Below are 57,671 nucleotides of genomic sequence, written 5' to 3' on the forward strand. Positions count from 1 at the left end.
CTGGGGCTGTAGTCGGTCCCAAGGGTTGGGCTGTTCGCCCATTAAAGCGGTACGCGAGCTGGGTTCAGAACGTCGTGAGACAGTTCGGTCCCTATCCGTCGCGGGCGCAGGAAATTTGAGAGGAGCTGTCCTTAGTACGAGAGGACCGGGATGGACGCACCGCTGGTGTACCAGTTGTCTTGCCAAAGGCATAGCTGGGTAGCTACGTGCGGACGGGATAAGTGCTGAAAGCATCTAAGCATGAAGCCCCCCTCAAGATGAGATTTCCCATGGCGCAAGCTAGTAAGATCCCTGAAAGATGATCAGGTTGATAGGTCAGAGGTGGAAGCATGGTGACATGTGGAGCTGACTGATACTAATAGATCGAGGACTTAACCAACGCTTTTTAAAAAATGAAATACCTTCTTATTATCTAGTTTTGAAGGAATGAAAATTTCTTCTTGCATTTTGATTTCATACATGGTATGATAATAAATGTGCTAAAAAGATTAAATGTTTGGTGGCGATAGCGAAGAGGTCACACCCGTTCCCATTCCGAACACGGCAGTTAAGCTCTTCAGCGCCAATGGTAGTTGGGGGTTTCCCCCTGTGAGAGTAGGACGCCGCCAAGCTATAATCATTGTATTCTTTTTGAATAAATGGGAATACTATATTTATAAAAGCAGCATTTATACCGTCGCGGGGTGGAGCAGTCCGGTAGCTCGTCGGGCTCATAACCCGAAGGTCGCAGGTTCAAATCCTGTCCCCGCAATCATGAAAAAAACGAAACTTAGGTTTCGTTTTTTTGTTTTATCTGAAATTCGAATAATTATGTCCCTAACTTATTTGTTTCTTCTTTTGAAACAAGGTAAACTACATATAGAATGGTTTTCGTTCCATAATATTGCGTTTATATAGGACGTTTCCTAATAATGATAAAGGTGATTGATATATGCAACATGTTGAATGGATTTCTCAGAGTGAGGAAGAAACAGCGCAATTTGCGCATAGATTGGCACAAAAGCTTTCCAGTGGAGATGTGCTGGCTTTAGAAGGTGACTTGGGTGCAGGGAAGACGGCATTCACAAAAGGGCTGGCTAAAGGATTAGGTGTTACCAGAATGGTGAATAGCCCTACCTTCACGATAATAAAGGAATACATGGGTCGCTTGCCTTTATATCATATGGATGTTTATCGGGTAAGTGAATCGGAAGAAGATCTAGGCTTTGATGAATATTTTGATGGTGATGGTGTGACTGTCGTTGAATGGGCCCATTTAATAAAGGATCACCTTCCAGAGGAAATCTTGAACATTTATATCTATCGCCTGGGCGATACCAGCCGGCGTATTGTTTTGGAAGCCAAAGGCGAACGATATGTAAAGTTATGTAAGGAGATTATTTGATGAAGGTTTTAGCTATAGATACATCGAATTTCACATTAGGGATTGCACTGGTAAACGAGAATCAAGTAATTGGTGAGTATACGACGAACCTAAAGAAAAATCATTCGGTGCGGGTAATGCCGGCAATTGAGACACTGCTGAGGGATTGTGATACTAAACCGAAGGAATTGACTAAGATTGTGGTCGCTCAAGGTCCAGGCTCATATACAGGGGTCAGGATCGGAGTGACGATAGCGAAAAGCTTGGCATGGACGCTTCAAATTCCCTTATCAGGTGTTTCCAGCTTAGAGGTTTTAGCAGCTAATGGACGTTATTTTAACGGGATGATCTCTCCCTTGTTCGATGCAAGAAGAGGGCAGATTTATACTGGATTATATGAATTGGAAAAGGATTCTTTAAAGACAGTCATTGAAGATTGTAATATTCTATCCTCTGAGTGGGCGAATCAATTGAAGGAATTAAATCGTCCTGTTTTATTTGTTGGTCAAGATGTGGACATCCATCGGGATGCAATTACGGATGCATTAGGGGAATTGGCTGTATTTGCTCCGGTACAGTCATATAATTCAAGGCCAAGCGAACTGGCCTTCATTGGTCTTGATAAGGCTGAAGTGGATGTTCACCAGTTTGTACCGAATTATATCCGCATGGCTGAAGCAGAAGCTAAGTGGCTTGAACAGCAGGGGAAATAAAAAAGGAAAGCGACCGATTATTATGAGTAAAACATTGACGTTCCGAAAGATGAATACGGAAGATATCGACCAAGTGCTAAACGTGGAAAAGCAGTCCTTTACTTTGCCTTGGAGCCGGGAAGCTTTTTTTAATGAATTGAATCATAATCAATATGCTGTATACATGGTGATAGAGGATGAAGGTAAAATCGCCGGTTATTGCGGTGCCTGGATCGTCATTGATGAATCGCACATTACCAATATAGCGATATTGCCGGAATACCGAGGGCAAAAGCTAGGAGAAGCTTTGCTCAGGAAGATGATTGAAATCTCCATTTCGATGGGTGTGGTGAGGATGACGCTTGAGGTCCGTGTCAGTAATGCAGTAGCCATTTCGCTCTATGAAAAACTAGGTTTCCAAAAGGGCGGAATCCGTAAAAATTATTATACAGACAATCAAGAAGATGCTTATGTTATGTGGGTGAATTTTTCATGAAAAAAGATCAATTTATATTAGGTATTGAAACGAGCTGCGATGAAACTGCAGCAGCTGTCATAAAAAATGGTAGGGAGATACTGAGTAATGTCGTGTCTTCACAAATCGAAAGCCATAAACGTTTTGGCGGTGTCGTCCCTGAAATAGCTTCCCGTCATCATGTAGAACAAATTACGATTGTTCTTGAAGAAGCACTGCTGCAAGCAGGTGTGACATATGAAGACTTGGATGCCATTGCCGTTACAGAAGGCCCCGGCCTTGTTGGGGCACTATTAATAGGCGTGAATGCGGCGAAGGCTGTAGCTTTCGCACATGGAATACCGATTGTCGGTACGCATCATATCGCTGGTCATATCTATGCAAATCGGCTTATTCAGGAGATCGAATATCCTGCGCTTTCTTTAGTCGTTTCGGGAGGTCATACGGAATTGGTGCTTTTAGAAGAGCCGGGTTCTTTCAAGGTGATAGGGGAGACGCGGGATGATGCAGCAGGAGAGGCGTATGATAAAGTGGCTCGAACATTGGGGCTCCCTTATCCTGGCGGTCCTCATATCGATAGGCTTGCGCAAGAAGGCTCACCAACTTTAAAACTGCCTAGGGCATGGTTGGATGGCAGCTATGACTTTTCTTTCAGCGGGTTGAAATCGGCTGTGATCAACACTTTGCATAATGCAGAACAGCGCGGGGAAAAAATCGAACCTAAAGATTTAGCGGCAAGTTTCCAAGCAAGCGTGATAGAAGTGCTTGTAATGAAAGCTGTAAAAGCTGCAAAGGAATATAATGTGAAGCAGGTATTGCTTGCTGGAGGAGTTGCGGCAAATAAAGGCCTTAGGGAAGCATTAACTGAAGCTTTTAAGGATTTACCTATGGATATATCCATTCCACCCCTCTATCTTTGTACGGACAATGCCGCCATGATCGGTGCTGCTGGCAGTGTCATGTTTGAAAAAGGAAAACGATCTGGTTTGGATTTGAACGGAAATCCTGGATTGGATATAGAAGCATTTTAATTGACGAGAAGACAGGATCCCACAATTCGGCATCCTGTCTTTTTTATCGTATTAATAAAATAATAGAATATTCTGTGGATAAAGTATTTTTGATCATCCTACTGCATGTGTATAAAGTGGTGTTTTTGTGGATAAGTTGATATGTTTCTGTGGATAATGTGCATAACTCAAATTATTGGCTAGTGAACGGTAATTGGTTTGTTAACAAGTTTGTGGATAACTTTTTGATTTGAAGTGAAAAAGACCGAGTCGATTGACCCGGTCTTTTGTCATTCTTCCAGTTCAGCCCATTCTTCGAGCAGCTGGTCCAATTTTTCCTGTGCATTATCAAGCTTTGTTTGGACTTCCATCACTTTTTCGTGGTCCTGAAAAACATTTGGATCGCAAAGGAGGTCATTATATTCGCTTATTTCGGTTTCAAGACGCTCCATGGCTGCCTCGATTTCCTCAATGCGCCGTTTACGCTGGCGTTCTGCTTTTTTTGCCTCTTTATCAATTTTGTAATTTGTTTTTTCTACAGCTGCATCTAAAGTTTTAGCCTGATCCTGCTGTTCAAGAGCTTGGATTTCCGCTTGCTCCTGTTTCTTCTCTAAATAGTAATCATAATCACCGAGGAATTCTTCGTTGCCGTCTTTGGAGAGCTCTATCACTTTCGTTGCTATCCGATTTATGAAATAACGGTCATGTGAGACGAAAAGAATAGTTCCCGGATAATCGATCAATGCGTTTTCAAGCACCAATTTACTATCGAGGTCCAAATGGTTCGTTGGTTCATCAAGAATTAAAAAATTACCTTTTTGCATCATCATTTTGGCTAGAGCAAGCCGAGCCTTTTCGCCCCCGCTTAGTGTGGAAACGGTTTTCAAAACATCGTCCCCGCTAAATAGGAAATTACCGAGTACGGTGCGGATGTCCTTTTCCGGTTTAAGGGGATAGTCGTCCCATAATTCATTGAGTACGCGTTTATTGGAAACAAGGTTAGCCTGTTCTTGATCGTAGTAGCTGACTTCTACGTTCGTTCCAAAACGGAAATCCCCAGAAAGTGCAGGCAGCTTGGAAATGATCGTTTTCAATAAAGTTGATTTTCCAACTCCATTTGGGCCAACAAGAGCTATGCTCTCTCCTTTTGTCATCCGGGAATTTATATTCCTTGATACCGTTTCCCCTTCGTATCCGATAGCCAAGTCCTGGAGGTGGAGTACTTCATTTCCGCTTTGCCTTTCAATCTGGAAAGAAAAATTCGCGGATTTTTCATCACCTTGCGGCTTGTCCAATACGTCCATCTTTTCAAGCTGTTTGCGTCTGCTTTGTGCTCTTTTCGTGGTGGAGGCCCTTGTGATATTACGTTGGACAAAGTCGCGAAGCTTTTCGATTTCCCCTTGCTGCTTCTCGAACAGTTTCATGTCCCGCTCATAATCTTCGGCTTTTCCCTCTAGGTAAGAACTATAATTACCATGGTATTTTTTCATGTTATTCCGGGAAATCTCATATACCAGGTTTACTACTTTATCTAAAAAATAGCGGTCATGGGAAACAATGAGCACAGCTCCCTGGTACCCTTGTAAATATTGTTCAAGCCAAGATAGGGTTTCGATATCCAAATGGTTCGTCGGCTCATCCAGAATTAATATATCCGGTTTCCTTAAAAGCAGCTTTCCTAAAGCAAGCCTTGTTTTTTGCCCGCCGCTTAAAGTGGAGATTGGGGTAGAATAGTCAAAGTCAGCAAACTGAAGCCCATGCAATACGGAACGGATATCTGCTTCATATTGATAACCGCCCTTCTCTTTGAATGCCACCATCAAAGTGTCGTATTCATTCAGCACTTTTTGGTAAATCGTTTCGTTTTCAAAGACGTCAGGTCTGGCCATATCAGCCTCAAGGCGACGCAGTTCCTTTTCCTGCTCTATAAGGTCCGTGAATACGGTCAGCATCTCATCCCAAATGGTCAGTTCGGATTCCAATCCCGTATCCTGGGCCATATAGCCGATTGTGACGCCTTTTGGTTTGATAATTTCACCGCCATCATGGGAAAGGTGCCCGGCTATGATTTTTAGCAGAGTGGATTTTCCGGCGCCATTTCGGCCGACAAGAGCAATTCGATCTTTATTTTGAACTTCGAGCTTCATATTTGATAAAATAAGTTCAGCTCCATAATATTTCGATAGTTGATTGATTTGTAATAAAATCATAGATTTCACCTCAATTGATTATAGTTAGTGTAACGTATTTTAGTTATTATCGGCAACAGCTTGGTTCCATGGTAAACAAAAGCTGTTACATAAAGTGGAATAATAGTGTATGATTTAGGAGGGGTTACTTAAATGGGAGACTTAACGCATTTTAATGAACAGGGCAGGGCCAAAATGGTCGATGTGAGTGCTAAGCCTGAAACAACCCGGACGGCAGTGGCTCAATCGAGCATTTTATTGAATGATGAAATATATGAATTGGTCACGAATCAGAAAATGAAAAAAGGTGATGTACTGGCTGTTGCACAGGTTGCAGGAATAATGGCCAGCAAAAATACATCCAATATCATTCCGATGTGCCATCCCATTGCTCTGCAAGGGGTCAATATAGCCTTTGAGTGGGAAAAAGAAGAACAAGGATACAGGCTTAGGATTGAAACGGAAGCTAAGACAAAAGGAAGTACAGGTGTGGAAATGGAAGCGTTAACAGCTGCATCCGTGACTGCCTTGACAGTTTATGACATGTGTAAGGCCATTGATAAGGGAATGGTGATCGGGCCTACATTCTTAGTGGAGAAAACAGGCGGAGTTTCCAGTAACGATTATAAAAGACAAGTAAAACAAACAGATAGAGATTAAGTTGAAAAGCATGTGTGAAGGCGGGGAAGAACAATGAACCATGACCCAAAGATACCGCAGGCAACAGCCAAAAGGTTGCCATTGTATTATCGATTTTTAAAGAACTTACATTCCTCAGGCAAACAAAGAGTTTCCTCTGCAGAGCTAAGCGAAGCTGTAAAAGTGGATTCTGCCACCATACGCCGTGATTTTTCCTACTTTGGCGCGCTTGGGAAAAAAGGCTACGGCTACAATGTCAATTATTTATTATCCTTCTTTAGAAAAACACTAGATCAAGATGAATTGACCAAAGTCGCTTTAATCGGGGTAGGAAATTTAGGAACCGCTTTTTTAAATTACAATTTCATGAAAAATAATAATACAAAAATTGAAATGGCTTTCGAAGTTTCTGAAGAAAAAGTCGGCAAGCGAATAGCTGATGTGCCCATCTATCATATGGATCAAATCGATACACTATTGCAGGAAAATAATATCACTGCGGCTATATTGACAGTGCCTGCACAGGTAGCCCAGACGATAACCGATCGTCTAGTCAAAGCTGATATAAAAGGAATATTGAATTTTACACCTGCAAGGCTGACCGTGCCTCCATCAATAAGGGTTCACCACATTGACCTGGCCGTGGAGCTTCAGTCGCTCATCTACTTCCTGAAACATTATCCTGTTGTGGAAGAAGCCGCTTTGGAGGAATGAAAAAAACGCTGCATCTTTGCAGCGTTTTTTTATTTTTTCTTATTTTTTTGTGCGGCTTTAATCTTAAAGTGAAGCATGATCATGCGTAAGCCCGATCCAAAGTCAAGAGTCGCAATAAGGACAAGTATGTAGGCGAAGAGCCCCCATCCAGAAGAATTGACGGTTTGAATCGCGATAGCGGTAAAAAGAGCTCCTAAGCCTGCATAGATGATGCCCATGAATAAGGGTGATTGACGTTTCATAATAAACCTCCGATGAAGGCCTGTGCAGTATCTATCATCTTCTCTATATCCTCCCGATATACCACTTGAAGGATGATAACAAGCGTATTCATCGCAATATGAGCGCTCATTGATACGAGAATGCGGCCTGTTTTTGCATAAAGGAAAGCAAAAGTGAAGCCCATTGCCGTATATAAAAGAAGATGTTCAAATTCACCATGCGCCAAGCCGAAAATAACTGAGCTGATTAAAGCTGAAATAAAGAAGTTAAAGCGTTTATGAAGTGATCCGAAAATGATTTTCCGGAAAATTAATTCTTCCAATATAGGTCCAATTACTGAAGTGACGAAAATGACCATGGGGACTTTGTAAATGAGTGAAATGAGTTGCTGCGTATTTTCAGATTCAGACTCCACCCCAAGCATCTGTTCAATGCTGCCGGCAATGCTTTGCGCAAAAAGAGCCATGAACACTCCTGCAATTGCCCATAATATGGACATGGAAACGGAAGTTTGATTTCTCGTGTCCAACTTTTCCCTCATATCTTTTCTCATTAAAAAAAGAATCAAGAATAAAGCAGCGAGAAAACTGAAAACTATCCAGTATGCTGCAGATTTCACTTGGAGTTCATCAGCCGGCATTCCGGTATAAGACCCGATCAGCATGAAAATGGGTACCCCAACAATACTGGATAATTGCATGGCAATATAGGTGATGATGACGAACCAATATTCTTTTTTCAAAAATGAAAACTCCTTTTATAGTCACCCATTCCGCTCGGAACGTTCCTGATATGGGGACAAGCTATAAACGCATACTCCAAAATGGTATCAAAAATTGAGGCAGAACACCACTTAAAGGTACCCCTAACGAAACATTTAAATAACTTTGTTAAGGAAATCATTATGCTAAAGTAGTTTACCCGTAATTTATCAGAAATTAATAAAAAATTTTCAATAAGATACTTGCAAAAAAGGCTCGGTTTATTTAATATTATAAATGTGTTAGCACTCGATGATGAAGAGTGCTAATAATCAAGTAACAAATTATCAAGAGAATATGAGGAGGTTGTTTCACTTGTTAAAACCATTAGGTGATCGCGTTATTATTGAACTAGTTCAAACTGAAGAAAAAACTGCAAGCGGTATTGTTCTTCCTGATACTGCTAAAGAAAAGCCGCAAGAAGGTAAGGTAGTAGCAGTTGGTACTGGCCGTGTCCTTGAAAATGGCGAACGTGTTGCTTTAGAGGTTGCCCAAGGCGATCTAATTATCTTCTCAAAATATGCAGGTACTGAAGTTAAATACGAAAACACTGAATACTTAATTTTACGTGAAAGCGACATTCTAGCTGTTATCGGCTAATTATACATCATACTTAACTGAACGAAAATTTTCTTAAAATTTTAGGGAGGTACTTATAAATGGCTAAAGAAATTAAATTTAGTGAAGAAGCTCGCCGCTCCATGCTTCGTGGTGTGGACGCACTTGCAGATGCAGTTAAAGTAACGCTTGGACCAAAAGGTCGTAACGTGGTTCTTGAGAAAAAATTCGGTTCACCGCTTATCACTAATGACGGTGTGACGATCGCTAAAGAAATCGAATTGGAAGATGCATTCGAAAACATGGGTGCGAAATTGGTTGCTGAAGTAGCAAGCAAAACAAACGACGTAGCTGGTGACGGTACAACGACTGCAACGGTTCTTGCACAAGCGATGATCCGTGAAGGTCTTAAAAACGTAACAGCTGGTGCTAACCCAATGGGTATCCGTAAAGGAATCGAGAAAGCGGTCAATACTGCAATCGCAGAATTGAAAGCCATTTCCCAACCTGTTGAAAACAAAGAATCAATCGCACAAGTTGCTGCCATCTCTTCAGCTGATGAAGAAGTGGGCCAACTGATTGCGGAAGCAATGGAGCGCGTTGGTAACGACGGCGTCATCACAATCGAAGAGTCTAAAGGTTTCACAACTGAATTGGACGTAGTAGAAGGTATGCAGTTCGATCGCGGATATGCATCTCCATACATGGTTACTGATTCAGATAAAATGGAAGCTGTACTAGAAAATCCATATATCTTGATCACAGATAAAAAAATCACGAATATCCAAGAAATCCTTCCTGTACTTGAGCAAGTTGTACAACAAGGTAAACCGCTATTATTAATTGCTGAAGATGTAGAAGGCGAAGCGCTTGCAACTCTTGTTGTGAACAAACTTCGTGGAACATTCAACGCTGTTGCGGTTAAAGCTCCTGGATTCGGTGACCGTCGTAAAGCAATGCTTGAAGACATCGCAGCTCTTACAGGCGGCGAAGTAATCACTGAAGAAATCGGACTTGACCTTAAATCTGCAACAATCGATTCATTAGGCCGTGCGTCTAAAGTGGTTGTTACAAAAGAAAATACAACGATCGTTGAAGGAGCTGGAGATACAGCTCAAATTCAAGCTCGTGTAAACCAAATCCGTGTTCAATTAGAAGAAACTACTTCTGAATTCGACCGTGAAAAATTACAAGAACGCCTTGCTAAATTAGCTGGTGGCGTAGCGGTAATCAAAGTCGGTGCAGCTACTGAAACAGAATTGAAAGAACGTAAACTTCGTATTGAAGATGCATTGAACTCCACTCGTGCCGCTGTTGAAGAAGGTATCGTAGCCGGTGGTGGTACAGCACTTCTTAACGTATACAATAAAATCGCTGAAATTCAAGCGGAAGGCGACGTAGCAACAGGCGTTAAAATCGTTCTTCGTGCCATCGAAGAGCCTGTTCGTCAAATCGCTCACAATGCTGGACTTGAAGGCTCTGTAATCGTAGAGCGCCTTAAAGGCGAAGCAGTAGGCACTGGCTTCAACGCAGCTACTGGACAATGGGTGAACATGATCGAATCCGGTATCGTCGATCCTACCAAAGTAACTCGTTCAGCTCTACAAAACGCTGGCTCTGTAGCAGCTATGTTCTTAACTACAGAAGCTGTCGTTGCTGACAAACCAGAACCTGCTGGCGCTGGCGGCATGGGCATGCCTGATATGGGCGGCATGGGCGGCATGGGCGGCATGATGTAATCATCGCTTAAATTCCTTAATATAGGGGTTTAACGAGGATTCATAATGAGTGCTCACCAAACATGTGAATATCTTTAAAGTTGAAGGCCTCCTACAGTTTACTGTGGGAGGCCTTTTCTTCAATATTTTTTGTCATATGAGCGTAATTGTTCATAGTAGTGTTTATCAGAATGCCCTAATCTTCTTGAATCTCATTTACGCCTCCCCCAGCTTCAATGTGAAGGGATGTATTTCCTCATAAAACAACCGCAATTTTTATCCACCTTTAAAATAATTCCCATATTTTTTCAGGTGCACGATTTCTTTTCACTAGCTGGGAAACTAATGTTTACCATGTTAGGGAAATCGCTGAGAACGGGATCTGATGATAAAAGAACGGCTAAAGGACGTGCAAGAGCAAAGGCCCAATGGTATAATAAATCACCAGAAAATTCCCATTTTGATCGATCTTTATTACCACAGTACAGTATCGGAAATAAATTTATAAAAGTAGACCATGACTTTATAGAAAATCATGGTCTTTTCAATGCTCTAAATTTTGATGCCCGTTTCACTGATCGAATTCGTTATCGGACGTTCGTTAGGTATTTTTCGTGCACATAACCTGTTCCCTTACCGTACTGAATTTTGTACCAAGAGTTGCTCTTATTAATTACGGTAACGATTTGGTTTTTCTTCAAAGAGCCAAGAACTTTCCCTGATGTGGATGGCTTGGAACGGACATTCAACTTCGTAGCATTGACCTTACCAGTCATATTCTTCGCTGCCGGTTTGTTTAATTTGTAGGAAGCAGTCGTTGACCGTTTGTTCTTGCTTGGATCTATCGCTGTAATGGTAAACGTATACTTTCCGTTCGATGCCTTTGATACATTCCATGATGCACTTTGGACACCGGAATTTTTATTAATATTATTGGTCAGTGTCGCCACGGTTTTGCCTTTTGCATCTTTTACTTGAACGGTTACCTTCGCCTTTTCGTTAATCTCATACTTCAAATCAACTTTACTCGTTTTTGGATCATATGAGGTTTTTATATTCTTAATGGAAGGTGCCGTTGTATCGGGTTTTGTTAATGTAAATGGAATCGTTGTTGAGCTTTTATTTTTACTGCTGTCAATCGTTGTAATTTCAAATGAGTACTTACCGTTCGAGACCTTCGATACATTCCACGATGTCCATTGGATACCGGCATTTTTCTCTACATTATGGATTGGAGCAGCTAGGATTTTGTCTTTTGCGTCTTTTACTTGTAAGGTAACCTTTGATTTTTCATTGATCTCATACTTCAGGAAAACCTTATTCGTTTTTGAGTCATATGAGGTATTTGTATTATTAATAACTGGAGCCATTGTGTCAGGCTTTGTTAATGAAAATGGAACAGATGCTGAACTTGTATTATTACTACTATCAATCGTTCTAATTTCAAAGGTGTATGAACCGTTGCTTACCACTGAAGCATCCCAAACAAGTAATTGCGATCCTGATGGCTTTTCGTCCCCTTTAACAAGAGAAGCGATGATTTGCTCTTTTGCATCCTTAACTTCCACTGTCACATTCGCTTTTTCATTCGTATCAAAGGTTAATTTGACTTGTTTTGTTTTAGTATCGTAATACGTTTTTATATCATTAATTGTTGGTGCTGTTTCATCTTTAGGTGCAGGGTCCGGAACTGGTGTTGGGATTGGCGTTGGAATGACAGGTGCCGGTTCCGGCTTTACTGGTTCTACATCTTCAGGTTCTGGCTCATAAGCTTGTTTTAAGCTTGTCCCTTCATAATAGAAAGCAAGAATCTCACGATACGTTTTTCCCTGTTCGCCAGCCTTTTTCGCACCATACTGACTTAGTCCGACACCATGGCCAAAGCCCTTGCCTGAAACGTTAATCGTATCCCTTGCAGTATCCACTTTGTCTACTAAAAAGCTTTTCATGAAGCTCAAACCGATAATGTCTCTAATTTTCGAAGCCGTTACATCTTCTAATATTACACTTTGCTGTAGCGCTTTCCCCTTTTCTTTCACCATAAATTCAATCGTAATACTTCCTTTACTCACCCTGCCGCCACTTGTTGGTGCGTGAAGGGATAGGAAAGGGACAGCCGTAATTTTAATGTCTTTGCCGGTATATCCATTTTTCTGTAGCCATGCTCTTATATTGGGAATTACTGGTGTTTGTTCAGCTTCCTTCGTATTAGCCCACCATGTATCTGCTTTTGTAAGATCTAAGTTTGTAAGGTCTATTTGTTGCTTTTTTACACTAAAACTCCACACAGCTTGCGGATCATATGGATCTTCTTTGACCATTAAATATGGTAGTTCTGTACCAACCCAAACATTTTTGTTGGACTCGGTTTTCCCTCCATTGCTAGAGGAAAAAAGTGCATCTGAACCTATATGTAGTTTATCACCATAACCAATGACCTGACCTTCTGTTGCTTTGACAGCTTTTGTTGAGTTTTCGTGCCAAGTGTAGCCACCGTATACCTGGTAACTCATTGTGTCATCTGGCGTTCTGTTGATGTAGCTCATCGCATAGGTTCTTGCCGCAACAGCCTGTGCCTTTAGGGCTTCCTGATTCCATAAAGCCGGCATTTCAGCTGGAACAACCCCTTTTATATAATCTTCAAGACCAATTGAGTTATACGGACGGATGAATTTCCCATCTTCCATAATAAAACGGAAACTACCTAAGTATGTACGACCATTAATCGAAAGTGGACCGTTCCCTGTTTCAGGTTTCACTTCAATCTCAGAAGCTTTGCCTATTTCTTTTGAATCTGTCAGAACAACAATGTCCGTACCGCTGACCCTCAACGTATACTTCTTGTTCGATTCTAGTTTTACATTTGCTAGATTCGTAGTGTACGTGACATCCGGTTCGACGGTAATCTCAGATTTGTTACCAAGATAGCCTTTTAATTTAATCTTAATGATCGGATCGGCTGCCGCCTTAACGGGTATTTCTGGAAGCAAAAATAGCATGAGAACGAGTGTAACAAATATCCATATTCCATTCTGTACCTTTTGCATTGAATAACCTCCTCTGAATTTAGAGAAATATCTAAATAATAGTATAACATCCATAAATATACACTAGAAGATATTTTACTATTGTAGAGGTCCCACCTAATCGCCATTACCAGTACTACCAGTAAAAGATGAAAAGACGGCATTCGCGTTATATTCATATGTTTTTTTAAAAAATCTTTAAATGAGTGAGAAAAGGCATTTTGTGATATTATTCCATATTTGCGTAAATTACTAATTTCTGATTGTGGTGATATCCCATCGATTAATTTCGTAGGAGGGTTAAAAAGTTTAAAGCATTTTTTCCTTTGATGGGACAACCGTATTAGATGGTGATTTAAGTGCATGCCTTGGAATTGAATATGTTAATTTTACAGATTATTCCCATAATAGAAAAGACTTCATGTATGATTGAATTAATTACAGTATAAATAAGGTATAAGGAGTTGTTACGAGTGAATTTTCCAAAAGATGAAGACGGTGAAGTGTTGGAGTTGCTTTATAAAAGTGGGGTTGATTTTAATCAAAACCATGTTGTAGATTTTTTTGTTGCTGTACCAAATCAAAAACTCGGAGAAGAACTTCTGATACAATTAAAAGGAAAAGAGTTTGATTGTGAACTAGAACAAGATGAAGAAACAAAAGAATGGACATGCTTTTGCTCGAAAGAAATGTTTTTAAAGTATGATGAAATAATAGAAGTGCAAAAACGCCTTGGTGAATTAAGTAAGCCATATGGGGGATATACTGATGGTTGGGCAACATTTGGTGATTAAGGTAGATAAATGATTGATAAGAATTGATGTAGAAGCAGCTAAACTGCTTCTTTTTTTATATGCCTGTTTTTTTGGAGTGGTATAAATGAAGAAAAGTTTAGCAAGTGTATATCCGGAATCGGACAATGAATGGGACTATGAATTAAACGGGGATATAAAGCCTAGTGATGTTCCACCAAAAGGAAGACAGCATGTAGGTAAAGATGCAAAGAAGAGCATCCAAGTTATTAGGATAAATTAGCATCTAGATCTAATGGAACAGGATGCCCATATTGCAAAGGTTCAGAAGTGTTTTAAAAGGTAAAGCCTTTTATATAATTAGGGTTGTAACTAAAGCAATTATTTCATTAAAATCACGAAAACTCAAGTTGTAGGCTCCACCTTACTGTGAGAATAATAATTTCAAGTACATAATGCTTCTAAAGAGATAACTTGCAAGATGTTCGAGCATTAGAACCCATTTTTTTATAATTTTCATAATTATGATGAATTGCGTATAATGAGATTACGCAAGGGTATACATAAATTTAATTAAATACGAAATGAAAGAATGGTTATCATTCTATTCTATAAGCAATTAATCTATAAAAGGTGAAATGATTATGATAGCTGGTCTTATGAAGTCTTGGACAATATGGATGAAAATTGGAGTAATTTTATTCGGGGTATTCTTACTGTCGTGGCTGGGTCCTGACGAAATCGGTCTTACTGATTTGCTTATTTCATTAAGAGAAGGTGAAGAAACAGGAAATAAGTTAATGCTTGCCGTGTTTTTGTTAATTTCTTTAAATACAGTTTTAGCTTTGTTTCATTATATTGGTGCACTGCTGTTGGGGGACGAAATCGGTGCTCGTTTAAACCGTCCATGGTTAAAAATCATCATTCCTCTTATTGTTATTCCTCTCGACTATATCGTGATAAATGCTTATTATTCTTTAACATACTCATTCAGCGCATATGCGTTGTTATTGTTGTTAGCCATCTTATTATTGCAAGCCTTTGAAAAGGATAGGCTAAAGCCAATTATTAAAACGATTATTTGTTCGCAATTAATCTTTGGGATTGAATGGCTGAATGAGATTCCTTATTTATCCCAATATGGATTTGGCCAAGGGTCGATTTCAAAGGAATTAAAAGATATAGCGGTTCAAATTGGATTTGAGCAATCTTTAACATTGTACAGTTTAACTTTGTGTTTAATTTTTGTTATTAATGCTGTTATTTTAGCTGTGTATTTTTCATTGGCTGAACAAAAGTGGCGGATAAAGCAAGAGCTTCATTATGCACAGTTAGAAGCAATGCAGTCAAGATCAGGACGAGAAGCACTATATCTGGTCCATGATTTAAAAACACCTCTCACAGCAATTGAGGGGCTAAATTCTTTAATTAGTTTAAAAGTGGGCGATTCTAAAATAAAAGAATATTGCCAAAGGATTTCAGCATCGATTCTTTCCGTTAGCGACATGATTTCCGAGATTTTATATGATGATAAAAAACATTGGTGCCGTATAAAAGATTTAGTTGAATACGTCGAAGCAAGCAGACTGAGCGGGACAAATCTTAATCTGAAGGTAGACTTTCAAACAGATCCTGAAATTAAGATTTTAATTAATAAAATCCGAATGACAAGGGCTTTAGTGAATTTAATTGACAATGCTTACGATGCAGTGAATGGAATAGAAGATGGCCAGATCTTGCTTAAGGTAAAAACCTATGAAAATGAACTTTGGTTGGGCGTATCAGATAATGGGAAAGGGATTTCACCTAAAGAGCAGGAGAAAATATGGAAAGCTGGGTTCAGTACGAAATCGCATCCAGGGATGGGGTTGGCCTTCGTGCGACAAGTTGCTGAAGGACATGGTGCATCTTTAGAAATTGACAGCAAGCTTGGGCACGGGACAATAATTTGGATTAAACTAGCTGAGAGGAGTGTGTCAAGATGAACATTTTAGTCATTGATGATGATGCATCAATTCAATATATGCTAAGTGAAATTTGTGAATTTGCCGGCTGGAATGTAGATACGGCTAACAACGGAAAAGAAGGGTTAAATGTGTTTGCAGAAAAAGGAGCAGATGTTGTTTTAGTTGATTATCATATGCCGGAAATGGACGGAATAAAAACAGTGGGTGAGCTTCGTAAACTTAATGCCGATGTTCCGATTCTTGTATTAACAGTTGATGAACGACAGGAAATTGCTGATCGCTTTCTTGAAGCAGGCGCAACGGATTTTGCATTAAAGCCTGTAAAAGCGCCTGATTTGATTTCAAGAATTCAACTGCATGCTCGCCTTGCAAAATTAACTCAATCAGCTCCGCAGCAAAAATCCAGTGAAGAAAAGGATGTATTTGTAACAAAGGGAATTAGTAAGAGAACACTTTGTCACGTTAGTGATTTTCTGCATTCTAATCGTGAACCTTTTTCTGTTGATACAATTTCTAAAGAAGTTGGTTTGGCTTATCCGACCGTCTATCGCTATATTATGCATTTACTTGATGAAGGAAAAGTGGAAACTATTGTGAGCTATCAAAAAATAGGAAGACCGAAAAATTTATATCAATGGATTGTTGACTAAGAAACTGCCTTAAAACAAGGCAGTTTTTTTTATTATAATGGGGGTCTCCGTTGCTGCACAGGCCGCTAATGCAATAGGACTTTTTTTCTTTTTTTTCTGTGTTTTTATATTTTCTGATAATATAAAATTATTTTACAACACTAAATATTCTTTAAAATTTAAATGCCTTCATTAAACATCTTCGAATAAAATGAATGAATTTATAAGTTAATGCTCATTTAGATTTTTGCTATTTGATTCTTTTTGCACCAGAATCAAAATAAAAAAATGTAAACGCTTACCGATGGTGGGTTGGATGGCATGCGTCGCCATCATCGTATTAGGCATAGGTGGAAAGAATCAATAATTTGTCAATTAAAACCATGCAATTATTTTTTGAATGTAACGATTGGTGGATGGTTCAATATTTAACCATATTTAGGGGGACTTTATTATGCAGGCACTATTAAAAGATGATGTTCAGCAGCCAAACCAGTCCAGGAAAAAGCATCCTCCAGGACTGTATATGCTGTTCGCGACTGAAGCATGGGAGCGCTTCAGTTATTACGGAATGAGAGCAATCCTTGTTCTTTACTTAACGGCAACTGTTGTAAACGGCGGGCTTGGAGTCGACAAATCTACGGCTATGGGCATATACGGATTCTTTACCGGGGCCGTTTATATTACGCCAATGATTGGCGGATACTTGACTGACCGTTTCATAGGCAGAAGATTGGCGATTACGATTGGCGGTATTTTAATGGCGCTTGGTAACTTTTCGCTATTCGCAAGTCAGAGTTTGACAGCGCTTTACATTGGTCTTGGTTTATTGATTATCGGTAATGGTTTCTTCAAGCCAAACATCTCGACAATTGTGGGTGATCTTTATGAAGACAACGATCCGCGTCGTGATGGAGCTTTCACCATCTTCTATATGGGTATTAATGTTGGGGCTTTCTTCGCACCATTAGTAGTTGGCCTTATGAGCTATAAATATGGGTTCTTGACAGCAGCAATTGGCATGATTGTAGGGCAGTTAGTTTTCAACTTATTAGGAAATCGCTATTTAGGAGATATCGGTAAAGTACCTACTGGCAAACCGGAAGTTACTGCTGGTCAAAAATCAGCTGCACCGTTAACGAAAAGAGAACAAAAACGTACAGCGGCCATCGTTATTTTGGCAGTCTTCGTTATTGCGTTCTGGGCCGCTTTCGAGCAGGCAGGAAGTTCATTGACATTGTATGCCAATGACCAAATTGATCGGAATGTATTTGGTTTTGAGATTCCAACTGCCTGGTTCCAATCATTGAACCCATTATTCATCGTGATTTTAGCGCCAATTATGTCTGCTTTATGGTACAAGCTTGGCAGCTCAAAACGCGGTGACTTAAAAACTCCAACGAAGATGGCTCTTGGTTTAGTCACTGTTGGTTTAGGTTTCTTAGTACTGCTTCCTGCCGTTATGTACACAGGAAACGATACAGCGCTGAAAGTAAACATCCTGTTCATGATTGTAACGTATTTCCTTCATACGTTAGCCGAATTAATGATTTCACCAGTCGGTTTATCAATGGTAAGCAAAATTGCTCCAATCAAGCTTGCCTCTCTTCTAATGGGAGTATGGCTGGCAAGTTCCGCGGTAGCTAATATGGTAGCCGGCCAGTTAGCTGCATATACGCAGTCTTTAGGTTACCTGGAAATCTTCAGTGTAATTGGCTTTGTAACAATTGGTTTAGGTATTGTATTGTTGTTTCTTTCGAAGCCAGTAGCAAAGCTTATGAAATAATGAGAAAAGGAGCTGACCCAAAAGGCATATAATGTGCCGTTTGGGTCGAGCTTTTTTTATTGTAAAAAAATAATAGAATCGGTCCAAACTGGAGGAGTCTCCACAGCGACCCAAACCAGAAAAGAACGATTCTCTGAAGTTTTACCAAGCGTCAGGCCCAACCAGATGTAACATCCACAATGGGTAAGGATAGATAGAGGCTATGAAAGAGAAGGAAGGTAAGCGAATAGATGATCTAATCCTATATGGAAACAGAAGAAAGGAAATCTTATCGCTATCCCTAACGACTTCTGGATAGGCTATACTTATCTAGACAGAAAATTTAAGGTCAGGTAGACTACAGATACAACTAGTTATAGAAAAGAGGTCCGATATGCGACGCGATATACAACTGAATGAACGAGCTTTCTCTTCCAAGGAAGTGGCAGAAGAAGTGGGGATTGCAACTCCCACTGTTCGAAAGTATGGACAAATCTTAGAGCGGAATGGATATGAGTTTTTGAAAGATGGAGATCGACGTATCTTTGTTAAATCTGACATCGGAGCACTTATAGCGCTACGCGATACGGACAAGCCCCTAGACGATACAGCTAAAGACCTTGTATATCAACAAAAAGAAAGATTAGAAGGATCCAATGAAACACAGATAGCGATACCCGATACATATGAAAATTCACCCCACGACCCCAATCAATTAAACGAGGTCTTAATGTTTTTAGTCAATGAACTCGCAGCCACACGTGAAATGAATGTCCAACTGACAAACGATATGTCACAGCTTAAAACAAAGGTTTCCCGGCTCCAGCAAGATCATCATGTTATAAGTTCTAGTATTGGAAATTCAGCGCAAAGAACTAATTCTAAAATTGAACAATTAACTGAACAACAAAATACCCATTACGAAACATTGCTGGAACAAGAAAAACAAAAAAGTGAACTCTTACAAAAAGAAATACAAAATATGCGGGACGAACAGAAAAAAGAATGGAATTCACAAAATGAATTTAATAAACGTTTAGAAGAGGCTATACAAAAACGTTCCGAAAAATGGCGGGCGCTTTTCTCCATATTCAGAAAATAAGGTGACTGTTAAGGTTTATTGCCTAGCTGTGTATTGATTTGTGGAAGCAAATTATTGATGAAGAAACATTTGATAAATATTTTTTAAATAAATAATGATGGATAAAAGCATTGAGATACGAATCCATAAAACTTTTAAAAAATCATAGTGCCATATATGATTAGCGTAACTGAAAAACAGAATTAAGAAAGATTATTTCAACTTTACAGGATTTGGCACCTGTTATGTAAATGCTCGGCAATACCAATGTAGCGGACGTTCTACCAAAGGCTCAATTGAAATTCATTGGGGATTTGTTTAAGCGATATGCATCTAAAACAAAATACACAATTTGAAGCAAGCTAAAAAGGCATGTTTGATAGGAGGTTGAAAACTTGCATTCAAAAACAAGAGTCATCCTTACTAGAGGTGCTCCAGACAGGGATAGATCGGCTCTTTTTTTGTGTGTTCGTATCGCTGGGCGATATAACTTGCATATAAATTCGACCCTTTAGGTTTAATAGAAAAGCGGCGTTGATGCAAACATGATATACATCTGAATGAACGAGTATTCTTTTCTTAGGAAGTGGAAGAAGAAGTCGGATGCACACCCACTGTTCAAAAGTATGGTCAAAAGAACGAAACGGATATGAGTTTTTTAGATGGTGGTTGCCTATCTTTATTCAATCTGACATCGAAGCGCACATAGCGTTACGCGATACGGGGAAGTCCCTAGAGGGTACAGCTAAAGACCTTGTGTATCTACAAAAAGATAGATTAGAAGGAACCGATGAAACAGAGATAGCGATACCCGGTATAATGACAACTTAACCCATAATTCCAAACAAATAATGAGATTTTAATTGTTTTAACCAATAACTTGCAGCTACGCTTGTAATGACAATCCACTGACAAACGATATGTCTCAGCTTAAAACAACGGTTTCCCAGCTCCAGCAAGATCTATGTCCTCAATAGTGTTCCTCAAGAAAGGGCCTTATCGGTTCTTTTTTTTGTATCTTATCGGCGGGCGATATAACGTGAAAATAAATCCACAGAACCTTCATCTTTAATAGAAAGGAAGGTCCGATATGCGACAGGATATACATCCGATTGAATGAGCATCCTCTTCCAAGGAAGTGGCAAAGCAGTGGAGATGCAAAATCATTATTCGAAAGTATGTTTAAAACTTAGAGCGAAATGGATAGTGATTGTTAAAATATGTAAATGCGCATACCTTCGTTCAATCCGATATCGAAACGCTTAAAGTGTTACGCGATACGGGCAGCCCCCCTAAACGATATAGCTAAAGACCCTTGTATCAAGAAAAAGTAAGATTAGAAGGCACCAATGAAACAGAGATAGCGATACCCGATACATATGACAATTTAACCCATGTTCTCATTCAATTAAAAGAGAGCTTAATTTTTTAACGAATGAATTCACAGCTACACGTAAAATGAACATCTAACTGACAAACGATATGTCACAGCTTAAAACTGAACAACAAAAAAACCATTACGAAGCATTACTTCAATAAGAAAAAGGATTCATTACCTGTATTTTAGTCTCCTTTACGATATTCAGGTGTTAATTTCCGTTAATAACTATTTAAACCTAAGGCAATTAAATCAAAAGTAGAAATTCCTTTGTTCCAACTATTCGGAGTCACTATTTTCAAATTTCAACAATTTCCCGAGAAATATCTACAAATTCTGAGTAGATATCGACAAAATAATACTCCTTATCGGACTTTTGCAAAAAGCTTGTTTTAGCAATAATTATTGCATTTAGCTTCTATATTATTTAGCCTTACCAAGAGACAGGCCTCTAGAGTAAGAAGTTTTCTTTCCTGCTCCTATGAATTACAAACAACAAAGCAGTGATCCCAATTTTCGGGATGCACTGCTTTGTTGTTTGTAGATATTCTACGCATTCATAATTAGCTCGATAACTTCTTACCATTCCGTAAATCAACATCAGCAAAATCCTGCCCCCTTTCGATTAGACCAACCAAGAAAATGTAGGACAGTGCTCCTGCGAAGGTTATACAAGCAATAAGGTAAGTGCAGGAGCAAAATTACCGCCCTGGGCCAGGAAGCCAATCACAATCGGAATAATAATTGATGCAGTACCACCTACATTTCAGGACTAAAGAAATATACAGGGGTGAATGAGGGACAACCTACGATAGTACTGAAGGCAGCTAAATCGCCGCGAGTAGCGACCTGTGCTCGCTCGAACATCACAACAAGACCTAGAAGCAAGTCAAAGAGAACAAGGCAAGGCCGAAGACAAACGCAAGCAGGTTTATCAGTGATAGCTTTTTTTATAGGTGAATGAGGGCTATCTGGAAGACAGCTAGATCTCCGCGGGTAGCAACCTATACTAGCCGACCAGTAACGTGCAATCTCTAATAGGGTACTAACCTCAACAACGGGCAAAGTCTGCCCAAAATGACGTTGGATCCATTCATAAGTTGTTCGGAGCAGCAGCTTAATCCCTTGGTTAACAGATATTACCACCCTGTGTTTCTACATTATTTTTGGCCCCAGAACCTTCTAAACTCCCAATAAACTTTGACTATATTAACGAGAATCTAGTTGAATTCAAAAAACTTGCATTACTAATTATTTTAAGATTATAATACTTGTATACAAGTGTACTTGAACTCTAATAGAGGTGAATATATGGCTGAATCAAAGGAATTTCTTTATCCTGTAAAATGGCTTTCAAAAGCTTCAGCTGGTGATCGTGTTACATCCGAGCTTAGAATGCGTATTATTTCGGGGATGATTGAAAGCGGTGCCATCCTTTCTGAAAATAAATTAGCTGCTGATTTTGGTGTAAGCCGCTCACCAGTTCGTGAAGCGTTAAAAATACTGGCCTCTGAAAATATCATCCGATTAGAAAGAATGGGTGCGGTTGTCATTGGTTTAACAGAAAAAAAGTATGCCGAAATTTATGATGTACGTATACTCATCGAAACGTTTGTATTTGAACGTCTAGTGAGGATGAACACGAATGAATTAGTAATGGAACTTAGTAAAATATTGGAAATGATGAAAGTGTCCATAAAATACCTGGATGCGGATGAGTTTTCCTATCAGGATGTCCTATTCCACGAAACGATCATTCGCTCCATCGATCATTCCTACATCCTGATGATCTGGGATAATTTAAAACCTGTAATGGAAAGTTTGATTCTTCTATCCATGCGCAGTCGTTTTAAAGAAAAGTATGAAGACTTTACACGGATCATAAATAATCATCAACTTTATATTGATGCGATCAAAACAAAAGATCGAGACATCATGATTAAGTCTTTACATGAAAACTTTGATGATGTTCAAGGAAAAGTTGAAGACTTATGGATGGCCCAACAGATGCTTTCAAAAGGAGTCGAACAAGAAAATGACTAGCTATATGTTAGGAGTAGACATCGGTACAACAAGTACAAAAGCTGTATTATTCACGAAAAAAGGCGATGTCATCCAGCAAGAGAATATTGGCTATCCTCTTTACACACCGGATATGACAACGGCGGAACAAGACCCTGAGGAGATTTTCCAGGCTGTTCTGAAAGCCTTTTCAAATATAACGAAGCAGCATCCAGATAAAAAACCATCATTTATTTCATTTAGCAGTGCGATGCATAGTGTTATAGCTATGGATGAAAATGACCAGCCGCTAACCGCTTGCATCACTTGGGCAGATAATCGCAGTGAAGCTTGGGCCCATAAAATAAAGGATGAATTAGATGGGCATGAAGTTTACAAGCGAACCGGAACACCGATTCACCCGATGTCACCATTATCCAAGATCACCTGGATCGTGAATGATCGCCCTGAGATCGCAACCAATGTTAAAAAGTATATCGGGATTAAAGAATATATCTTTAAAAAGTTCTTTGATCAATATGTTGTCGATTATTCCCTTGCTTCATCGATGGGGATGTTGAATCTCAAAAATTTGGATTGGGATGAGGAAGCCCTAAGAATTGCTGGAATAAGGCGTGATCAATTATCTGAACTCGTACCGACAACAAAAATCTTTAACAACTGTGACCCGGATTTAGCCAAACAGATCGGGATTGACCCAGAAACTTCTTTTGTCATTGGGGCAAGTGATGGTGTCCTTTCAAATCTAGGTGTAAACGCTATCCGGAAAGGTGAAATCGCTGTCACGATTGGGACGAGCGGTGCGATTCGGACGATTATTGACGAGCCGAAAACAGACGAAAAAGGAAGAATCTTTTGCTATGCCTTAACGGAAAAGCATTGGGTGATTGGCGGGCCGGTAAACAATGGCGGAATGGTCCTTCGCTGGATTCGCGATGAATTTGCTTCTTCCGAGGTGGAAACGGCTAAAAGACTCGGAATCGACGCTTATGAAGTCTTGACCAAGATTGCCGAACGCGTAAGACCAGGCGCTGATGGATTGTTATTCCATCCATATCTTGCAGGAGAGCGTGCACCATTATGGAATCCGGACGTAAGGGGTTCATTTTTCGGATTAACACTGTCGCATAAGAAAGAACATATGATTCGAGCGGCTCTAGAGGGAGTCATTTACAATTTATACACCGTATTTTTGGCCTTAACCGAATGCATGGACGGTCCCGTGACCCGAATTCAAGCTACGGGAGGCTTCGCAAGGTCGGCTGTTTGGCGGCAAATGATGTCAGATATCTTCGAATCGGAAGTCGTGGTTCCAGAAAGCTACGAAAGTTCGTGCCTCGGTGCTTGTATATTAGGGTTATATGCCACTGGTGAAATTGATTCCTTCGAAGTAGTTTCTGAAATGATAGGCAATACCCACAAGCACACACCGAAAGCTGATTCTGTAAAAGAATATAGGCAACTACTGCCGATTTTCATTAACCTATCAAGGGTATTGGAAAACGAATATACACAGATTGCGGATTATCAAAGAAACTTAATAAATGCTGCAAAGTAAAGACATGGGGGGATTACAATGCCATTAGTTATTGTCGCTTTAGGAATTGTCGCTTTATTAATTTTAATAATGGGCTTCAAATTAAACACCTTTATTTCCTTGATCATTGTATCGTTTGGAGTGGCATTAGCACTTGGGATGCCACTTGACGGAATTGTCAAAACCATTGAAGCTGGATTAGGCGGAACACTTGGCCACTTAGCGTTAATCTTTGGACTTGGAGCGATGTTGGGTAAGTTGATCGCAGATTCAGGCGGAGCGCAACGCATTGCCATGACCCTTGTTAAAAAATTCGGTGAAAAGAATATTCAATGGGCTGTCGTGGCAGCGTCATTTATTATCGGTGTCGCATTATTTTTTGAAGTGGGCTTAGTATTATTGATTCCAATCGTTTTTGCGATTTCAAGAGAATTAAAAGTTTCGATATTGTATCTTGGTATTCCAATGGTAGCGGCATTATCCGTAACACACGGTTTCTTACCGCCGCACCCAGGACCAACCGTTATTGCTGGTGAATATGGTGCAGACATTGGTCAGGTTTTACTTTACGGCTTCATCATTGCGGTTCCAACCGTTATTTTAGCTGGACCAGTATTTACGAAGATAGCCAAAAGATTAGTACCTGAATCATTTACGAAAACAGGCAGCATTGCCTCTTTAGGAGAACAAAAATCATTTAAACTTGAAGATACACCTGGATTTGGGATCAGTGTATTTACCGCCCTACTTCCGGTTATATTAATGTCAATTGCTACGATTATCACTTTGATGCAAAAAACAATGGGATTTGAAGATAATGGTTTATTGGCAGCTATCCGTTTCATTGGCGAAGCAGGTACTTCCATGTTGCTTTCCTTATTATTTGCGGTCTATTCAATGGGATTAGCAAGAAAGATTCCAATGAAAGATATTATGGAATCTTGTACATCAGCGATTCTGCATATCGGAATGATGCTCTTGATCATTGGGGGCGGCGGAGCCTTCAAACAAGTATTGATCGACGGCGGTGTAGGTGACTATGTAGCTGAGTTATTCAAAGGAACATCATTATCACCGATCTTGCTTGCCTGGATCATCGCGGCAATCCTGCGTATTTCATTGGGATCTGCTACCGTTGCAGCCTTAACGACAGCTGGTTTAGTTATTCCGATGTTAGGTCAGACGGACGTTAATCTTGCTCTAGTTGTACTTGCTACCGGAGCGGGAAGTTTAATCGCTTCACACGTTAACGATGCTGGTTTCTGGATGTTTAAAGAGTATTTTGGTTTAAGCATGAAAGAAACATTTGCAACGTGGACTTTGCTTGAGACGATTATTTCAGTAGCTGGATTAGGATTTATTCTATTACTAAGCTTATTTGTATAGGCCTTTCCCGGCAGTAAATCCCCCACTTATGGCAGGGATTTACTGCCTATTATTCTTACATAGAAGGAGCAGAAATAAAATGTATAATACAATTGGTGTCATTGGTTTAGGGGTAATGGGCAGTAATATCGCGTTAAATATGGCTAGTAAAGGGGAAAAAGTAGCTGTCTATAATTACACAAGAGATTTAACCGATCAGCTTGTTGCTGAATTGGACGGTCAGTCAATCCATCCGTATTACGAAATCCAAGAATTTGTTCAGTCACTGGAAACTCCAAGAAAGATTTTTCTGATGGTGACTGCGGGTAAAGCGATCGACTCGGTGATCACTTCATTACTGCCTCATCTTGAATCAGGGGATATTATCATGGACGGCGGTAACTCCCATTACGAAGATACTGAACGCAGGTATGATGAATTGAAATCTAAAGGATTCAGTTATGTAGGAATTGGTATTTCCGGTGGGGAAGTCGGTGCGTTGAAAGGACCTTCAATCATGCCAGGCGGAGATAAGGCCGCCTATGAAAAAGTAGCTCCAATCCTGACAAAAATCGCAGCCAAAGTAAATGATGATCCTTGCTGTACCTATATCGGTCCAAAAGGAGCAGGTCATTTTGTAAAAATGGTACATAACGGGATTGAGTATGCGGATATGCAATTAATCGCCGAAGCTTATACGTTTTTAAGAGAAAAATTGCATTTAGAAGTTAATGAAATTGCTGACATCTTTGAAACATGGAATCAAGGCGAACTGAAAAGTTATTTAATCGAAATCACGGCCGAAATCTTAAGGAAAAAAGATGAAGTAACGGGCTTACCCTTGATCGATGTGATTCTTGATAAAGCAGGACAAAAAGGCACAGGAAAATGGACCAGCATGCAAGCGATTGATAACGGAATACCAGCATCGATCATTACAGAGTCTTTGTTTGCGCGCTACATTTCCGCTCTAAAAGAAGAACGGGTTCATGCGGAAAACATTCTAACAGGACCTGAGAACGTTCAGCAAAAATTAGATAAAAATGAGTGGATTGACTATATTAGGCAAGCATTATATATGGGAAAGGTTTGTGCATACGCGCAAGGTTTCACTCAATATAAAATGAGTTCTGAACTTAACGGCTGGGATTTGCCTTTAAAGGATATTGCGCTTATTTTCCGCGGCGGCTGCATCATTCGGGCTGAATTTTTAAACGTCATTAGCGAAGCCTATCAAGACCAGCCGAATCTGGCCAATTTATTGATTTCACCATATTTCGCTGAAAAGGTTGCAAAATACCAGGTGGGATTGCGAAAGGTAGTCTGTGAGGGAATAAATTCTGGCATCTCGTTTCCATGTTTAGGCTCTTCACTTACTTATTACGATAGTTACCGTACAGGCATCTCAAATGCTAACCTCCTGCAAGCACAACGTGATTATTTTGGGGCACATACCTATGAGCGACGTGATTTAGCAGGGGTCTTTCACACAAACTGGCAGTGATGGAAAGTGACAAAAGGGACAGTCATTTTTCAATGACCGTTCATTAATTGGAGAAGATACCTTGCTTTAAAAAGAGAGCTGCTTTGGCAGCTCTTTTTTTATGTAACAAAAGGGGGCCATCTAAATGTTAAAACAAAGTTGATTGAAATTGGTGTGAGAGACTCCTGCGGGAAAAGCATGTTAAGGGGAGACAACAAAGGCGCAAAGGCGCCGAGGGAGGACCGCCCGCGGAAAGCGAGTTTCTTGAGAGTAAATCAACGTTCCAATTGTACAGTCTGGGACCTCTAATTTAAGAGGCTGGAAGTTATGGAATTTTAATTGGTGTATTTAATTGATAATAATCCCTATATGATCGATAAGATACCATTTTTTTATTCTCATAATACCCATCCATTTGCAAAATTTTGGATTTGTTGGTTTCTAAATAATAATGATACCCTTCTGTTTCTAAACTATAGAAGGCATAGGAAATTCCAAGCATTTGTTTCTTGGTGACTTTTGTATCAGGGTGATGTTGTATAAAATCAGCCAATTGCTGTACAGATGTTGCTGGAATGTCTGCGGTATCAAATAATGTTTCCTTAATATTAGTCTTTATTTTATTCAAAGTAGTTTTTGCTTTATGTTTGATTTTTTTGGAATGTCTTTTCAAAAATATCACTCCTACTCTGTTATAGTTAAATGATTTAGGCTCTTTTCATAAAGATTGTTGTTTTTAAAACGAAACTATTTAAGGTTGATTGGAGCGGAAGTGCGAGACTCCTGCGGGAGCAGCGGGACAGGTGAGACCCTACAGGCGTTTACGCCGAGGAGGCTCACCGCCCGCCCCGCGGAAAGCGAGCATCTGGAGGGGAAATCAACCACACCGCACTACTTGGTAAATAGCAACAAAGTATGCGAAAACAGCCATGATTTATTATGTTATTTCCAATCAGCAAACGGAGTAAACGCAAATTTGAATCCTGGGAGAAATTCTACCAAAAGTGAAAAAATCTTGGTGAAAAGATTGACAGCAACGAATAATGTTTCTGGGGGAGGTTTAATACTCAGGTGAAGTGGTATATAAATGATAGCGGTTTATTCCCCTGCTGTGCCTTTATTAAGGGTCGGAGTTCTTTACGAAGAAAGAGTATCGTTTCATGAATGATGTCGACAGGTAGCACATATTCTTCTTTTGATTTATTACCAATTATTTCTGCATGAAAAAGGAGTGATATATCATGAGGCAAATGTGTATTTACTGTTTTAAATGGGCTGACATAGATACGATGACACCACTTTTTGAAGAAGGTAGAGATTTCGTCAATTATTATTGCGAGGATTGTGTTACTGCTGTTATGGATAATTTGTTTAAGCTCCCATACAAACATGTATGCGAACAATCAAGAACCCACTAGCAACAAAGTTAAGTGATTGCGCTGAAACAGCATAACTAGAGGGCCATCTCAAACGAGAAGGGCTTTTTTTGTTCGCGTTTGTCCTCTTCTTAATCGGAATAATGATATATAGTCCTTTTTAGATGAATGGGCGAAGGGTGTAACCATCGCTTAAATCCGTTAATATAAGGGTTTAACAAGGATTCATAAAATGTCTTTAAAGGTGAAGGCCTCCCATAGTTTATTGATGGGAGGCCTTTTCTTATCCAGTAAGCAGGCGGTTTCCCTAGTTATTCAACCCACTTAAACAATATGATCATACCGAATATTATTAAGTGGTACTCATAAGGTAGTATATCGGATTGAGGAAAAATATGAATTCGGATTAGATAGTAACAATAAAACAGATAAAGAAACTAAAGCATTTAAGGGGAAGATTAACCTGTTAAAGGAATTCAACGTTTGTTATACTCTTGACGCTGATGTTAAGTGGGAGAAAATAAAAAAAGGATTGAGCAGTAAAAAAGAGGATGTTTTACAAGACGTCTTGAAAAGGATGGAGCACTGTGAGTATTTTATTGTGAAAAGTGATAGTAAGCATCATATTATCAATACTTCATTAATACGGTATATACGCATTTTTGAAAATAAGTAATCTCACTACTGCTTTCTTGGAATATAAGTTATGGTTGTATTCTCCTAACAGTCTATCTGGGAGGGGATTTTTCTATGGCAAAAAAACCTTTTCATACATATACAGAGCGAGTAGGTTTGGTTAACACTTTGAAAGGAGTGAAGAGATGAATAGAGAATTGGATGATGGTTTTATTGAGTCATTAATGGTTTCCCTCCAAGACGAAAGGGTCATTGAAAAGATAAAAGCAATAGCAGAAGCGGGCTCGTTTAGTCAAATGGGGGAATATAAGGAGCTGCTGAGAGAAAAAGATAAAGAAATAGCAAGACTCCAACAAGAGATTGAGTCGAAGAAAGAGGAAATTAGGGAGTACCAAATAAAGATCACCCATCTAAATGAGAAGATGGAAGCCTATTTTACTGAATTGCAAAAGAGAAGAGCTGACTATCGGGAAGCGGAAGAACTTTACGAAGCTGTTCAACAATTATCCGAAACCACTAAAAGTTCGTTGAAAGGAATATTCAAGGGCGGGTCGGTGCAGGAATTCATCGTTTGTGGTGTGCAATATGAAAACATTTCATCTTTGTGGGATTTTATTAAAAACGAGATTATGGAAGGACGGGAGCAGGAAAGAGAGATTTTGCTCGCCCTTTTTCTTTATTTCTTTCAAGAATACGGTAAAACATACGATACCCCTTTATATAAAATACAGGAAGTGAAAAAGAATGAGGTCTTCAGGGAAGACTTGTACATAAGGGCCCTCAATAGCAAAATATCCGGGAACATTACGGACATCCTGCTGCCGGGTTATATAAGCATTAATGGTAAAACCATTAAAAAATCCGTTGTGAGAATCTAGCAGGCGAAAAAGAGAATGATATTAAAGGAGAAATACAATGACATCGATTATTATCCCAGAGATTGAAGAAGGCATTGAAAAAATCCTTCTTGTGCAATGGTATAAACAGCCAGGCGATTATATTACGGTGGGCGAAAGCTTAGCCAAATTCAGCTGTGAGGGCATCGAATTTGACCTCTTTTCAGAAAAAGAAGGTACCCTTAAAGAATTGAATGTAGCGGAGGACACTATAGTCAAGATTGGTGACCTGATATGTTATTTGGATTCTGGTGAAGCAATTTCAGAAGAATTATTAAAAGAAGTTGAAAAACAAGAAACGATAGAAGATAAAGAGCACTTTGAGAACGCAACAAGCTTAGCTGAAAAAAACAACATAGACAGTTCCATATACTTAATGAATAAGAACGAAGAGCAGGTACTATACTCACCTGATTCCCAAACCGTTCCGGTCTCTGCCATTTCAATGACTTATAAAGAAGTGAGATCTTTAATCAGCCATTTATATCAGAGTGCAGAAGAAACCTTCTTCAAGGAGGAAGCGAGCTTCTTTCAAGACATTAAAAAGATGCTCCGTTCCAGATGGGTTTACATGAATAACGGGAATATTATATATGATCACAACATCGCAGCTTTATTTCCTTATAGAAAATACTATGAATTAATGGAAGAGGATTTTGACTACAAAAAGCATCTGGACGTTTCCGGTTTTAAAGGTGATGTCATGACACGGGAAGAAGCTGCGAAAAGTTTCAATACAACCGATCACCCTGTATATAAGAGAATACTAGCTTTAGATGATTACTCCGCGAGTAAAAATCCTTCCATTTCAAGGATATTTGCCAATCAAACGGCTAATTCTTCTAAATCGATAGCGTTTAAATCCAACGGGTACGACATTCAAAGCTTCGATGTAGTAAATCAAAAAAACAATTTGCTGGGAAAAGGATTTTTCGTTCCCGTTTTCCGTTTAAATGGGGAAAATGCCTTTGAAATCAATGACCGAATGGCTCTCCATCTCTGGCTGGAAAATCGATTAGTACCAGGTGGATTAAGTGCAGAACGCCAGAAGGAGTATGATTATTTGCTGGCATTGTATCAATTAAAGGATTTAGATCATGAAAGTTTTCTAAAAGAATTGCCATCGATCGCTATCGATTCCAAGACGTTTTATGAGAAGCTTTTAAAATCTGAAAAAGTAAGAGCTGATATTGATACATATGATCAAAAGATGTTAACAGATCCAAACCGGGGACATTGGGATCTATGGCCTGTCCACTCTGATGAAAAACCTTTAACGATAAAACTGAACGAAGAAATAATGTCCAGAAACCCTAAAATGGATATCAGGGAGGACGGCATAGTTGGTATTGATTTTGGAACGAAAAGTACAGTGGTCGTCCATCAAGAAGAAAGTGATTTTACTCTTCCCATGCGTATTGGGGTTGGATATCTTAACACGGAAGTTCAAGACTGGCATTATGAAAATCCAACCGTGATTGAGTTTATCGATTTAGAACATTTCCTGGAGCTTTATCAAGAAAAAGAAGGAAGACCTGATACAAGGTGGCAGGATGTGACGGTTTCCCACAATGCTCTTAACAACTTGATGAATGGAAAGAGTGACCATTATTATTCCATATTGAATAATCTAAAGCAGTGGGCTGGAGAAAAGAGAAACGAACTCCGATTGAAAGACAAGAGGGGATATGCCGTTGTACTGCGTTCCTTTTTGGACTTAACCGATCAGGAAATCAACCCAATCGAGTTATACGCCTACTACCTCGGTTTGTATATCAATAACCAGAACAATGGCATTTACCTCGATTACACCCTTTCTTTCCCGGTGACGTATGAAAAAGAGGTAAGGGAAAAAATTCTAAAGTGTTTTGAACGTGGGTTAAAAAAGACGCTTCCTATGCCGATTCAGCAGGATGAAGAATTAATGAAAAAGTTTCGTGTCACCGCTGGGGCGAGTGAACCTGCAGCCTATGCCGTTTGTGCGTTACAGGAATACGGGTTTGAACCGGAAGAGGATGAAAAAACGTACTATGGTGTGTTTGATTTTGGTGGAGGAACGACAGATTTTGACTTTGGGATTTGGCGTGAAGCGGACTTGAAAGAAAGCAGATATGATTATGTCATCGAACATTTTGCAGCTGGCGGGGACCGGTATTTAGGTGGTGAGAACATGCTGGAGCTTTTGGCGTTCCAAGTGTTTAAAAACAACCAAAGAACAATGCGTGAGCTAAACATTCCTTTTACTCTCCCAGCAGAATGTGTGAAATTTCCCGGAAGTGAAACACTGATTAATCAGTCACAAGAATCGTATTTAAATACGAAACAATTGGTAGAAAAATTAAGGCCGCTTTGGGAAAGGCATGAACGGTATGAAGAACAGTTTGGAAAAGGCATGATCCGGGCAGACTTGTTTGACAAAGCCGGCCACGCAAAACTCAATGTGGAACTTTTGATCGATCAAGATGAAATGGAACAACTGATTGAGGAAAGAATCGACAAAGGCATTAAAAATTTCTTTGAGTCATTAAGGCGCGCTTTTGCCCGGTCAGAACACAGCAAAATTAATAAAGTGAATATACTGCTTGCGGGTAATTCAAGTAAATCCCCGGTCGTTATGAATCTATTTAATAAATGGATTGAAAGGGAAGTGCAGAACACTCAAAACTGGGGAGAAGTGTCTAATGATCTTTTTGAGATTCTCCCGCCACTGGGGACAGAAGGCGCTTATTTAAAGCAAGAAGAGAAAAATAGAGTGGTTAACCGAGATATAATAACCGCCCCTACAGGAAAAACAGGCGTTGCCTTTGGGCTTGTACAAAGCAGAAAAGGCGGAAGTATAAAAGTTATTGACCGCGATATGGTGAATGGTGAATCAAAGTTCAAGTATTTTCTTGGCATCGGGAGAAAAGGAAAATTAAAAACAATGATTGATCAAGAAGAAGAGTATAACAAATGGCATCTTTTCATTGATGCGTCAGAAGAAGATTTTGAAATTTATTACACAAGCCTGCCGGAAGCTAGTACCAACCAGCTTGATATTAAGCAGGCCCAGAGGAAAAAGCTTCGAATTGACCATGTAGATGATTCAGCTTTTGTTTATATTCGAACCATAAGCCCGACTGTCATCGAATATGTTGTTGCAGATGAAGGCTCGATTATAAGTGGCGATTATTTATGTGAAATTACTAAAGTGGAATTAAGCTAATAAGATATGTTGAACGAAAAAAATTCGTAAACACACAACAGATCATTCAATTGTATGGACTTTGATTGCTTCAATTGAATATATCAAGATTAAAGCTGCTATGTCCATTTGAGTGGTATATAAATAGAAGATCCTCGCTTGGTGCAGCGGTTAAGGTTTTATGCAGGACCTTGAGTGACTTTAAAGTTGAAGGCCTCCCACAGTTTACTGTGGGAGGTCTTTTCATGCTTATCGTATACGTATAAATAGTTTTCATTTCCAACAATTCAATGCTAGAAGCTCTAAGTGTTCAGTCTGAGGATTCACTTCTTTGATCCTCCTGTTGTTCCATAATCATTAATAGTTAATTTCACATCGTAATTGATTGTAGCTTCACTAAATGTTTGGTCCCAATCCTTTTTGACCTTATTCCATACTTTGGGGTGCTCAATTCTCAATCGATTTCCGAAGCCAGCAACGTCCACTTGGTATTCTTTTTGCATTTTTTCTAAAACATTCCCCACCAAGCGTTTCACTTTTTTTTCAGATGATTTTTCTGCTTTTTTTAGAAATTCATTTTTAAAAGTATCTCCTGAAACTACCCAGTTTTCAGACAGTCTTCCCACAGATTCAATGTTTACATCAAAAGATATGTTGTTTCCTTTAACTCGTGGTAGGATACTGCTTTTCATGGTCTCTATTTCATATACAATCAGCTGACCGGTTTCTTTATCAAAGCTTTTCACTACCCCGCCTTTTCCCTTACCTGTTATCCATGTTACGCCCTCCAGTTCTTCCTCATTCAAAGTACCAGTCATTTTGTGTGTCTTTCCATCGATTACGGCAGCTCCGGCAAATTTGACTTGCCCTTCTGCTGATAGAACTTTTTGCATCAGAAAACTAGACCCTGATTTGATCTTGCTTTCTACTTTAATATGCGACATGGGGGGCAAAATCCTCGTTGTTCGATATGCATTTTCTACAATGCCAGCCAGACGGAACGCTGGAATTTCTCCTGCTTTCTTTGTTTCCAGTGTTTTGCTTGCTCTTCCTTTACTGATGAGCACAAGGCAGCTTGGTCTAACCTCACTTTCTCGTAGATTTTGATCAAGTAATTGTTCCAACTTATACGATCTTGCAAGATTTTCACCGATAACAACCACTTTCATATGGTGAGCGGTTACGGGTTGTTGACTTCTCAATGATAATTCACGAACCATTTGATGAAAGGAGTCTCCAGTTTCAGAAACATTAACATAAGATTTTTGTTGTGGACCGGATTGTTTCGTTGTCGAACTCGCTACCAGAGGAGTGATAAATTGATAGGTTGCAGTAATCAGGTTCCTTTTTGAATAACCCTCCCCTTGTTCGTTTAACTTTTTCTCAATGGTGGACTGCTTGGCTTTATCGAATGCCAAACCTATACCTAAACTTTGCTCTTCAATTTCATGACTGCTCCAACATCCTGTAAGGGATAAGAACAAAAGAACGGAGAGGGAAATGAAGAGGGGGCGTGTATTGCTATGAGATTGTTTCATATTTTTTCCCTCCCTTTATTCTTGAGATGATAAGCAGTAGAAGGGGGAGTAAACCGAATAAAAACATTGCGATATTGCCGACGAAATCTCCTTGCTTAAATAGGTCATTGATATTTTTCGGAATCATGGCAAGGATGTAGAGAATCGGAAGCAAACCAAACATGTATGGGTGAATGCTTTTTTTCGTAATTTGAGCTAGCCCTAAAGCGGCTGCAAAAAATGTGATCGTAAATGTAGCGAATATTTGCATGATCCAAACAACGAGCAATAAAGATTCAAACCGTTCAAAGATCAAACCGGCGACTTCAAAACTTCGGATAAGATCAAGTGTCGGCCATGTTCTCATGACCACTCCATCAACAGATAATGCCCCGATAACCATTACGACCGTTATCACGTAAAAAATTAATGGAATGGAAACTCCAACAAGCAGGGCTTTTACTGCTTTTTTTGGTGAATTCATAAATGGAATAAGCAGTAGCATGATTTCAGGCCCTGAAAAAGCGAGAGCCGTTGTTTTTACTCCTTTTAGTACAGGGACGATTCCTTCTCCTAATACCGGACGCAGATTATCGATCTCGAATATTTTAAAGCTCATGAAGGTAACAACCAAAAAAAGGATAACTGTCAAAGGTAAAATAATTTCAAAAAGACGGGCGATCGGATTAATGCCGCCGAAGATGAGATAAAGACTTACCCACATGAAAATCATGATAATTGCCCAAGTAGGCGTACCCTCCAGAAGTAAATACCTTATTACTTCCGCCATTGCACGGAGCTGAAAACTGGAAGTTGTAAGAAAGTAACATATTACAACTAAACTTATTAACCCACCCAGCCATTTTCCTACAATTGCATTGATGTATTGATAGAAGGTCTTTTCGGGAAACTGTTGGCTTAATTTGACCATGATCAGCCCCGCGGTTATTGTGATGACTCCGCCTAAAATAACGCTTATCCATACATCTGGTGTTTGTACCTTTTCCGTAGATGATCTGGGTAGGGTGAGTAATCCTGTGCCGAGTATGAAGTTGATGACAATGACAGCTGCTTGTGGAGTTGTAATTTTGTCTTTCGGGCTGAGAATCATTATTTAACCACCCTTTCACCGATAGGTTATCCTTTACGTATGGGGTTTTTTGTATGCAACATCTTTGGACGGCGTTTCATCATCATAAGTGGCATTCGCACTATCAGGTCTTTCCACTCACTTAAGCGATAAGGAACGGCTGGACTCAAGTAAGGCACACCAAAGCTTTTTAATTTCACTAAATGACTGGTCATTAAAAGGAAAAAGAGAATGACCCCGTATAATCCAAAAGTGGCAGCACAAATCATAGCTGGAAAACGCAAAATCCGTAATGTAATCCCAATACTATAGTGCGGAATGGAAAATGATGAAATGGCGGTTAATGCTACTACAATGACCAAAACAGGGCTAACGATCCCTGCCTGTACAGCAGCTTCCCCAATGATTAAACCGCCGACAATTCCCATTGCGGGACCGATTGGCTTAGGCAATCGCAGTCCTGCTTCCCTCAAAATTTCGATGGCTATTTCCATGAATAATGCTTCGATAAGTGCCGGAAATGGAACCCCGGACCTGGTTCCGATAATGGAGATGGCCAGTTTGGTCGGAATCAACCCTGAATGAAATGAGATGAAAGCTATATACAAAGACGGTGTAAAAAGAGCCAGAATAGCTGCGAGGTAACGAAGCATACGAATGAATGTGCCAGGAATCCACCTTTCATAATAATCTTCCGGTGATTGCAACATCATGCTCAATGTAACCGGAACGATCAAAGCGAATGGCGTCCCATCTAACAAGATGGCCACTCGCCCTTCCATCAAAGCAGCGATCACCCGATCAGGACGCTCTGTATTCTGTACCTGCGGAAAAGGACTAAGGTAATTATCTTCGATAAGTTGCTCTACATAACCTGATTCCGGCACACTATCAATATCAATTTTCTTAATTCGATTTTCCACCTCTTGCACCAATTCGGGATCAACAATATCTTTTATGTAAGCGACAACTAAATCTTTTTTTGAACGCTTTCCTACTTGGAATTTTACTAACGATAAATTCTCAATTTCACCACTGCACCTTAAAAAGGATGTATTATCACTCAATGATTCAGTGAAACCGACCCGTGGACCTCTGACTAATGCCTCTGATACCGGTTCCTCGATCGCCCTTGTTTTATGTTTTGCAGTTCCTAGGATCAGCGCGTCCAATGATCCATCAATTAAAAGGGCGGTAGCACCTGTTAGTACTTTAGATGCTAACTCTTTAATGGAACGGACAGCTTCTATTTCACTAATGGATAACACTTCATTTTTTATGAATTCTTTTGAAATGCTTCCCTTGAGGTAGGGAAGGTTCTGTTTATATTCTGCTGAAAAATCAACCATCAATGATGGCATGATATGCTTATCAATGAGATCTTTATCCGATAGTCCATCCACAAAAATGATAACTGACCGTATACCGGTTCGCCCTAGATTAAATTCCCGAAAATGCACATCCCAATTATGGCCAATTTCTTGCTTAACACATTCAAGATTAAAATTAAGATCATCTGTAAACTGATGTGTTGGATCTTGGGGGGGATATGCTTCTTGTTTGTCTTTTTCGTTACTTTTTCCTTTTTTACCAATCTTTGATATCCACTCTTTCATCATCATCACTCATCCTTTGAGGTGCGAAGCAAATTAAACAATTTGCTGATTAGATACGGAATAACAAACACAATGAAAGCCTGTATAAAAACCTGCCATTCTGGAAGGTAGGAAACAATCGTTTTCCACATTTTCATCACCCTATACTTGTCTCAGATAGCAGCTGAAATTCCTTTATTTCTCAAATAGTATTAATATCTTCTATGTTTCTTATGCAATGAAGTTAAAAAGCCATTAGCTGTATTTGCCATCAATTTATACTTCGCATAGTAGAGGAGAAACTCGACTTATCCGATTGACTCATTGATTATGGTGAACTTTAATAAACATTGGTTTTTCTTCTTTGAACTGGGGATGACTTATGCTCACGATTTGAAATATAATTTTAAAAATATCAATATCAAATTGAAATGATGATCGAAATGACATATACTGAAAATTGAGAATTGTTTGTAAATAACATCCGATTTTGGGAAATATCCACATTTATCAACTTGAGAATAATATAACCCAATCGCAACCCGGAACATACACGATGTGCTTTATCGGATTGTGAAGCCTGGTGAAAAAGGAACGGAATGAATGAGATTATTATCTTTCGGTAAAGTTGCTCTTTATTTTCTAAAGTGATTTCAAAGGGGTGGAAAATGATGAATATATGGACAAGCTGCACAATTAGTTCAATTCTGGCACTTTCCTTACTAGCACCATCCGTGTCTTTTGCTAATGAAAATCCTAATCATGAAGCTGCTTTGAGTAAGGAAACTGCCAGCAAGTATCCAATATTAAAGAAAGCAAAAAAACCGGAAGAAGCGGGCTTTTCGTCTGAAAAGCTGGAAAAGGTGGATCAGCTTATTGAAATGGAAGTGGCAGCCGGTTTCCCCGGTGCTGCCCTGATTGTCATAAAGGACGGAAAGATCGTTAAAAATGAAAGCTACGGGTACAAACAGAAGTTTAATGAACATACACCTCTTAAGAAGTTTCAGAAAATGGAAAGCGGCACATTATTTGACCTTGCTTCAAACACGAAGATGTATGCAACCAATTTTGCCATTCAGAAATTAGTCAGCGAAGGCAAGCTGAATATCCAGGCAAAAGTCCAGCAATACATTCCTGAATTCAAAGACACGGAGAAGGATGTAATCAAAGGAAAGGACAATCTGAAGATTATTGATGTTCTTCATCATACAGCAGGGTTTAGACCCGATCCGCAATACCATAATCCAAAGGTTTCGAAAGAACTTTATTCCCAGGAGCGGGACAAGACCATCGAGTTCATTTCCAAAACACCGCTCACATATGTACCTGGAACACAGAATGTCTACAGTGATGTCGATTATATGCTGCTTGGCGCAATTGTTGAAGAAATAACGGGTCAGCAGCTTGATGCCTATGTTGAAAATGAATTGTACAAGCCGCTTGGTTTGAAAAATACAAAGTTCAATCCTCTTCAAAAGGGCTTTAAGCCAAAGGATTTTGCCGCAACTGAATTGCTTGGCAACACCCGGGATGGCGTGATAGACTTCCCTAACATTCGCACATACACACTTCAAGGGGAAGTACATGATGAAAAAGCCTTTTATTCGATGGGAGGCGTTTCAGGGCATGCCGGTCTTTTCTCCAATACGGAAGATATGGCTGTCCTTCTGCAGGTGATGCTGAATGGCGGGGGATACGGTAAACATATGTTGTTTGATCAAGAAACCATCGATGAATTCGTCGCACCTTCCGAGATGAATCCTACATATGGGCTTGGGTGGAGACGAAATGGCGATGCTAGCATGGAGTGGATGTTCAGTCCTCATGCGAGTGACGGTGCCTACGGCCATACTGGATGGACCGGGACAGTCACGATCATTGATCCGGAGATGGATTTAGGGATTGTGTTACTAACAAATAAAAAGCACTCTCCGCTCGTTAACCCTGTAGCCAATTCCAATCAGTTTTTTGGCGACCTCTTCAAAACAGGAAGCTATGGAAGTGTTGTAACTGCTATTTATGAAGCATTGGAAACGAATGAATGAATGTATATTTCCCATAAAGTTTAAGTCCTCCCATTTGTTCATGTTGGTAGGACTTTTTTCTTGTTATCATTATGGCAGGATGTCTGGATTTCTTTTATCTCCAATCAACATTTAATATTTTGGTGAAGTACAGAAAAATTTCAGAAAAAAAGCCCATTTTCAGGACGTTTATGAGGATGGGCTTTTTTTGCAGTTTTCAAAGAATATTGATGAGAACTGTACGGGCAGAAACCGGCTTTCGGGAGTGATGAATCATCCCCTAAAAGAACTATTTTAAAAAATATATTGACCGAACAGCTTGTATCCGCTTACAATGATATTTAGTTATTAGTGTATTTAGAAAATTGTAAAAGAGGTACCTGCATGACAAAGGAATTCGACAGAAGAATCGGGCGCCATGCAATCATGTACGCGTTTGCGAACGAAGAGGAAGAAGTCATATTGACGAATGACCTTAAGCGGATGGATTGGCTTTATGGAAAAGGTAAAGTCGGTTCAATGGAGCTGCAGAAAATAGTTGCGGCCATTGAGACATCAGCGAAAAGGCTTGGATTAGTCAATCCCGATATGTATCGTGAAATGCATGCGCTGTATCATGCGATCATCGAAGCACTCCAAGGAGTGACACGCGGCCAAGTTGAGCTTGGCGGTCTTTTGAGGACTGCGGGCCTTCGGTTTGCCATCGTTCGGGGCAGGCCGTTTAAAAACGGGGACGAAGGTGAATGGATTGCTGTAGCCGTGTATGGAACGATTGGAGCACCGGTACGGGGATTTGAACATGAAGCCGTTGGCTTGGGAATTAACCACATTTAAATAATTAAAAGCCTATAGTTATTTAGTGAAATAGGGGGCTGTATTGAAAGACTGGATAAGTCTGTCAATACGGCCTCCTTTTGTTTGTTTAAAAAAAGAATAGGGGTGCATGAAATGATTATGTTAACGGGCCAAACTTTAACGATTGAAGAAGCGAAAAAAGTATTGTATGGGGAGGCATTTGTCACGGCTTCTGCCGAGAGTGTCAAGAAAGTGGAAAAGAGCCGGGAAGCGGTTGAAAATATCGTGAAGCAAAAGAAAGTCATCTATGGCATCACAACAGGTTTTGGGAAATTCAGCGATGTATTGATTGATGCAGAGGACGCAGAGCAGCTACAGTGGAATTTGATTCATTCCCATGCTTGCGGAGTCGGGGAGCCGTTTCCTGAGGTCGTTTCGAGAGCTATGGTCCTTCTCCGTGCCAATGCGCTATTAAAAGGTTTTTCCGGCGTCCGTCCTATCGTCATTGAACGTTTGATCGATCTTTTGAATGCCCATATCCACCCGGTCATCCCTCAGCAAGGTTCTCTTGGGGCAAGTGGGGACTTGGCGCCGCTTTCGCATTTGGCGCTAGTATTGATGGGAGAAGGGGAAGTGTTTTATAAAGGAGAGCGAATGGAGGCCATCGCAGCTTTATCGAAAGAAGGCATTCTTCCTCTGACACTTAAAGCAAAAGAAGGTCTGGCATTAATTAACGGAACACAGGCCATGACTGGGATGGGCCTCGTAAATTACATTGAAGCCGAACAGCTGGCACATCAAACTGAAGCGATCGCTTCACTGACGTTAGAAGGTTTACGCGGCATAGAAGATGCCTTTGATGCCGATGTTCATCTAGCACGAGGCTACCGCCAGCAAACAGAGGTCGCGGAACGGATTCGTCGCATGATCAACGGCAGCCAGCTTATCACCAAGCAAGGAGAACTGCGGGTACAGGATGCTTATTCGCTCCGCTGCATTCCGCAAGTGCATGGGGCATCATGGCAAACACTTGATTATGTAAAAGAAAAACTGGAAATCGAAATGAATGCTGCGACGGATAATCCGCTTATTTTTGACGATGGGGAAAAGGTTATTTCAGGGGGGAACTTCCATGGCCAGCCGATTGCATTTGCGATGGACTTCATGAAAATCGCTGTTGCCGAGCTTGCGAACATTTCAGAGCGCCGCATTGAGCGACTCGTCAATCCTCAGCTGAATGATTTACCGCCATTCTTAAGTCCGTCACCTGGCTTGCAGTCGGGAGCGATGATCATGCAATATTGTGCCGCTTCACTAGTTTCTGAGAATAAAACACTCGCACATCCTGCAAGTGTTGATTCCATTCCATCTTCAGCGAACCAGGAAGATCATGTAAGCATGGGAACGATTGGGTCCCGACACGCGCATCAAATCATTCAGAACGTACGCCGCGTTTTGGCGATTGAGCTCATTTGTGCCTTGCAGGCGGTGGAATACCGCGGAACAGAAAAGATGGCTCCGTTTACAAAAGAGTTGTATACGGAAGCCAGAAAGCTCATTCCAAGCATTACACAAGATCGTATCTTTTCTAAAGATATTGAAGCAACGGCAAGCTGGTTACATCAAATCGATTGGAATTCATTTATTCATAGGAGTTTACCTACAACATAATATGAAGTGCGGAATATCCGAATGAATGTTAGGCTTATAGCCCTTTGAACTGGGTTTTAAGCCTAACATCGTTATTTAAATGCTACATAGATCCCAGAAATCCAAAAAGGTCTCGGCATTAAAGAAAATGACCTTGAAATAGTAATAAATGCAGGAAGTGACCATTGATGGAATGATCGGCTTTACCTATTCGTGCTAGATTAAAAATGCATTTTTGGAGGGGAATCTAATTTGGAAAATCGGCAATTGCAACCACCTGTCATAAATGAAAAAAACCAGCCGTCAAATACTTTACAAAGGAAGCTGAAAGCGCGCCACCTTACGATGATATCGCTAGGCGGTGCAATTGGTACAGGGCTGTTTCTCGGAAGCGGGCCGGCCATTCACTCTGCAGGACCTGGCGGTGCTTTGGTCGCTTACGCCGTAATTGGTATAATGGTTTATTTTATTATGACAAGCCTTGGGGAACTGGCATCATTTATGCCAGTCAGCGGAGCTTTCAGTACCTATGCTACGCGTTTCATCGACCCAGCATTAGGGTTTGCGCTTGGTTGGAACTATTGGTTCACTTGGGCGATGACACTTGCCGCGGAACTATCTGCCGCAACGATGGTAATGAAGTTTTGGTTTCCTGACAGCTCGTCTTTTTTATGGAGTTCTTTGTTTTTAGTTTTGATATTCTTATTGAATTACGTATCCGTTAAAGGGTATGGCGAAGGGGAATATTGGTTTTCCCTCATTAAAGTGGCAACCATCATCATTTTTATCGTTGTCGGAATATTGATGATATTCGGGATTATGAACGGAGAGGCGATTGGTTTTAAAAACTTCACAGTTGGTGACGCTCCGTTTGCCGGTGGTTTTTTGGCTACATTGGGTATTTTCATTGCTGCTGGATTTTCTTTTCAAGGTACAGAAATAGTCGGTGTTGCAGCCGGTGAAAGTGAAGACCCGGCAAAAAATGTACCTCGTGCAGTTCGCAGCATTTTTTGGAGAATCTTCCTCTTTTACATCCTGGCCATACTTGTTATTGGACTGATCGTTCCTTATACGAATGGCAGTCTGCAAGGACACACGATCATGGTTAGCCCATTTACGATGGTGTTTGAAAAAGTGGGACTGGCATTTGCTGCTTCCGTGATGAATGCCATCATTTTGACAGCCGTATTATCCGCTGGAAATTCGAGTCTTTACGTGACGAGCCGAATGTTGTACTCAATGGCAAAAGAAGGACTGGCACCGCGTATTTTTGGGAAGCTTAACAAGCGCGGCGTTCCCATTTGGGGACTGGTTGTCACTTCACTTGTAGGGATGCTGGCCTTTTTTGCTTCCGTTTTCGGTGATGGAGTTATTTATATTTGGCTAATGAATGCGGTTGGAGTCACTGGATTTATATTTTGGCTAGGTATAGCGGCGAGCCATTACCGGTTTAGAAAAGCTTATATTGCTCAAGGGTATTCACTGGACGATCTTCCCTATAAGTCAAAGTGGTTTCCTTTCGGACCGATATTTTCCTTTGCTCTTTGTTTTTTCGTTTTATCGGCGCAAAACTATCAGGCCTTTATCGGCGCTGAAATTAACTGGGCCAGTGTGTTCGCTGCCTATCTTGGCATCCCATTCTTTCTGGTAATGTGGCTTGGATATAAGTTCATTAAGAAAACAAAAGTAATTCCGCTAAAGGATTGCAAAATTGATTTTGATGAACATAGGAATGCAAAATAGACATAAGGCTTATTTTAATAATTTATTTGGATTAATTATTAATAAATACAACTTTCTATGTAAAGAAAGTTAGCAGCCTTTAAATGACAAGGTTCCTTACCGCCAAGAAACAAAATAAACAATAATTTGAAGTGATGAAAAAATGATCATCTGTTCCAGTCGATTAAGCCGTAGTAACAGTTGGAGATGATTGAATCAATACAAACTATATCAATTTCATTTTAGGGATATTCCTTTTTTAAGAACTGGTAGTATCCCATTATCCCCCTACAAGTAGAGTGACAAAATGTCCTTAATAATCTACCTGGAGGGGATTTTTTTATGGCGGAAAAGGGACAAACATTTAAAACATATACAGTAGAATTAAAGCGTGAAGTCGTTCGATGAAGTTGGAGAGGTTCATTGAATTTATGCTTTGTTTAATAGGAAAGAGACTTACCTAGATATAGATTAATTAACGGTTTTGTAAAACAGAGATAAGCCCTTCCAAAAGGGTTTGGAGGGTTACTTGGCATGGCCATGAATAATGTAACAAAAGGATATATAATGATTCAGGGTAATTGGGGAGGAAAGACATTGATAATATATTTTGTCTTACAAAATATATGAAGGTATTGTTGAGTCTATCGTCTATATGAAATGGTCTATGAACATGTTGGAAAATAATTGTTCATCAACTTATTTAAATGTCCTTTCCTCCATATACTCACCAATTTTGCGGAACTTATCAAAACGTTGTTGGCGTAGAATGCCTTTATCTAATTGACCAAGTTCTTGTAATGCTTTTCGTAATGTTTCTTTGATAAATTGCGATTGAAGTGGGATGTCAATATGTGCTCCTCCAACAGGTTCTTTGATGATCTCATCAATCACCCCTAGCTCCATCAAGTCCTTAGCCGTAATTTTCAATACTTCAGCTGCTCGTTTTGCTTGTGTGGCATCCTTCCATAACACTGCTGCTGCTCCTTCAGGTGAAATAACCGAATAAAATGTGTTTTCTAGCATGTAGATTCGATTGCCAATCCCTAGAGCCAACGCACCACCACTCCCACCTTCACCAACTACAAAGCAAATGATTGGTACTCCAAAACTAGCCATTTCACGAAGATTATGGGCGATAGCTTGAGATTGTCCACGTTCTTCGGCTTCACGTCCTGGGAAGGCTCCTGGCGTGTTAATAAATGTTACGATGGGGCGATTGAACTTATTGGCTTGTTGCATAATTCTTAGGGCTTTTCTGTAGCCTTCAGGTTGCGACATGCCAAAACGGCGATAGATATTGTCTTTTGTATTTTGACCTTTTTGATTTCCTAAAACAGTTATAGGCATTCCTTCGAAGGTAGCTATTCCTGAAACTAATGCAGGGTCTTCCCCATAAAGTCTGTCACCATGAAGTTCAATGAAGTCATCAAAAATATGGTGGATAAAATCTAAAGTAGTAGGGCGTTGTTGAATTCTAGATAATTGAATTTTATCCCAAACTTCCATATTCTCATTAAGATGAGTTTTGATTTCATTGACTTTTTGCTCAAGATTTTTTAATACTTCGTTAAGGTCAAGATTATGCTTTGTAGACACCTCTTTCAGTTCAGCAATTTGATTTTCCAGTTGTTTTAATTCTTGCAAATTCATCGTTTAAAACACTCCCTGAAATTGAGATGATGGATTTTTAAAATGGTTGTTAATGATTGTTTTAATTCACTCCTATTTACAACCATATCCAGTTGCCCATGTTCCAATAAAAATTCAGAGGTTTGAAAATTCTCTGGAAGTTCTTCTCTTATAGTCTGTTCAATTATGCGTCTTCCTGCAAAGCCAATTAAAGCTTGTGGTTCGGCAATATTGATATCACCTAATGAAGCGAAACTAGCAGAAACTCCACCCGTTGTAGGATTGGTTAAAACGGATACGAAAAGAATTTTTTCGTAGTTTAGTTGTTCTAAAGCAACACTTGTTTTTGCCATCTGCATGAGACTAAGAATTCCTTCTTGCATGCGAGCTCCGCCGCTTGCTGAAAACAATATAAATGGTTTTCGTGTTTTTAATGATTCCTCAATGGCTCTTGTGATTTTTTCACCGACTGCTGATCCCATGCTTCCCATACGGAAACGAGAATCCATGACACCAATCACAACCGGATAGCCACCTATGGAAGCTTCCCCAGTAATAACCGCATCATTTAATGCAGTCTTATTCTTATCAGAAATTAATTTATCTTTATATTCAGGGAAGTTCAACGGGTCAACGGAAATTAAACGTTTATTGAATTCCGAAAAAGAACTACTATCTGTAAGCATTGAAATGCGGTCATATGCTGTAACGGGGTAGTGATATTGGCACTTCGGACATACATTCAATTCTATTTTCATAAGAGATTCATCATAGGTTTCCCCACATGATTTACAAGTAAAAGGGATGGGAGTTAAGCTTTTGTCTATTTCAAAAAAAGAGTTCGATTCTATTTTTTCTCTTTTTAATGGATACATCTTCATCAATCCTCCTGTGGTAAGGCCGCTGTATTACAAGTTACGCTCACCATTCTTTAAAATATGGAGCGTGATATTTAGCTTTTCTTAAAAAGTTTTATACAAGCAGAAATCATTCTAGAGAATAAAGATTTTATTTGGTGGGTGCTTCATTATGAAATTATCTATTCCTGTATGAATGCATTTTTACCTGGAAAATCAGAAACTTACGATTTTATTGACGGGAATTACAAAGGCTTGTATACAAACCGAGTATACAAACATTAAAGACTTCTTATTATCTTTCTATAAAGGGGATAAAGGTTACTTAGCTTTAACAGAACGGTTGTTTGAAGTGTATGAGCGTAATCATTATTTATCGCTCACCATTATTCCAATTCTTAGAAAGAACGATTTACCAAATAGCAAATCGTCATTTAATAAAGCTAATACTTCCATTAGTTGGTGTAAGCTCATAATATGCAATTACTAATATAATTGAATGGGCTCATTCTTACTTGGATAATATTTTATTGGTTTATCAGATTGTAAATAGATAAAGATTAATAGTTTTTTTAATCTAAAGGGGCAGTTAGGAACACATAATATTCAAGAGGACAATATTAGAAAAATGGAAGGTGAATGAAACTTTAAGAGCTATATATTCGTATAAACTGATGGGTTCAACCGAAAGTGAAATTATCATAACAGACTAAGCAAATTAAAGGAGGAATGAACCAAATGTTTAAGAAGTTTATGGCTAAGTTAGGGAAAGGTGCAGCAACTGTCGATTTACGCTACGAAAACCGTTCTTATTATGCTGGTGAGACACTAAAAGGGGAAGTAATTTTACATGGCGGAGAAGTGGAACAACAAATTAACCAGTTAGCAGTTGGCTTCATGATTAAAGTGAGGACAAAACACGGGGAAAGTGTCACGAAAAAAGTGTCATCTGTACCTTTAAGCGGTCCGTTTACCATTAAGGAAAAGGAAGAGAAACATTTTGATTTCACTTACAATATCCCCCAAGATCTTCCTCTGACAAGAGGTTCGATTTCTTACTTTTTCGATACTCACTTAGATATTCAAGGTGGATTGGATCACATTGATGTAGATGCATTGGTCCTTAAGGCTCCAAAGGAACTAGAAGCCATTTTCAACTCACTTGGTAAGTTGGGTTTTCGGGAAAAACCTACTTCAGGAAAAGTGGATGCGTATGGACAGGAATTCTCATTCTTTCCTACTGCTCAATTTGCCGGCCAGGTCAATGAATTAGAGATACGGGTTTCTTCGAAAGAAGATGTAGAGCAGGTGTTTATGGAAATCGATTGTCGAAATGGGCATCAAGAAATTGAAGCCAAACGGGAAATTGTTATTGATCATAGACTGTTAGAGGAACATCAAGAGCTTACCCATTTTTTACAAGAGCAAATTTCAGAGGTTGTGGAACAGCCTCAATTGTTCACGCGTCCATTTTCTTACCATGATCAATATTCACATACAGGAAATAAATTCAGTGGTGTTGGGGGCATGGTTGGAGGATTAGCCGCAGGAGTATTGGGTGGAATGCTGCTTAGCGAAATGATAGATGGTTTGGATATGGATGAAATGTTTGAAGGGGCTACTGATGCCCTCGGCGTAGAAGAAGAAATGTTTGATGTGGATGAACAGTTTGAAGATTTTGGTGGTTTTTTCGGTGATGGGGACGAGTAACTTAAATACCAAACATTAATCATTTTTAAGTGTTGTAGTAAAATTCCAGGAGGGAAAACAACTTGTTGTTGAGAAGATATCTGTCACAATTAGGAGTAGGAAAAGCTGTAATCGACCTTAAATTGCCTAAGGTAATGTATGGACTGGGAGAACGGATAACAGGTGAATACTACATAATAGGAGGAATCTGTGAGCAAAAAATAAAACGGTTGGAGTGTGACTTAGTGCAGCTAGACAAGGTGAATAATGTGCAACGGATCTTTGACACCACAACCATACTGACAACAAAATTTATAGAGGAGAAGCAGGAAATCCTTATTCCATTTTCATTCCAGTTGCCGGTTTCCGCTGCCCTGTCATCAGAGCACATATCCTACCGATTTAACACGAGGTTGTTTTTTGATAAAGGAGTAATAAGCGAGGACCAGGACATAATTCAAATAGTAGACCAAATCTAAGTTCCTTAGGATTATAACGGCAACAACTTCACCAGGGGTGAAGTTGAAAAAAAGAATGTACTCATAAATTGTTTGATTAGCCACATAATCTCCAAGTTAACAGGAAATCTCTATTTTATATTTCTTAACAAAACCTAAAGTACTTTCAAATACTTGTTATATCTTATGTTCTCGACAATGGATGCGCACCTGCAATCTCGGGATGAATCATTTCATAAGGATTCAAAATGCCATCCAGTTCCTCTTTTTCAAGAACCCCATGCTTCATACACAACTCACGGACTTTCCTGTAGCCACAGCTTCGCGAGCAAAATGGAAATCTGTCTCGTAGCCGATATGAGGACTGATTGCCGTGATGATACCGACGTTGGTTTCCACATTTTCTCTCAGGTTCTCTTCATTTGCAGCAATACCACAGAAAGAATCTATAAGTAATAGAAATTATGAATTGGTAAGTGAAAATGAGGGTTTTGTTTAACAAGAAATCTAGTGATGTTAGGATATTCATTTGGGGAAATACGGTTGTTACCTGCCGGATTTTAAAATAACAAAAAATATTGGAAATAAAATCTTGATAATGAACAGTAAAGCAATAGAGGTGTAGCGATTGGTCACACCGGTTTAGTAAAAATACATGTTAGTGATGGACTGTATTTTTTTATTGAATATCTTTTGCAGCATTGAAAGCTTGTACAGCCAAAGAAGCTCTGTGAACGGATTAATTGAAAGAAGGCAATCCACTAACTAAAGTAGCCATATATCGTTTTTTTTGTACTTCTGGTTTTGTCCTCGAAGAGTATTCGATTGTAAGATTATTTCCCATTTAAAAAAAATGATAAATCGTTTGTCCGAAAATATGTTTCGATGTCCCGGTTTTGCTTTAACCGTTGATAAATCAATGTTTTTAGAGGGGTGGTGCCACTTTCATAAGGTGCACTATCTTACCGTATATACACAACAATTCCGCCCCACATCATTTGAATTTATATTCATTCTTTGTTAAGGTAATGAAGTACTTTAGGGATACAGGTTCATTCCGTGTGCTGGGACTGGACAAAACTCTAAAAAAAAAACCATTATATTTCAGTTGGTATATGCTGTGCCTGTTAGTTTCCTCAGTTGTATTGCACCTCTTTTCCCTGCAAGCTCAAATTAGACACATTGGGAATCCCATAATCATATTTCTATGCGTTTTGGTGTTATACTGCACTGCAAGTATCATTCCACCTGGTTAAGGAAATGAAATACATTAGAGGGTAGTCGTAAGTCCATCTGGACAAAACTCTAAGTGGAAATCGTTTATATTACAGTTGGTATATGTTGTGCCTGCTTGTTTCCTCAGTTGTGATTGCACCTCTTTTTTCCTACTTGAAATGCTCAATTTATCACACATAATATAATCCAAGTAAAGAAGTACTTCTTGGGAATAATAAATATAGATTATTTTTCTATGCACGTTATGCCCTGTGCACTGAATAAGTGTCACTTCCGCTTTTTTTGAAGAAAAAGCATTAGGGTAGAATTTCGGTTATTTCAAGATACTTGTGCATTAATAATCATCACTCGCATAAAACGGGGGAATTCAGCAAAACTGAATATCATATGGGCAACTATTAGAATGAGGTGACTTGATGAAGCCGAATGTAGAAGTCAGAAATGTCTCGAAAATTTTTGGCAAATCTCCAAAAGCAGCAACAGACTTATTGAAGCAAGGCAAAACGAAAAAAGAAATCTTGAAGGAAACGGGACAAACGGTCGGAGTGAATAATGTTAATTTCGAGATTTATCCCGGCGAGATTTTTGTCATCATGGGCCTATCAGGAAGCGGGAAATCCACTTTGATCCGCATGTTCAATCGTTTGATCGATCCCACTTTGGGTGAAATCTTAATTGATGATGAAGATATCGTGAAGATGAACGCGGCCCGGTTAAGGGAAGTCAGACAAAAGAAAATAAGCATGGTCTTTCAGAACTTTGCTTTATTTCCGCATAAAACGATATTGGAAAACGCTGAATTCGGGCTCGAAATTAAAAAAATGGATCCGGCAAAACGTCATGAAAATGCGATGAAGGCTCTTGAGGCCGTTGGATTGAAAGGCTACGAAAATCAGATGCCATCACAGCTTAGCGGCGGTATGCAGCAAAGGGTTGGGTTAGCCCGGGCACTCGCCAGTGATACGGATATCCTACTGATGGATGAAGCCTTCAGTGCCCTTGATCCATTGATTCGTAAGGATATGCAGGATGAACTGATTCAAATCCAAGATCAGTACAAAAAAACGATCATTTTCATTACCCATGATCTTGATGAAGCATTAAGAATCGGGGATAGAATTGCCCTTATGAAAGATGGAAGTGTAATTCAATTGGGTACCCCTGAACAAATCATGATGAATCCGGCCAATGAATTCGTCGAGAAGTTTGTGGAAGATGTTGATCTATCAAAAGTATTGACAGCGTCTCATGTGATGATACGCCCAGAGAAGATTGCGGTGGACAGAGGCCCGAGGGTTGCCTTGGAAATCATGCGCAAACAAGGGTATTCCAGCATTTTCGTTGTGGATAGGAAGCAGAAGTTATTGGGGGCCGTGACTGCTGAACAGGCACGTCAGGCAATGAGTAATAACCAATCGATCTCTGAAGTGATGACAACCGATATCCCAACTGTAAAAGAGGATGAATTACTTGGAAACCTCATGGATGTGATGGCGACTTCAAGCTTGCCAATTTCAGTCATCGATGATCAGAACAGAATTAAAGGAATTCTTCTCCGCGGTGCCGTTATTGGTGCTTTGGCCGGAAATAAAGATTCCTTGAATGAAATGGAGAGTGAATAATTCAATGAATATGCCGAAAATCCCACTAGGAGCATGGGTCGATTCTTTAGTGGATTGGATTACCATTGTATTTGCTGGATTATTTACATTTATAACGAATGTGATTGAGGGTTTATTGAATATCTTGGTCGATGTAATGAGTGCAGGACCTTCGATCATTTTAATCATCGTCCTGACCCTTCTGGTTACCTATACAAGCAAATGGACATTGGGATTATTTACATTAATCAGCTTACTATTGATTGATAATCTTGGTTATTGGGAATCAAGCATCCAAACACTGGCGATCGTTATTTTGTCAGGATTCCTCACCATATTGATTGGGATACCGATCGGAATATGGTGTGCCCAAAATAAAACCGTGCGCAATATCGTAACCCCAATCTTGGATTTCATGCAAACGATGCCTGCCTTCGTTTATTTGATTCCTTCGATTTTATTCTTTGGAATAGGGGTAGTGCCTGGAATCATCGCGTCATTCATTTTCGCGATCGCACCGACAATCCGAATGACCAATCTTGGGATTCAGGAAGTGCCTAATGATTTGATAGAGGCATCTGATGCATTTGGTTCAACCAGCAGCCAAAAGTTATTCAAGGTACAAATACCATTGGCTACTCCAACGATTATGGCGGGAGTTAACCAAAGCATCATGCTGGCATTATCCATGGTTGTTACAGCCTCATTGGTTGGAGCACCCGGACTTGGGGCGGATGTCTACAGGGCTGTCAGCCAAATTAATGTGGGGCAAGGATTTGAAGCAGGATTATCCATCGTAATCATTGCAATCATACTCGATCGTATCACGCAAAACCTTCGTAAGCCAGCTTACGAGCATATCGTTAGCAGGAAAATCATTTTTACGATTTTGGCTTTACTTTTTGTGGGTACTGCACTATTCAGTACTTTTACAAAAGAAAAAGCAGTGGACGGGGATCAAAACAGTCTTGCTGCCAAAGCCAATTATGAAATCATCGGAATTGAACCTGGAGCAGGAATAATGAAGTTGACTAAAACGGCTATAGATGATTATAAGCTGGATGACTGGAATGTGGTTGAAGGGTCATCGGCAGCGATGGTTGCAGAATTGAAAAAAGCAATTGATAAAAAAGAACCGATCGTCGTTACTGGATGGTCACCGCATTGGATGTTCTCGACATATGACTTGAAATATCTCGAAGATCCGAATGGATCCTTCGGCAAGGCTGAAAACATCAATTCCATTGCCAGAAAAGGACTTGAACAGGATGCGCCTGGTGCCTATAAAATTCTTGATCAATTCTACTGGGAAACAAAAGATATGGAAGATGTAATGGTCAAGGTTGCTGATGGGATGTCTCCTTCAGAAGCAGCAGAAGAATGGATAAAGAAAAATCAGGACAAAGTGTCCAAATGGACCCAAGGTGCACAATCAGGAAATGGTGAAAAGATCAAACTGGTTTATGTTGCCTGGGACACTGAAATTGCCAGTACCAATGTGATTAGCAAAGTGCTGGAGCAGAATGGCTATGATGTAACATTAAGTCAGGTTGAAGTGGGGCCGATGTTTGCTGGCGTAGCAAACGGAAGTGCGGACGCAATGGTGGCTGCATGGCTTCCGGGAACACATCTTGAATACTATAATAAGTACAAAGATGAAATGGTTGACCTTGGACCAAACTTAAAAGGAACAAAGCTTGGTCTGGTCGTACCGGATTACGTCGATATTGATTCGATTGAAGACTTAAAATAAGAAAAAAGAAGAAATTTTGTATTATCCCCTACAGGTAGACTGAGGAAAAAGAGGACATGATAAAATGTTCTTAACAGTTTACCTGGGAGGGGGTTTTTCTATGGCAAAAAATGGGGCGAAGAATTAATGCGAGAAGTCAATCGTTTGTAGTTGGATGAGGGATAGTCATATTGTCAGCCTCGTGAGCGATTTGGTTTAAAAAGTGATACGCAAAAAGCAGGTGTCCAATAAAGCTTTTTAAAGATAAACGTGGTGTATGGAAGATTAAGAAGTGTCGCTAAAAAATAACAAAAAATGAAGTAAAGGTACGTAATAAATCTTCCGTCAGAGTTAGCCACAAATTCTGTTCATGTAAGACCTATCCAGCTCTCTTTTGAGCCTGGCTTAGGACTGAACTGAAGGACGGCAGTATATACATCCAGTTTTAAATTCTATAATACCAGTAACGTTAAATCGCCTAAATAAATTGAAGGCGATTTTTTTCTTTCATCAGAAGTAACACATTAACATTGTTTATGTATCCTATTTCTGTTAACCGAAGCGAAAATAAAAATTCTTGTTAACCGCTATGTTAAAGAACCATTTTATTTTATTACAGGTGCAAAAATAGTTCCTATTCCTAAGAAGGCTTCAAGCTTGATGAGAAAGTCTTTTTAAGAGGAATGGTGGCAAAATTGAGAATTTATAAAGTGTGGGGGGTGCAAAACAAGCGGTTTTACAGGAGAAATTAGTTGGCATGATTTTTGCTTATATAAATAAGAGTAAATCAAGAAAGGAGGGAGAGCTGAATAGCCAACTATTCAGCTTTGTTGGTAAGAGTCTCAGGAGAGAAAATGACGACTATTGAAGTACTACTCTCCATTGTTTCAGGAACTATTGTCGGATTCGTACTTGGTTTGCTCGGCGGATGTGGATCAATTTACGGGACGATACGGAATATATCATCGTGAATCCTGGTACAAACAAATATTCCTGGTGTATTTTACCTGCGGGGATGTTCAAGATCATAAATACGGCCAAGCAATTACTGCTGCAGGAAGTGGTTGTATGGCTGCTCTGGATTGCGAAAGATATCTTGATGCAAGAGCGATCAAGTAATGGAGAGACAATCAGTATAACATTGAGAACAAAATATAGGGAGGATTGTAATTATGAAAGAGATCAAAACTAAGCAAGAGTTTGACGAGGCAATTTTATCAACAAAACCAGTTGTTGCCAAATTTTATGTTGAATGGTGCCCAGACTGTCAGAATACCAATTTATTCATGCCAATTGTAGAAGAAGCGTATAAAGAAAAAATAGATATGATCGCAGTAAATCGAGACCATTTTCCTGAACTATTAGAGAAGCTAGATGTGTATGGAATCCCAAGCTTTATTGCTTTTCAAGAAGGGAAGGAACTTAATCGCTTTGTAAGTAAAATCGGAAAAAGCCAGGAAGAGGTTGAACAGTTTCTCAATCAAATCGTAGAAGAAAGTGGAAAATTAAAAAGATAATCATTTACTAGTATTTAATTGGGAGGGCGCTATCCAAAAAGATTTCGGTGCCGCCTCCATACAAATCCAATACTGAAACTCAATTAGAGCTGCTCTACTTTGTAACGTTAATCAGAGACCCGCATCAATCTGAAGCCAATAAATATTGATAGTTACTCAATATTTATTGGCAATATATTCAAAATCACCGGTTTTATCAACTTATTTTTTGCATAGGAACTATACAGCGTTTAGGGCTAGAAGAGAAGAATATAACTTTTAATATAACTTTTTTGCTTTAGGGGATTATGCTCGCATTTGTTGGATGGGGATTTGTCGGCGGAACAGTCAGAACTTGGCTGGCAGTGCTCTTAAGCAAACAGCAGCGTACGCTCCATTATGTATTTTCCGGTGTTGTTATGTTGGTCTCCATTTACATGCAAATCATTAATGCTGGAGTGTTAGATAGGTGAGCTACTTTATAAAATTGAGATGAGGAGATTAGAATGGCAAATATGAAGAATGAGACACATTACAAAATTTTGATTGTAGGAGGGGGCAGTGCCGGAATTACGGTTGCAGCCCGTCTCCTGCGTGAATCTCGCACTCTGAGCGGAAACATTGCCATCATTGACCCTGCGACGAAACATTATTATCAGCCATTATGGACACTTGTGGGAGCTGGCGAAGCTGACAAAACTGTGACACAAAGGGAGGAAGCATCCGTTATTCCGAGCGGAGCCGTGTGGGTACAGGATGCGGTTACCACATTTCAGCCGGATGAAAATGCTGTTGTAACAGCATCCGGAAAGAAACTGCACTACGAATATCTAGTTGTCGCTGCCGGGATTCAAATTAACTGGCATGAAATCAAGGGGTTAAAAGAGAGTATTGGAAAGAATGGGGTATGTAGTAATTACTCTTATGATTATGTTGATAGCACTTGGGAGGCGATCAGAAACTTTAAGGGGGGGACTTCCATTTTTACCAATCCGAACACGCCGGTAAAATGCGGTGGAGCTCCTCAAAAGATTATGTATTTGGCAGAAGATTATTTCAGAAAATCAGGAGTTCGCCCGCAATCTTCGGTTATTTTTGTTTCAGGTAGCCCATCCATATTCAATGTGAAAAAATATGAACAGGCACTAAATAAAATAATTGAACGAAAAGAAATCGAGACATGTTTTATGCATCATCTCATTGAAATTGATGGTGACAAGAAACGAGCAACATTTGAAAATCTGAACACAAAAGAGCGTGTGGATATGCATTATGACATGATTCATGTGGTACCACCGATGAGCGCCCCTGATATTATCAAGAATAGTTCGCTCGCAGCTAGTAATGGTTGGCTGAATGTAGATAAATATACGCTGCAGCATGAACACTTTGACAATATATTTGGCATAGGGGATTGCACAAACTTGCCTACGTCAAAAACAGGGGCTGCAATTCGCAAACAAGCGCCCGTGCTTGTGCAAAATTTACTTCATCGAATGCGTGCCAAACAAATGGTTCATAAATATGACGGCTATACATCATGTCCACTTGTTACTGGATACGGGCGGCTTATACTGGCTGAATTCAATTATGATTTAAAGCCGCAAGAAACCTTTCCTATCGATCAATCCCGTGAGAGGTTCAGTATGTATGTATTGAAGAAAAACTTGCTTCCCGTTATGTATTGGAACGGGATGCTTAAAGGTATGATGTAATAACATTTCTGATAGGCATAACAAAACAAAAGTAAGTAAGACCCTTAAAAGGAGGATGATTTATGCTACTCAAGTATTTTTATGATGAGAAACTGGCTCAAGCTTCATACCTTGTGGGATGTCAGGCTACTGGCGAAGCGATCATTGTTGATCCGTCACGTAATATAGAACCTTATATTAAAACGGCTAGAGCACATGGTGTGCGGATCGTGGGTGTAACGGAAACGCACATCCACGCGGATTTTTTATCTGGTTCACAGGAGCTAGCTTCAAGGCTTGGGGCCACATTGTATTTGTCTGATGAAGGAGGGGCGGACTGGAAATATGAGTACGCAACTGGGTATGAACACTGCTTTCTAAGAAATGGAGATGTATTTTCTATTGGGAATATGAATTTTGAGGTGGTACATACACCAGGACACACACCTGAACATATATCGCTGCTCGTAACAGATGGGGGTGCATCTACCAAGGATCCGCTCGGCATATTTACCGGAGATTTTGTATTTGTGGGTGATGTGGGGCGTCCCGACTTATTAGAAAAAGCCGTAGGGGTACATGGTTCCTCAGAAAAAATGGCACGCAAGATGTTTCGGTCATTGCAACAGTTTAAAAACTTTCCAGACTATCTGCAAGTATGGCCAGGGCATGGAGCGGGCAGTGCCTGTGGAAAAGCGTTAGGTGCAATCCCGTCGTCAACCATCGGATATGAAAAACGGACAAATTGGGCATTGCAATATGATAATGAGGATCGCTTTATAGAAGCGCTGTTGGCTGGACAGCCGGAGGCCCCCCCTTATTTTTCAATGATGAAGCGGTTGAATAAAGAGAGAGCGCAGCAAATTCGTAGGATGGCAACGCCACATCATATGGAGGTTTCAATAGATATTGTGCAGGAATGGACGGAACAGGGAATTGTCATTGATACGCGTCCAGCCAGTGAATTTGCCACCAAGCATATACGAGGGGTAATTAATATCCCTTATAACAAATCATTTGTAACTTGGGCGGGATGGTTGTTGGATTATGACCAGCATATATATCTTCTAGCATGCAATGCTGATGTGGCAGATATGATAAATGATCTCCAGTCCATTGGATTGGATCGCGTCATTGCAACAATGGAACCATATATCATTGAGCAGGCTGGCGAATCTGGTTCACGCGTTATGAAATATGAAGAAGTGACAATGGACATGATAGATGACGCAATTCAAACAGAAAGCATATATGTGCTTGATGTCCGAAGCATGGGCGAATGGGAGAAAGGCCATATTCCGCAGGCGAAGCATGTGATGCTTGGTCATTTACAGGAACAGGTACACAAAATTCCGCATGGTAAACCAATTTTGGTTTATTGCAAAACTGGCGGAAGATCCGCCATCGCTGCAAGCCTACTACAAGTTCATGGTTTTAAAGAAGTA

42 protein-coding genes, 1 tRNA gene, 2 rRNA genes and 2 pseudogenes (2 of these 47 cut by a window edge) are annotated in these 57,671 nt (G+C 39.8%); 36 read left to right on the top strand and 11 right to left on the bottom strand.

The features are described from left to right. The 7 genes from OSJ91_RS01640 to tsaD all read left to right on the top strand — a co-directional run. Positions 1-379, top strand: a 23S ribosomal RNA gene (locus OSJ91_RS01640) (it extends 2,554 nt beyond the left edge of the window). Positions 380-495: 116 nt separating this feature from the next. Beyond that, a 5S ribosomal RNA gene (gene rrf, locus OSJ91_RS01645) occupies positions 496-611 on the top strand. Positions 612-677: 66 nt separating this feature from the next. Further along, positions 678-751 (top strand) — tRNA-Met (locus tag OSJ91_RS01650). A 180-nt stretch (positions 752-931) separates the two neighbouring features. After that, positions 932-1,384 carry a tRNA (adenosine(37)-N6)-threonylcarbamoyltransferase complex ATPase subunit type 1 TsaE gene (gene tsaE, locus OSJ91_RS01655; protein WP_485890878.1) on the top strand — a complete coding sequence of 151 codons (453 nt, stop codon included), beginning with the start codon at positions 932-934 and terminating at the stop codon, positions 1,382-1,384. Beyond that, positions 1,384-2,076 carry a tRNA (adenosine(37)-N6)-threonylcarbamoyltransferase complex dimerization subunit type 1 TsaB gene (gene tsaB / locus OSJ91_RS01660; protein WP_350300962.1) on the top strand — a complete coding sequence of 231 codons (693 nt, stop codon included), beginning with the start codon at positions 1,384-1,386 and terminating at the stop codon, positions 2,074-2,076. The genes tsaE and tsaB overlap by 1 nt, the downstream gene beginning before the upstream one ends. Positions 2,077-2,098: 22 nt before the next feature. Continuing rightward, positions 2,099-2,551, top strand: coding sequence for a ribosomal protein S18-alanine N-acetyltransferase (rimI, locus tag OSJ91_RS01665; protein ID WP_101225599.1), 453 nt, complete (start codon positions 2,099-2,101; stop codon positions 2,549-2,551). Beyond that, entirely contained in the window at positions 2,548-3,561 is a 1,014-nt protein-coding gene (tsaD, locus tag OSJ91_RS01670; RefSeq protein ID WP_350300963.1) for a tRNA (adenosine(37)-N6)-threonylcarbamoyltransferase complex transferase subunit TsaD, read from the top strand. Before rimI ends, tsaD begins: the two co-directional genes overlap by 4 nt. 269 nt (positions 3,562-3,830) lie before the next feature. Here the strand turns inward: tsaD and OSJ91_RS01675 are convergent, their stop codons facing one another. After that, positions 3,831-5,750, bottom strand: coding sequence for an ABC transporter ATP-binding protein (locus OSJ91_RS01675; RefSeq protein WP_350300964.1), 1,920 nt, complete (start codon positions 5,748-5,750; stop codon positions 3,831-3,833). 132 nt (positions 5,751-5,882) lie between these two features. Here OSJ91_RS01675 and moaC point away from each other — a divergent pair, with 132 nt between their 5' ends. Then, the gene (gene moaC / locus OSJ91_RS01680; protein WP_350300965.1) at positions 5,883-6,389 is read left to right on the top strand and encodes a cyclic pyranopterin monophosphate synthase MoaC; all 507 of its coding nucleotides are present in this window, start codon (positions 5,883-5,885) and stop codon (positions 6,387-6,389) included. A gap of 33 nt (positions 6,390-6,422) precedes the next feature. Then, entirely contained in the window at positions 6,423-7,082 is a 660-nt protein-coding gene (locus OSJ91_RS01685) for a redox-sensing transcriptional repressor Rex (protein ID WP_034306345.1), read from the top strand. Positions 7,083-7,111: 29 nt separating this feature from the next. Here OSJ91_RS01685 and OSJ91_RS01690 read toward each other — a convergent pair whose 3' ends face one another. Both OSJ91_RS01690 and OSJ91_RS01695 read right to left on the bottom strand, forming a co-directional pair. Then, complete coding sequence (locus OSJ91_RS01690; RefSeq protein ID WP_034306342.1) at positions 7,112-7,324, bottom strand: YdiK family protein; 213 nt, start codon at positions 7,322-7,324, stop codon at positions 7,112-7,114. Further along, complete coding sequence (locus OSJ91_RS01695; protein WP_350300966.1) at positions 7,321-8,046, bottom strand: CPBP family intramembrane glutamic endopeptidase; 726 nt, start codon at positions 8,044-8,046, stop codon at positions 7,321-7,323. The genes OSJ91_RS01690 and OSJ91_RS01695 overlap by 4 nt, the downstream gene beginning before the upstream one ends. Before the next feature lie 334 nt (positions 8,047-8,380). Between OSJ91_RS01695 and groES the strand changes: the two genes are divergently transcribed. Both groES and groL read left to right on the top strand, forming a co-directional pair. Beyond that, the gene (groES, locus tag OSJ91_RS01700; protein WP_101225604.1) at positions 8,381-8,665 is read left to right on the top strand and encodes a co-chaperone GroES; all 285 of its coding nucleotides are present in this window, start codon (positions 8,381-8,383) and stop codon (positions 8,663-8,665) included. A 59-nt stretch (positions 8,666-8,724) separates the two neighbouring features. Then, a complete protein-coding gene (groL, locus tag OSJ91_RS01705) occupies positions 8,725-10,362 on the top strand; it encodes a chaperonin GroEL (RefSeq protein ID WP_101225605.1) in 1,638 nt (545 codons plus the stop codon). A 566-nt stretch (positions 10,363-10,928) separates the two neighbouring features. Here groL and OSJ91_RS01710 read toward each other — a convergent pair. Beyond that, positions 10,929-13,388, bottom strand: coding sequence for a SpoIID/LytB domain-containing protein (locus tag OSJ91_RS01710; RefSeq protein ID WP_485890879.1), 2,460 nt, complete (start codon positions 13,386-13,388; stop codon positions 10,929-10,931). Between the two features lie 452 nt (positions 13,389-13,840). On the opposite strand from OSJ91_RS01710, the gene OSJ91_RS01715 reads away from it, so the two are divergent. The 10 genes from OSJ91_RS01715 (at position 13,841) to gnd (ending at position 27,367) form a co-directional block, all read left to right on the top strand. After that, a complete protein-coding gene (locus OSJ91_RS01715) occupies positions 13,841-14,161 on the top strand; it encodes a ribonuclease E inhibitor RraB (RefSeq protein WP_485890880.1) in 321 nt (106 codons plus the stop codon). An 85-nt stretch (positions 14,162-14,246) separates the two neighbouring features. After that, positions 14,247-14,402: a zinc-ribbon domain-containing protein gene (locus OSJ91_RS01720; RefSeq protein ID WP_485890881.1), complete on the top strand. Its 156-nt coding sequence runs from the start codon at positions 14,247-14,249 to the stop codon at positions 14,400-14,402. Positions 14,403-14,763: 361 nt separating this feature from the next. Then, positions 14,764-16,104: a sensor histidine kinase gene (locus OSJ91_RS01725; RefSeq protein WP_485890882.1), complete on the top strand. Its 1,341-nt coding sequence runs from the start codon at positions 14,764-14,766 to the stop codon at positions 16,102-16,104. After that, positions 16,101-16,736: a response regulator gene (locus OSJ91_RS01730; protein WP_350300971.1), complete on the top strand. Its 636-nt coding sequence runs from the start codon at positions 16,101-16,103 to the stop codon at positions 16,734-16,736. The genes OSJ91_RS01725 and OSJ91_RS01730 overlap by 4 nt, the downstream gene beginning before the upstream one ends. A 433-nt stretch (positions 16,737-17,169) precedes the next feature. Beyond that, positions 17,170-18,501: a peptide MFS transporter gene (locus OSJ91_RS01735; RefSeq protein WP_485890883.1), complete on the top strand. Its 1,332-nt coding sequence runs from the start codon at positions 17,170-17,172 to the stop codon at positions 18,499-18,501. Positions 18,502-18,874: 373 nt separating this feature from the next. Beyond that, entirely contained in the window at positions 18,875-19,582 is a 708-nt protein-coding gene (locus OSJ91_RS01740) for an SH3 domain-containing protein (RefSeq protein WP_350300973.1), read from the top strand. A gap of 2,668 nt (positions 19,583-22,250) precedes the next feature. After that, the gene (locus OSJ91_RS01745) at positions 22,251-22,982 is read left to right on the top strand and encodes a GntR family transcriptional regulator (RefSeq protein ID WP_048687535.1); all 732 of its coding nucleotides are present in this window, start codon (positions 22,251-22,253) and stop codon (positions 22,980-22,982) included. Beyond that, entirely contained in the window at positions 22,975-24,519 is a 1,545-nt protein-coding gene (gntK, locus tag OSJ91_RS01750; protein WP_350300975.1) for a gluconokinase, read from the top strand. Before OSJ91_RS01745 ends, gntK begins: the two co-directional genes overlap by 8 nt. Positions 24,520-24,537: 18 nt before the next feature. Next, the gene (locus OSJ91_RS01755; protein ID WP_413020525.1) at positions 24,538-25,884 is read left to right on the top strand and encodes a GntP family permease; all 1,347 of its coding nucleotides are present in this window, start codon (positions 24,538-24,540) and stop codon (positions 25,882-25,884) included. 79 nt (positions 25,885-25,963) lie between these two features. Beyond that, positions 25,964-27,367, top strand: coding sequence for a decarboxylating NADP(+)-dependent phosphogluconate dehydrogenase (gnd, locus tag OSJ91_RS01760; RefSeq protein ID WP_350300976.1), 1,404 nt, complete (start codon positions 25,964-25,966; stop codon positions 27,365-27,367). 304 nt (positions 27,368-27,671) lie between these two features. On the opposite strand, the gene OSJ91_RS01765 is transcribed toward gnd, so the two are convergent. Continuing rightward, the gene (locus OSJ91_RS01765) at positions 27,672-28,019 is read right to left on the bottom strand and encodes a hypothetical protein (protein ID WP_350300977.1); all 348 of its coding nucleotides are present in this window, start codon (positions 28,017-28,019) and stop codon (positions 27,672-27,674) included. A gap of 1,524 nt (positions 28,020-29,543) precedes the next feature. Here OSJ91_RS01765 and OSJ91_RS01770 point away from each other — a divergent pair. Continuing rightward, on the top strand, positions 29,544-30,236 hold the full coding sequence (locus tag OSJ91_RS01770; RefSeq protein ID WP_485890884.1) for a coiled-coil domain-containing protein: 693 nt from the start codon (positions 29,544-29,546) through the stop codon (positions 30,234-30,236). Between the two features lie 37 nt (positions 30,237-30,273). Beyond that, on the top strand, positions 30,274-33,459 hold the full coding sequence (locus tag OSJ91_RS01775; RefSeq protein WP_485890885.1) for a biotin/lipoyl-containing protein: 3,186 nt from the start codon (positions 30,274-30,276) through the stop codon (positions 33,457-33,459). Between the two features lie 302 nt (positions 33,460-33,761). Here the strand turns inward: OSJ91_RS01775 and OSJ91_RS01780 are convergent, their stop codons facing one another. From OSJ91_RS01780 to OSJ91_RS01790, 3 genes are read right to left on the bottom strand one after another with little or no spacing between them, the layout of a single operon-like run. Then, positions 33,762-34,976, bottom strand: a complete 1,215-nt coding sequence (locus OSJ91_RS01780; RefSeq protein ID WP_485890886.1) for a Ger(x)C family spore germination protein — start codon at positions 34,974-34,976, stop codon at positions 33,762-33,764. Next, positions 34,960-36,066 carry a spore germination protein gene (locus OSJ91_RS01785; RefSeq protein ID WP_485890887.1) on the bottom strand — a complete coding sequence of 369 codons (1,107 nt, stop codon included), beginning with the start codon at positions 36,064-36,066 and terminating at the stop codon, positions 34,960-34,962. The genes OSJ91_RS01780 and OSJ91_RS01785 overlap by 17 nt, the downstream gene beginning before the upstream one ends. A 26-nt stretch (positions 36,067-36,092) precedes the next feature. Continuing rightward, entirely contained in the window at positions 36,093-37,661 is a 1,569-nt protein-coding gene (locus OSJ91_RS01790) for a spore germination protein (RefSeq protein ID WP_485891828.1), read from the bottom strand. A gap of 650 nt (positions 37,662-38,311) precedes the next feature. On the opposite strand from OSJ91_RS01790, the gene pbp4b reads away from it, so the two are divergent. The 4 genes from pbp4b (at position 38,312) to OSJ91_RS01810 (ending at position 43,852) form a co-directional block, all read left to right on the top strand. Then, a complete protein-coding gene (pbp4b, locus tag OSJ91_RS01795) occupies positions 38,312-39,685 on the top strand; it encodes a penicillin binding protein PBP4B (RefSeq protein WP_485891829.1) in 1,374 nt (457 codons plus the stop codon). 363 nt (positions 39,686-40,048) lie between these two features. Next, complete coding sequence (gene hutP, locus OSJ91_RS01800; RefSeq protein ID WP_095392619.1) at positions 40,049-40,498, top strand: histidine utilization transcription antiterminator HutP; 450 nt, start codon at positions 40,049-40,051, stop codon at positions 40,496-40,498. 114 nt (positions 40,499-40,612) lie between these two features. After that, a complete protein-coding gene (gene hutH, locus OSJ91_RS01805) occupies positions 40,613-42,130 on the top strand; it encodes a histidine ammonia-lyase (RefSeq protein ID WP_350300983.1) in 1,518 nt (505 codons plus the stop codon). Positions 42,131-42,454: 324 nt separating this feature from the next. Next, positions 42,455-43,852, top strand: a complete 1,398-nt coding sequence (locus OSJ91_RS01810; protein ID WP_350302765.1) for an amino acid permease — start codon at positions 42,455-42,457, stop codon at positions 43,850-43,852. A gap of 678 nt (positions 43,853-44,530) precedes the next feature. On the opposite strand, the gene OSJ91_RS01815 is transcribed toward OSJ91_RS01810, so the two are convergent. Together OSJ91_RS01815 and accD are read right to left on the bottom strand one after the other, a co-directional pair. After that, the gene (locus OSJ91_RS01815) at positions 44,531-45,484 is read right to left on the bottom strand and encodes an acetyl-CoA carboxylase carboxyltransferase subunit alpha (protein WP_350300984.1); all 954 of its coding nucleotides are present in this window, start codon (positions 45,482-45,484) and stop codon (positions 44,531-44,533) included. Then, complete coding sequence (gene accD, locus OSJ91_RS01820; RefSeq protein WP_350300985.1) at positions 45,481-46,338, bottom strand: acetyl-CoA carboxylase, carboxyltransferase subunit beta; 858 nt, start codon at positions 46,336-46,338, stop codon at positions 45,481-45,483. The genes OSJ91_RS01815 and accD overlap by 4 nt, the downstream gene beginning before the upstream one ends. A 720-nt stretch (positions 46,339-47,058) precedes the next feature. Between accD and OSJ91_RS01825 the strand changes: the two genes are divergently transcribed. Both OSJ91_RS01825 and OSJ91_RS01830 read left to right on the top strand, forming a co-directional pair. After that, positions 47,059-48,030 (top strand): sporulation protein, encoded by a 972-nt coding sequence (locus tag OSJ91_RS01825; RefSeq protein WP_350300986.1) that lies wholly within the window; start codon positions 47,059-47,061, stop codon positions 48,028-48,030. Positions 48,031-48,092: 62 nt separating this feature from the next. After that, the gene (locus OSJ91_RS01830; protein WP_350300987.1) at positions 48,093-48,488 is read left to right on the top strand and encodes a sporulation protein; all 396 of its coding nucleotides are present in this window, start codon (positions 48,093-48,095) and stop codon (positions 48,486-48,488) included. Between the two features lie 163 nt (positions 48,489-48,651). On the opposite strand, the pseudogene aspA reads toward OSJ91_RS01830, so the two are convergent. Next, positions 48,652-48,902, bottom strand: a pseudogene (gene aspA / locus OSJ91_RS01835) (aspartate ammonia-lyase); the annotation flags it as partial. A 1,217-nt stretch (positions 48,903-50,119) separates the two neighbouring features. On the opposite strand from aspA, the gene OSJ91_RS01840 reads away from it, so the two are divergent. From OSJ91_RS01840 to OSJ91_RS01870, 7 genes and pseudogenes are all read left to right on the top strand, one after another. After that, positions 50,120-51,325, top strand: a complete 1,206-nt coding sequence (locus OSJ91_RS01840) for a quaternary amine ABC transporter ATP-binding protein (protein ID WP_350300988.1) — start codon at positions 50,120-50,122, stop codon at positions 51,323-51,325. A 4-nt stretch (positions 51,326-51,329) separates the two neighbouring features. Further along, positions 51,330-53,057, top strand: coding sequence for a glycine betaine ABC transporter substrate-binding protein (locus OSJ91_RS01845; protein WP_350300989.1), 1,728 nt, complete (start codon positions 51,330-51,332; stop codon positions 53,055-53,057). A 962-nt stretch (positions 53,058-54,019) separates the two neighbouring features. Further along, positions 54,020-54,155, top strand: a pseudogene (locus OSJ91_RS01850) (thioredoxin-disulfide reductase); the annotation flags it as partial. 53 nt (positions 54,156-54,208) lie between these two features. Beyond that, entirely contained in the window at positions 54,209-54,553 is a 345-nt protein-coding gene (locus OSJ91_RS01855; RefSeq protein ID WP_096340872.1) for a thioredoxin family protein, read from the top strand. Positions 54,554-54,840: 287 nt separating this feature from the next. Then, the gene (locus OSJ91_RS01860) at positions 54,841-55,005 is read left to right on the top strand and encodes a hypothetical protein (protein ID WP_350300990.1); all 165 of its coding nucleotides are present in this window, start codon (positions 54,841-54,843) and stop codon (positions 55,003-55,005) included. Positions 55,006-55,047: 42 nt separating this feature from the next. Further along, the gene (locus OSJ91_RS01865) at positions 55,048-56,247 is read left to right on the top strand and encodes an NAD(P)/FAD-dependent oxidoreductase (protein WP_485891830.1); all 1,200 of its coding nucleotides are present in this window, start codon (positions 55,048-55,050) and stop codon (positions 56,245-56,247) included. 62 nt (positions 56,248-56,309) lie between these two features. Continuing rightward, a protein-coding gene (locus OSJ91_RS01870; RefSeq protein WP_485890888.1) for an MBL fold metallo-hydrolase crosses the window boundary here: on the top strand, positions 56,310-57,671 show its 5' portion. The gene runs 72 nt beyond the window's last position; the window shows 1,362 of its 1,434 coding nt (coding positions 1-1,362); the start codon lies at positions 56,310-56,312; its stop codon lies beyond the right edge, outside the window.

Source organism: Bacillus sp. T-10(2022), assembly GCF_056502895.1.

Coding starts and splice junctions, on each gene's coding strand:
- tsaE (WP_485890878.1), top strand. CDS start 932: ATGCAACATGTTGAATGGATTTCTCAGAGTGAGGAAGAAACAGCGCAA.
- tsaB (WP_350300962.1), top strand. CDS start 1,384: ATGAAGGTTTTAGCTATAGATACATCGAATTTCACATTAGGGATTGCA.
- rimI (WP_101225599.1), top strand. CDS start 2,099: ATGAGTAAAACATTGACGTTCCGAAAGATGAATACGGAAGATATCGAC.
- tsaD (WP_350300963.1), top strand. CDS start 2,548: ATGAAAAAAGATCAATTTATATTAGGTATTGAAACGAGCTGCGATGAA.
- OSJ91_RS01675 (WP_350300964.1), bottom strand. CDS start 5,750: ATGATTTTATTACAAATCAATCAACTATCGAAATATTATGGAGCTGAA.
- moaC (WP_350300965.1), top strand. CDS start 5,883: ATGGGAGACTTAACGCATTTTAATGAACAGGGCAGGGCCAAAATGGTC.
- OSJ91_RS01685 (WP_034306345.1), top strand. CDS start 6,423: ATGAACCATGACCCAAAGATACCGCAGGCAACAGCCAAAAGGTTGCCA.
- OSJ91_RS01690 (WP_034306342.1), bottom strand. CDS start 7,324: ATGAAACGTCAATCACCCTTATTCATGGGCATCATCTATGCAGGCTTA.
- groL (WP_101225605.1), top strand. CDS start 8,725: ATGGCTAAAGAAATTAAATTTAGTGAAGAAGCTCGCCGCTCCATGCTT.
- OSJ91_RS01710 (WP_485890879.1), bottom strand. CDS start 13,388: ATGCAAAAGGTACAGAATGGAATATGGATATTTGTTACACTCGTTCTC.
- OSJ91_RS01720 (WP_485890881.1), top strand. CDS start 14,247: ATGAAGAAAAGTTTAGCAAGTGTATATCCGGAATCGGACAATGAATGG.
- OSJ91_RS01725 (WP_485890882.1), top strand. CDS start 14,764: ATGATAGCTGGTCTTATGAAGTCTTGGACAATATGGATGAAAATTGGA.
- OSJ91_RS01730 (WP_350300971.1), top strand. CDS start 16,101: ATGAACATTTTAGTCATTGATGATGATGCATCAATTCAATATATGCTA.
- OSJ91_RS01735 (WP_485890883.1), top strand. CDS start 17,170: ATGCAGGCACTATTAAAAGATGATGTTCAGCAGCCAAACCAGTCCAGG.
- OSJ91_RS01740 (WP_350300973.1), top strand. CDS start 18,875: ATGCGACGCGATATACAACTGAATGAACGAGCTTTCTCTTCCAAGGAA.
- OSJ91_RS01745 (WP_048687535.1), top strand. CDS start 22,251: ATGGCTGAATCAAAGGAATTTCTTTATCCTGTAAAATGGCTTTCAAAA.
- gntK (WP_350300975.1), top strand. CDS start 22,975: ATGACTAGCTATATGTTAGGAGTAGACATCGGTACAACAAGTACAAAA.
- OSJ91_RS01755 (WP_413020525.1), top strand. CDS start 24,538: ATGCCATTAGTTATTGTCGCTTTAGGAATTGTCGCTTTATTAATTTTA.
- gnd (WP_350300976.1), top strand. CDS start 25,964: ATGTATAATACAATTGGTGTCATTGGTTTAGGGGTAATGGGCAGTAAT.
- OSJ91_RS01770 (WP_485890884.1), top strand. CDS start 29,544: ATGAATAGAGAATTGGATGATGGTTTTATTGAGTCATTAATGGTTTCC.
- OSJ91_RS01775 (WP_485890885.1), top strand. CDS start 30,274: ATGACATCGATTATTATCCCAGAGATTGAAGAAGGCATTGAAAAAATC.
- OSJ91_RS01780 (WP_485890886.1), bottom strand. CDS start 34,976: ATGAAACAATCTCATAGCAATACACGCCCCCTCTTCATTTCCCTCTCC.
- OSJ91_RS01785 (WP_485890887.1), bottom strand. CDS start 36,066: ATGATTCTCAGCCCGAAAGACAAAATTACAACTCCACAAGCAGCTGTC.
- OSJ91_RS01790 (WP_485891828.1), bottom strand. CDS start 37,661: ATGAAAGAGTGGATATCAAAGATTGGTAAAAAAGGAAAAAGTAACGAA.
- pbp4b (WP_485891829.1), top strand. CDS start 38,312: ATGAATATATGGACAAGCTGCACAATTAGTTCAATTCTGGCACTTTCC.
- hutP (WP_095392619.1), top strand. CDS start 40,049: ATGACAAAGGAATTCGACAGAAGAATCGGGCGCCATGCAATCATGTAC.
- hutH (WP_350300983.1), top strand. CDS start 40,613: ATGATTATGTTAACGGGCCAAACTTTAACGATTGAAGAAGCGAAAAAA.
- OSJ91_RS01810 (WP_350302765.1), top strand. CDS start 42,455: ATGATATCGCTAGGCGGTGCAATTGGTACAGGGCTGTTTCTCGGAAGC.
- OSJ91_RS01815 (WP_350300984.1), bottom strand. CDS start 45,484: ATGAATTTGCAAGAATTAAAACAACTGGAAAATCAAATTGCTGAACTG.
- accD (WP_350300985.1), bottom strand. CDS start 46,338: ATGTATCCATTAAAAAGAGAAAAAATAGAATCGAACTCTTTTTTTGAA.
- OSJ91_RS01825 (WP_350300986.1), top strand. CDS start 47,059: ATGTTTAAGAAGTTTATGGCTAAGTTAGGGAAAGGTGCAGCAACTGTC.
- OSJ91_RS01840 (WP_350300988.1), top strand. CDS start 50,120: ATGAAGCCGAATGTAGAAGTCAGAAATGTCTCGAAAATTTTTGGCAAA.
- OSJ91_RS01845 (WP_350300989.1), top strand. CDS start 51,330: ATGAATATGCCGAAAATCCCACTAGGAGCATGGGTCGATTCTTTAGTG.
- OSJ91_RS01855 (WP_096340872.1), top strand. CDS start 54,209: ATGAAAGAGATCAAAACTAAGCAAGAGTTTGACGAGGCAATTTTATCA.
- OSJ91_RS01860 (WP_350300990.1), top strand. CDS start 54,841: ATGCTCGCATTTGTTGGATGGGGATTTGTCGGCGGAACAGTCAGAACT.
- OSJ91_RS01865 (WP_485891830.1), top strand. CDS start 55,048: ATGAAGAATGAGACACATTACAAAATTTTGATTGTAGGAGGGGGCAGT.